The following is a 56,996-nucleotide window of genomic DNA, read 5'->3' on the forward strand; positions in this document are numbered from 1 at the left end:
AGGTACTCCGGGGATAACAGGCTGATACCGCCCAAGAGTTCATATCGACGGCGGTGTTTGGCACCTCGATGTCGGCTCATCACATCCTGGGGCTGAAGCCGGTCCCAAGGGTATGGCTGTTCGCCATTTAAAGTGGTACGCGAGCTGGGTTTAGAACGTCGTGAGACAGTTCGGTCCCTATCTGCCGTGGACGTTTGAGATTTGAGAGGGGCTGCTCCTAGTACGAGAGGACCGGAGTGGACGAACCTCTGGTGTTCCGGTTGTCACGCCAGTGGCATTGCCGGGTAGCTATGTTCGGAAGAGATAACCGCTGAAAGCATCTAAGCGGGAAACTTGCCTCAAGATGAGATCTCACTGGGATCTTGAATCCCCTAAAGGGCCGTCGAAGACTACGACGTTGATAGGTTGGGTGTGTAAGCGCTGTGAGGCGTTGAGCTAACCAATACTAATTGCCCGTGAGGCTTGACCATATAACACCCAAGCAATTTGCTGACGCAGATTGCGGTGGTGAAGACGAAAGACCCGAAAATTCGTAAGACCACAAACATCACATATCCGGATTCGCTGGGCTGTCCATCTGGACATTCTGGCAACAGAATTTCTTGACGACCATAGAGCATTGGAACCACCTGATCCCATCCCGAACTCAGTAGTGAAACGATGCATCGCCGATGGTAGTGTGGGGTTTCCCCATGTGAGAGTAGGTCATCGTCAAGATTCATTTCGCAAAACCCCTATCTGCGCATGCAGGTAGGGGTTTTGTCTTTGTGGGCAAAAAAACTGGACCTGCTCGAATCACTGTGGGAACAGGCAGCTCGGTGGAGGGCACCGGCTTCGCCGGTGTTCGCGGGTAAACCCGCTCCTACAGAGGATGGTGCGACGCCAGGCTAGAATGGCTTCCACGCATCATTAACGTGACTTTCCCGCACCCCCCCTACGTCAAGACTTTGGTTCGGGGCACTTCTGCTCTGGACCTGGCGATGCCAGCGTACCGTGCTGCGCATTTCTGGACTTCCCCGTCCCATCACTTGAGGTAGCAAGCAAGATGGCCAAGGCCGCCGATGTCGTTGTGCAATGCCTGGAAAACGAAGGTGTCGAGTATGTATTCGGCATTCCCGGTGAGGAAAACCTCGACCTGCTCGAATCCCTGCGCAAGTCGAAGATCAAGCTGGTACTGACCCGTCACGAGCAGTCTGCAGGTTTCATGGCTGCCACCTACGGTCGTCTGACCGGCAAGACCGGCGTCAGCCTGTCGACCCTCGGCCCTGGTGCCACCAACCTGGTGACCGCCAGCGCCTACGCCTACCTGGGCGGCATGCCGATGATGATGATCACCGGGCAGAAGCCGATCAAGAAGTCCAAGCAGGGTCGCTTCCAGATCATTGACGTGTGCGGCATGATGGACCCCATCACCAAGTACACCCACCAGTTCGCCTCGGCCGACAACATCCCGGCCCGCATGCGCGAAGCCTTCCGCCTGGCCGAAGAAGAAAAGCCGGGTGCGGTGCACCTGGAGCTGCCGGAAGACATCGCCGCCGAGCAGACCGACGCGCTGCCGATCCCGCGCAGCCTGCACCGCCGCCCGCTGGCCGAGCACGTGGCCATCGAAGCTGCCGTCGAAAAACTGCAGAACGCGCGTAATCCGATCCTGGTGATCGGTGCCGGTGCCAACCGCAAGATGACCGCCAAGGTCCTCAAGCAACTGATCGACAAGACCGGCATCCCGTTCATCACCACCCAAATGGGTAAAGGTGTGGTCGACGAGCGCCACCCGCGCTTCCTTGGCAACGCTGCGCTGTCGTCGGGCGACTTCGTTCACCGCGCCGTCGAAGCCGCCGACCTGATCGTCAACATCGGCCACGATGTGATCGAGAAGCCGCCCTTCTTCATGGTCCGTGGCGGCACCGAAGTCATCCACATCAACTTCCGCTCTGCCGAAGTCGATGCTGTGTACTTCCCGCAAGTAGAAGTGATTGGCGACATCGCCAACGCCGTATGGCAGATCAGTGAAGCGCTGAACGACACTTCGCACTGGGACTTCACCCGCCTGATGGCCATCCGTGAAGCCAACGAAGCACAGATCGCCGAAGGCGCCGACGACGACCGCTTCCCGGTCTACCCACAGCGCATGGTGGCTGACATCCGCCGTGTACTGCCATCCGAAGGCATCGTCGCCCTGGACAACGGCATCTACAAGATCTGGTTCGCCCGCAACTACAAAGCGCACAAGCCAAACACCGTGCTGCTGGACAACGCCCTGGCGACCATGGGCGCCGGCCTGCCATCGGCAATGGCTGCGCACCTGGTGCACCCCGACCGCCCGGTAATCTCGGTGTGCGGCGACGGCGGCTTCATGATGAACAGCCAGGAACTGGAAACTGCAGTACGTCTGGGCATGCACATCACCGTGGTGATCCTGCGTGACGACGGCTACGGCATGATCCGCTGGAAGCAGGCCAACATGGGCTTCACCGATTTCGGCCTGGACTACGGCAACCCGGACTTCGTCAAATATGCCGAAGCCTACGGCGCCAACGGCCACCGTGTGGAAAGCGCCGAAGGCCTGCTGCCGCTGCTGGAGCACTGCATCAAGACCCCAGGTGTGCACGTGATCGACTGCCCGGTCGATTACAGCGAGAACGACCGCATTCTCAACAGCGAGCTGCGTGAGCGCGCGCTGGCGGTGTAAGCCCTGACGACCTTATCGCTGTAAGCCGGCACCCACAGGTATCTCACGATCCTGTAGGTGCCGGCGGGTGGTAGATGGCAACCACTTCACGCCTGTTGCAAGTGATCATTCTCAGGTTCTCTACTCATGGAGAACACGAGAACATGACTATTGGTTCAACACACAACCATCCTGCCGATCTGGCCATCGACCCATCACTGCCTATGCAGCCATGGGCCGCACGTTTTCCTAATCCCCGGATCTCTGCTTCGACTACCGCCGTCTTATCGAACAAAAGGGAGGCGTCGCACGCGCCACACAACCCGATCACCGAATTTGCATCGTCGGTGCCGGAGTTACCGGGTTGCTTCAGCACAGTTCAATGGTGACTTTACCCTTGAGTACTACCCACACTATCAGGTTGGGAAATAACGGCGTACGGGGCATTTTGTAGGGGGAGTCCTACCGCCATTGTGTGATTTTCCTTTGGTTCCATAGGACTCTCCTGACTGTCGCTCCCTGACCCAACATCGCTTTACTGGCGTCCTTCCAAAACAACCACAAGAAGGAAGCCGCCATGTCTGAATCCTGTTCCCCCGTCAGCCCCGTACGTATCGCTGTCATCCAGTACGACCCTCAGGTCGGTCTTGAGCACTGTGAGAGCAACGTGAGCAGAGGCCTGGCATTGGCCCGGCGCGCAGCACGCGAAGGTGCCAACCTGATCGTACTGCCTGAACTGGCCAACACGGGCTACACCTTCAACTCCCGTGCCGAAGCCTATTCCCATGCGCAGGTGCTGCAGGACGGCCCTTGCCTGAAAACCTGGGCCGACTTCGCCAAGCAGTACCAGGTATACCTGGCTGCGGGGTTTGCCGAACGTGACGGGCTGAAGCTCTACGACAGTGCTGTACTGTTTGGCCCCGAAGGCCTGCTCGGGCACTACCGCAAAGCGCATCTGTGGAACCAGGAAAAGCTTTGGTTCACCCCCGGTGACCTGGGGTTCCCGGTGTTCGAGACGCCTATCGGCCGTATCGGCCTGCTGATCTGCTGGGACATCTGGTTCCCGGAAGTACCACGGGTGATGGCCGCGCAAGGTGCCGACATCATCTGCAGCCTCAACAACTGGGTATGGACCCCGCCGCCGTTGTTCGATGATGCAGGGCGCTGCATGGCCTCGTACCTGACCATGACGGCAGCGCATGTCAACAACGTTTATATCGCCGCCGCGAACCGTGTCGGCAGCGAACGGGGCGGGCGCTTCCTGGGCTGCTCGCTGATCGCCGGTACCAATGGCTGGCCGATCGGCGAGGTGGGCAGTGCAGAAGCCGAGGAGATTATCTATGCCGATGTCGATTTGAGCAGTGCACGCTCGGCACCTATCTGGAACAGCCTCAACGACCTGCCAAGAGACCGGCGCACCGACCTCTACGATGCCACCCTTGGCTATCGCTTGCATGCACCTATGCCACGTTGAGGAGTTGCGAATGAACACGCTCTTCTTCTCACGACAGCAATATTGGCTTGCGTTGATTTTCGGCTGCCTGCTGGTGTTTCTCGCTGCAAGCCTTGGCCATGGCCAATGGCTGGATTATGCACAGAGGGTGGCGACGCTCGATGAGCCGCTCAGCCGCTTGCGCTGGATTGTTGGTGATATCAGTGAAGTGGCTTTCTACAAGCACGAACTGCCCGCGCTGGGCTTGCTGCTGGGGGCGTGCCTGGCGCACTGGGCGCAGCTGCGAGGGTACCGGTGGCAGGGCTTTGCCATCTGCTATGGCAGCGGATTATGGCCATGGGTGTTTACCAGCTCGCTTTTGGGTTTGCTGCTTAGCCATGTGTTGTGGGGATGGACCTTGGCCAGTGGCACCTGGCAACCCACCTTCGTTGCCTTCGTGTCATTGCCGGCAGCCATGGTCTTGCTTTTTGGTGCGGGCTGGCGGGTGACGATCACAGGGGCGCTACTGGGGGCACTACTGGTAACACCGGCCAGCCTGCTGATGGTCAATTACCTGTGTTATCCCCTGCAGTTGCCAGTGGTAGTGGGCAATGTGAGTGGCATGGCTGTGGCAAGCGTCGTGGCCTTCATCCTGTGCAAGCGCTTTCCTTCATGGGTACGCCAATGCGGTGAACCCACTGTCGTGGCGCCGGTTGTCAATCAGCCTGACTACGGTGTGGTCTGGACTTTGCGGCGCGTTCTGGCCGACTTCAGCGAAGCCCCATTCTTTGGTAATGAACTGGCCAGCCTCGGGCTACTGCTGGGTGTGTTGCTGGCTTACCTGTTGAGCCCGGCTGCACTGTCCTACGGTTCTATGCTGGTGATGCAGATGGTGGCCGGGCAGGCCCTGGCATCCCTGGTCGGGGTTGTATGCTGGCGTGGACAGTGGAAAGCCCGTGGGTGGTACCCTACCTACATTCCGATTGTGTCGATCGTTCCGGCCGCGGTGTTGACACATGGCGGCAGCTGGCAAGTGGTGGTGGCCAGTGCAGTGCTGGGTGCACTGGTGGCTCCGCCGCTGGCAGTGGCGATCACTCAGAGGTTGCCGGCCTATGTGCATGGCTACATCGGCAATGTGGTGTCGATGGCCATCTGCACGCTTGGCATTGTGCCGGTAGTCGGGTTGATTGTGGGGGGAGAAGCATGAGCGAACATTCGAGCCTGCCCAGGCTGTCGATCGCTACTCTGGGCGGCACGGTCAGTATGCGGGCCGGTGCTGTCGGGGATGGTGTGACGCCAAGCCTGGATTGTGAGCGGCAACTGCTTCAGGTTCCACAATTGCGCGAGATGGCGCAGTTGAACGTTGCTTCATTGTGCCTGCTCCCCAGTGCATCGCTGGGCTTCGCGACGTTGCTGGAGGTGCTGGCATGGGCCCGTGGCGAGGTGGAGCGCGGAGCTCAGGCCTTGGTATTGAGCCAAGGGACCGACAGCCTTGAGGAAACGGCCTATTTCCTGGATCTGCTCTGGCCATTCGATGTGCCATTGGTGATGACCGGTGCCATGCGCTCGGCGAGTCAGCCGGGCAATGATGGGCCGGCCAACGTGTTGGCTGCGGCTCAGGTTGCATTGGCACAAGACAGCCGTGGGCGAGGTGTGCTTGTGGTCATGAATGATCAGGTCCACTGCGCGGCAAGGGTTCGCAAGACGGCCAGCCTGGCGATGGCGGCATTCGAGTCGCCCGGATGTGGCCCGTTGGGCGACGTTGTGGAGGGGAGCGTGTTGTATCGCCATCCGCCTGGGCGGCGGGAAGTGTTGCCGTTACCGTATCGCATCGACCAGCGCGTTGCCCTGCTGGAAGCCTGCCTGGACGCAGACACGGCGCTGCTGCAGGCTGTGGCCACACTGGGTTACGAAGGGTTGGTCATCGCCGGTTTCGGTGCTGGTCATGTTTCTGCCAGTTGGTCCGAAGTGCTGGAACACTTGGCGCCCACCTTGCCGGTATTGGTTGCTACACGCACAGGGAGAGGGCCTACAGCCCGGGCAACCTACGGGTTTGCTGGTGCAGAAATCGACTTGCAGAAAAAAGGCGTCTACATGGCTGGGCCACTCTGCCCGCGCAAGTGCCGCATCTTGCTCTGGCTGCTGATAGGCGCCGACCGGCAACATGAGCTGCAGGCCTGGTTGCAGCCCTGAACCATCTGCCCGCGCAGTCGTTCGCGCGGGCAGCCCTTCCGGCGTTGCTGTGCTAGGGTGCACACACTTTTGCTCCCCAGGATTTTTACCCATGCTCCCCGTACTCAGCAAAAAAGAACTCGACCGCCTCGAAGACCTGCTGATCACCTATGGCAATGACTACTCGGTGCTGAACCTGGCCGAGCTCAATGGCTTTTTCGTCGCGCTGGCCAGTTCGCCGATCACTGTCCACCCGGAGCAATGGCTGCCCGCGGTGGCGGGTGGCAAGGTACCGAAGTTCAAGAAGCCCGCGCATGAGGAGGCCTACACGGCATTGATGCTGCGTTATGCCAGCCAGGTGGCAGAAGAACTCAGCAATGGTGTCGACCAGTTCGAGCCGCTGTTCGAGGAAAGCGAGGGCGAACAGGGCACTGTGATCGTGATGGAGGAGTGGTGTTTCGGCTACATGCGCGGTACCCAGATTGCCGGTTGGGGCGAGTTGCCACCGGAGCAGGACCCGCTGCTCAAGGCCATTTCGCTACATGGGCTGGAAGATAATTTCGAGCTGCTGGACCAGATGAGCGAAGAGGATATCCAGGCCTGTGTGCCGCAGGTGGTCGAGGCTGCGCGCGGGCTGTACCGACATTTCAAAAAGCGGCACTGATCTGATATCTGCATGGGCTAGTGCTCACCTGCCGGCGCCAGCGCAAGTGTTTGGAAACCATTATTCCGCCCCGCGAAATTATGGTTTCCCCTGCGCACTGATTCTGCTACCAGCCGATCCAGTGCAGCATGTGCTCCATCAGCCCCATCCCGGCGCTGACCAGGAGCCAAGCCCATGTCGAACCCGATCAAGCTCTACAACTTCCCCAAGTCTGGCCATGCTCATCGCATCGAGTTGATGCTCTCGCTACTGAACCTGCCCACCGAGCTGGTGTTCGTCGACCTGGCCAAAGGCGCGCACAAGCAGCCGGACTTCCTCGCCCTCAACCCGTTCGGCCAGGTTCCGGTCATTGATGACAACGGCACGGTGATTGCCGACTCCAACGCCATCCTCGTCTACCTGGCCAAAAAGTATGACAACGGCGCTTGGCTGCCCGAAGAACCTGCCGCCGCCGCCCGTGTGCAACGCTGGTTATCAGTCGCTGCCGGCCCGCTGGCCTTTGGCCCGGCCGCCGCCCGCCTGGTCACGGTGTTCGGGGCTTCATTCAATGCCGACGAAGTGATTTCCCGTGCCCACACCTTGCTCAAGGTGATCGATGCCGAGTTGGCGAAGACGCCATTCCTGGCGGGTAGCACACCCACGATTGCGGACATTGCCAACTACTCCTACATCGCTCACGCCCCTGAAGGCAACGTGTCGCTGGAGCCCTATGCCAATGTGCGCAACTGGCTGGCGCGGATCGAGGCGCTGCCGCGTTTCGTCCCCATGCCGCGCACCGTGATCGGGCTGCAAACCCACGCCTGAAACCCCGCCATCGCGAGGAGCGCCGCCATGCAACAATCTCCTGATCACCGCCCCTCGCCCTGGCATACGGGTGAAAAGACCCTGCAGGAAAAGGTCGGTGTAGCAGAACGCATGGAGGCGTTCGGGCAAAAGGTCATTCGTGACCACATGCCCGACCAGCACCGAACGTTCTATCACCAGTTACCCTTCATGGTCGCCGCCAGTGTGGATGCCCAGGGTCGGCCTTGGGCCACGCTGCTGGAGGGGCCAGAAGGGTTCGTAAGCTCGCCCGACCCTCGTATGCTGACGATCCACACCACGCTGCCAGCAGATGACCCCGCCACCCCCGGGTTGGCAGCCGGGCAGGCGGTCGGCCTGCTGGGGATCGAACTGCACACCCGTCGGCGCAATCGCATCAACGGGCAGATCCGCCACGCTGCCCAAGGGCAACTGCAAGTGGCCGTAGAGCAGGCGTTTGGCAACTGCCCGCAGTACATCCAGTTGCGTGACTACACCCGCGTCACCGAACCCGCCCTCGGGCGCATCGATGCGACAACACTGGATACCTCAACCGTCAGCATGATCCAGGCGGCCGATACCTTCTTCGTCGCCAGCTATGTCGAGCATGCTGACGGCCAGCGCTCGGTGGATGTCTCCCACCGTGGTGGCCGGCCAGGGTTCATCAAGGTCGAAGGCAATCGGCTCACCATTCCCGACTATGCTGGCAATCTGCATTTCAACACCTTGGGTAACCTGGTGGTCAACCCGCGGGCCGGCTTGCTGTTCATCGACTTCAATAATGGCAACGTGTTGCAACTGTACGGGCGTGCCGAGGTGCTGCTGGACAGCCCGGCCATCCAGGCCTTTGAAGGCGCTGAGCGGTTATGGACACTGCAGGTCGAGCAGGTGGTGTGGCGTCCGGCAGCCGTTGCCCTGCGCTGGGCTTTCAAGGAGTACGCGCCGACCAGTCTGATGACTGGTACCTGGGCCGAGGCCGATGCGCGCCTGGAGCAGCGGCAACAACAGCGCCAATGGCTGGCCTGGCGGGTGCTGCGGGTGGAGCAGGAAAGCCGCGACATCCGCTCGTTCTATCTCGAACCACCGGCAGGCTGCCGTGTGGCCTTTGCCCCTGGCCAGCATCTGCCTGTGCAAGTGCCGCGTGATGGCGAGCCGGCGCTGATCCGCACCTACAGCCTTTCAAGTGCCCCCGACGATGGATTCTTGCGCATCAGCGTCAAAGCCCAGGGCCCGGCTTCGCGGTATCTGCATGAGCGCGTTGTGGCCGGCGATGTGCTGAATGTGCGGCCGCCGATGGGCAGCTTCACGCTTGACCAGCAAAGCACGCGCCCGTTGGTGCTGATCGGCGCGGGCGTGGGCATCACGCCGTTGCTGGCCATGCTGCGCCAGCAGTTGAGGACAGGGCAGGCCCGGCGCATTCATCTGTTCCATGGCGCACGCAGCCTGGCCGACTTGCCGTTCCAGCAGGAACTGGCGACCTTGCAGCAACAGGCTGGCGAACTACTGCATATACACCGCGCCCTGAGCCAGCCTGAAGGGCACGCGCAGGTCGGTCGTGATTACGAGTTTGCCGGCCGGTTGGGTATCGAACAGGTCAAGGCAACGCTGGCGTTGGACGACTACGATTTCTACCTGTGTGGGCCGGGCAGCTTCACCCAGCAGCTTTACGAAGGGCTGCGTGGGGTGCATGTGCCGGATGCGCGGATTCACGCCGAAGCGTTTGGCCCGTCGACGCTGCGGCGGCACACCGACGCAGACCAGCCAATCTTGCAACAGCCGCCTGCCGCCGACGAACCGGTGCCGGTGTATTTTGCTGCGTCGGCCAAGGAGGCTCGCTGGGTTCCCGGTAGCGGCACCTTGCTGGAACTGGCCGAGGCGCGTGGGCTGGCACCGGAGTTCAGTTGCCGGGGTGGTTCGTGTGGTACCTGCAAGACCCGGCTGGTGAGCGGCCAGGTGCATTATCCGAATCCGCCGGCAGAGTTGCCGGAGGCAGGGTCGGTGCTGATCTGTTGTGCTGTGCCAGCGAAGGGGGAGGAGGGGATGCAGGCGTTGGTGCTGGATGTCTGATTGAAGCCAGTCGTAGGAGCGGGCTTGCCCGCGAAGAGGCCGGCACAGCTAACACCACGCATCCAGATGAACGATAATCCGCACGCCCCATTACCCTCAGGAGCCCGCATGGACCAGATCCACCTGATGAAGGTATTCGTCGCCGTCGGCGAGCTGGAAAGCTTCGCCGCGGCTGCCCGCCGTCTGGACATTTCTGCGGCCGCCGTCACCCGCGCCGTCAGCGCCCTGGAAGAGCAGCTCGGGGTCAAACTGTTGCTGCGTACAACCCGCAGCGTGCGTCTGACCGAGGCCGGCGGCCGCTATCTGGAAGACACCCGGCACATCCTCGCCAGTATCCACGAGGCCAATGAAGCCGCTGCCGGCATCAACGCGACTCCCAGGGGCGACCTGGCGGTGACCGCGCCGATTTTGTTCGGCAAGAAGTTCGTCATGCCGTGCATCGTCCGTTACCTGCAGCAGTACCCGGAAGTCGACGTTTCCGCGTTTTTTCTCGACCGCGTGGTGAACATGGTCGAGGAGGGCATGGACGTGGCCGTGCGCATCGGGCCGTTGCCTGACTCCGGGTTGAAGGCGCTGCGGGTGGGCAGGGTGCGGCGCATGTTGTGTGCCTCGCCCGACTACCTGGCGCGCCATGGTGTGCCGACGCATCCGTCGGACCTGGCCGGGCATGCGATAATCGGCACCACCAACCTGTCGCCGCGTGCGGGTTGGCGCTTCGGAGTGACCGAGGAGCCGACCTTGGTGCGCATGAAGCCGCGGCTGACGGTCACCAGCAATGACGGGGCAATCGCAGCTGCCAGCGGCGGGCTGGGGATTGCCCGGCTGCTGTCGTACCAGGTGGCAGACGAACTGGCCAGCGGGCAGTTGCAGGTGCTGCTGGCCGAGTACGAAGAGGCGCCCTGGCCCATTCATGTGCTGCACCGCGAAAGCAAGTACGGGTCGGCCAAGGTCAGGGCCTTTATCGACATGCTGGCGCAAGGATTGCGCGATCAGCAGCTGGATTAACGTCGTACAGCGGGTCGAAAAGGATGCCAGACAATGTTCGCTATCGTGGCGGCCCTTTTTCAGGCAACCTGCTCACAACGCCCGATACTGCATCCTGAACCCCAGGTTCATTGCCTCCCCCTGGTGCAGCAACCGCAATCCTGGTCGCCCTGGCAGGTGGTGCGCATTGATGGGGTGGCTAACCGGCTCAAAGCAGAAAAAGCCTTGCCCTTGCGGGCAAAACAGCAAGAAGTGTTCAGCCCCGCTGGCACTGCACGCCAGTCGATAACCCGCGCTGGGTTGTTCGATCACACATTCCCCTGGCCAGCCACTGAAGGCGTGATCAACCACTGTCTCGGGTAAACGCCCCATGGCATTGAAGCGCCATTGTTCGGGCACTTCGGCCTGGTACGAGGGCAACCGCCCATCCTCGGCCAGCCACACTTTGCGTGCCGATGCGTACAACTTGGTATCGGGATACCTCGGAAAGTAAGGGTGCAACCCCAACCCGTACCAGTTGGCCGACTCATCCAGATGGGTTACATGCAGGTCCAGGTTCAGGCACCCCTCATGCAGATGCACATCCAGCGTGGCCCGGTAAGCAAACGGCACAGCACTGTCTAGCGTCAGCCGTGCTCGCTGTTCACTGTGATGCTCCACCTGCCAGGCCTGTTGCCAGGCACTGCCATGGATCGGGTAAGGGTCATGCCCGGTATTCGGTGCCAGTGCCTGCCACCCCTCGGGCCGGGCAAAGCCACCCTCGCCAATGCGGTTGGACCAAGGCGCCAGTGGGTAGCAGGCGAGGCGTCGTGGCGTACCACTTTTCAGTGCGGCCAGGTCGGAATGGCGCAGCAGCGCTTGCCCGGTCGCTTTCACTTCCCAGTTGACCAGGCTGGCGCCCAACTCCGGAGCCAGGCTCAGGCGGGTCAGGCGGTCCTGCAGGTGCAGTTCGGTCACAGACATTCAAGGCTCCATTTAAATGAACAATCAATTGGCCCGACGGTAGGTGAGCAGCACGATGCCGCACACCACCACCGCGCCGCCGAGTAATTGCAGGGTGCCGAGTTGCTGATCGAGTAAGGCCCAGCCCAGCAGTAGCGTCGCGATGGGTTCGACGTTCATCACGGGTGCGTTCTGCGCCATGTTCAGCCTTGGCACACAAACAAACAGCAAGGTGAAGGCCAAGCCATACAGCACTACCAGGCTGGCCAAGGCCGCCCAGCCACCGCTGCTGCCTGGCAATGACAAACCGGACGGCATCACGCCGCTTGCGCCTGCAACCAGCATGCTGGAGAACACGATCAGCAAAGTCAGCAGGCTGCGCACGGGGCCGCGCACGCTGGCCAGTTTATGGTCGGTGATCCACAAGGCGCAGGCAAAGGCACAGGCGGCGCCGAAGGCCAGGCTGACCCCTGGCACCCAGTGCGGGTTGGCCGCACCGCTGTCGGCCAGGCGTGCCGGCACATCCAGCGCCAGCACCAGGCCGCACAGGATCAGGCCCATGAACAGCACGGTGCGGCCCGTGGGGCGTGCGCCGCCCAGCGCCCAGGTGAGCAGCGCCAGCAGCATCGGGAAGGTGTTGCCCACCAGCAGCGCCAAAGCCACTGGAATACGCGCCACCGCCGAGTACAGGCACAGGCTCTGGGTGGCAATCAGCAGGCCGAGCAGCAGCTGCCACCGGCGCGCACCAGCGGGCAGGGCCAGGGCCTGGCGTTGCCACAGCAGCAGCCCGGCCAGTACCAGGAAGGTGATGCCAGAGCGGCAGAGGATGGCCAGCAGCACGCCGGTGCCGTCATCGAAGGCGATGCGCGCGGCGATGTGGTTGCCGGCGAATGAACAGGCCAGCAGGGCGAGCAAGGCGATGGCCAGTTTGCGGGGGAAAAGCGGTACAGCCGAGGAGGGGACAGCCATGTGCAGGATCCATTTGCAAGAGCCCAGGGGCCGCCAAGCGGCCCCCGTTCATAATTACAGCACCACGCTAGGCAGCCACAGCGAGATCGCTGGAATGTAAGTCACTGCCATCAGCACCAGGAACAGCGCCAGGTAGAACGGCATCAGCGCCTTCACCGTCGACTCGATACTCACCTTGCCGATGGCCGAGCCGACAAACAACACCGCTCCCACCGGCGGGGTGATCAGCCCGATACCCAGGTTCACCAACATGATCATGCCAAAGTGCACCGGGTCCACGCCGATACCGGTAATCACCGGCAGCAGGATCGGCGTAAGGATCAGGATCAGCGGCGCCATGTCCATCACCGTGCCCAGCAGCAACAACATGAAGTTGATGCACATCAGGATCACGTAGCGGTTGTCCGACAGGGTCAGGAACGCCGTGGTGATCTTCGACGGGATCTGCATCAGCGTCATTACGTAGCCGAAGCTGGCGGCAAAGCCGATCAGGATCATCACGATGGAGATGGTCCGTACTGTGCGGTGCATCAGCTTGGGCAGGTCGCGCCACTTGTAGTCGCGGTAGATGAACATGGTCACGAAGAACGACCACACCACCGCCACGGCTGCCGATTCGGTGGCGGTGAACACCCCCGACAGGATACCGCCGAGGATGATGACCATGGCCATCAGGCCCCACAGCGCCTCACCGGCAATTTTCAGCGCCTGGCGCAGCGGGATCACTTCGCCCTTGGGGTAGTTGCGCTTCTTGGCGAACAACAGGCACAGGCCCATCATCACCGCGCTCAGCAGCAGGCCGGGCATCACCCCCGCCATGAACAGCGAGGCGATCGACACCGTGCCGCCCGCCGCCAGCGAGTACAGCACCGAGTTGTGGCTGGGCGGGGTCAGCAGCGCCTGCACCGAGCCGCTGACGGTCACGGCGGTGGAAAATTCACGCGGGTAGCCTTTGCGCTCCATCTCCGGGATCAGCACCGAGCCCACCGAGGCGGTATCGGCTACCGACGAGCCGGAAATCGCACCGAAGAAGGTCGAGGCCATGATGTTGACCAGCGACAGCCCGCCACGCACGAAGCCCACCAGCACCCCGGCAAAGGCCACCAGCCGGCGTGACATGCCGCCTTCGGCCATGATCGCGCCGGCCAGCACGAAGAATGGAATGGCCAGCAGCGAGAACTTGTTAACCCCACTGGCCACCTGGATCATCATCGCCTGCAGCGGGATGTCGATCCACCAGGCGCCGATCAGTGCCGACAGGCCCAGGGCGTAGGCTACCGGCATGCCGATCAGAATCAGCACGATGAAACTGCCCAACAGAATGAACGCTTCCATTTACGCAGCTCCTTCGTTTTCTTCGACCAGATCAAAGCGCACGACCTTGCGGTTGCTCTGATCGCCCAGCAGGAGTTTTTCCAGCACGAACACCAGCGTCAGCACGCCGCCGACCGGGATCGGCGCGTAAGTCATGCCGACCCGCACACCGGGCAGCGAGGCCAGCGACTGGTTCCAGGTGGTGATGCACAGCCGGGTGCCGTAATAGGTCATGAACACGCACACCACGATCATCAGCAGTTGTACCAGCAGGGCGACCAGCTGGCGCTGCAGCGGCGGCAACCGGTCGGTAATCATCCCCACCGCCATATGCGCCCCGGCGCGATAGCTGGCGGCGGCACCAACGAAGGTGAATACCACCATCAGCAGGATCGAGACTGGCTCTGGCCAGCTGGAGCCGGTGCCCAGCACGTAGCGGGCGAAGATGCCCCACGGGATGATCAGCGTCATGGCCAGGATCGACAGGCCCGCGATCCAGATGCAACTGCGGTACAGCGTGTCGTTCACGCTCAGGAAAAGCGATTTCATAGGCATCACCAAAGCGGCAGGGCGGCGGCGGCCGCACTGCCGAGGTCGTCTTGGAAGGGGCTGGTATTACTGGACGGCGTCGATACGCTTCATCAGGTCGGCGTACGGCGCGCCGTACTTCTCGCGTACCGATGCGGTGGCTTCGAAGAACGGTTTCTTATCGACAGTGATGAACTCGACACCGGCGGCCTTGAGCTTCTCTTCGCTGGCGGCAGACTTGGCGTCCCACAGCGCACGCTCTTCCATCTGTGCTTCGCGCGCGACCTTTTTCACCAGCACCTGCTGCTCGGGAGTGAGCTTGTTCCAGGTGGTCTTGGACATCACCACCGGCTCCGGCAGGATCAGGTGGCCGGTCAGGGTGTAGTACTTGGCGCTCTGGAAATGGTTGTGCTCAAGCAAGGTCGGCGGGTTGTTCTCGGCGCCGTCGATCACGCCGGTTTGCAGGGCACTGAAGATTTCCCCGGTGTCCATGGCGATACCGTTGCCGCCCATGGCGTTCATCATGTCGATGAACAGCGGGTTGCCCTGTACGCGAATCTTCATGCCTTTGAGGTCTTCCAGGCTGCGCACCGGCTTTTTGGTGTAGATGCTGCGCGAGCCGCCGTCCATCCAGGCCAAGGCCACCAGGTTGAAGTCGGAGTTGGTGATCTTGTCGAGGATCTCCTGGCCGATCTCGCCATCGATGATCTTGCGCATGTGCTCATGGTCGCGGAACACGAACGGCATGTTGAACACGTTCACATCCGGCACTACCGGGCCGACGATCCCCAGGCTGACGCGGGTCATCTGCACGGCGCCGATCTGAGCCTGTTCGATCACTTCCTTTTCCGATCCCAGCACGCCGCCGGCGAACATCTTGAAGGTAATATCGCCATTGCTGGCCTGTTCCAGCTTTTTACCCATGTTCTGCTCGGCGACCACGGTCGGGTAGCCGGCCGGGTGGATTTCGGCGAACTTGATGTCCAGCGCCGAGGCGGGCATGGCCACGCTGAAGGCGAACGGGAGTACGGCAAGAAGCAGCTTGCGTTTGAACGTCATGATGAAACTCCGTGGTTTTTATTATCCGGTTTCGGGCGTGCAAGTGTGGGTGTGGCAGTGGGGCTCAGCCCCGGTAGGCAGGTTCCTCCAGGCCCTTTGTGCCAGGGTTGAGGGCAAATACCCCGCCAGCCAGTGGCTGGTCGCCGAGGTCGATGCCCGCGGGGCGGATCGAGGTGACGTACAGGGTGTCGAGGTTGGCGCCACCAAAGGCGCACATGGCCGGCTTTTTCACCGGCACGCTGAGCGAGCGGTCGAGGCGCCCGTCAGGGGTGAAGCGGTGAACTTGCCCGGCGTCGTTGCCGCAGATCCAGTAGCAGCCATCCTGGTCGATCGCGGCGCCGTCGGGGCGCCCTGGGTAGCCGCGCATGTCGACGAACAGCCGCTTGTTGTGCGGCGTGCCGCTGTCGGTGTCGTAGTCGAAGGCCCACACCTTCTGCACGTTGGGGTGTGAGTCGGACAGGTACATGCGCTTGCCGTCGGGGCTGAACGCCAGGCCGTTGGGCACGATCATGCCGTCCTGCTGCAGGTGCAAGTGGCCTTCGCCGTCATGCCGGTACAGCGCACCCACATGGGCGCCTTGCTGCATGTCCAGCAGCATGGTCCCGGCCCAGAAGCGGCCCTGACGGTCGCAGCGGCCATCGTTGAAGCGCATGCCGGCCTGGGCGTGCTGCACGTTGCTGAGCAGCCGGCTGTCCAGGCTGCCGTCCGCCCTGGCCTGGAGCTGAAAGATGCCGCTTTCCATACCCGCAACCCAGCCCTGACCGCTGCGGGCGATGCAGGCCAGCATCTCGTCGCCTTGCCAGCACTGGTGTTTGCCATCGGCCGCTTGCCAGCGATGCAATTGGCGAGCGGGAATGTCTACCCAGTACAGGGCCTGTTCACCGGGGTGCCACACAGGGCTTTCGCCGGTACCGTTACGGGCGTCGACGATCAGTTCGCAGTTCATGGCCGTGCCTCCTGGCGTGGGGTCAGTTGAACGGGCCGGCCACGGCGAAAGCGCCGCCCTGGTAGACCATGCTCGGGTCATCGTCGGCGGGTGCCGGTTGGGCCTCCACGGCTGCGCGGAAGGCTTCCGAGCTGTCCTTGGGCACATAGCCCAGGTGCGCGGCATGGCGGTTGTCCCACCACACGGTGCGATTGTCGGAGGCGCCGTAGACGATGGTATGGCCAACGTCGGGCGTCGATAGCCCACGTTCGATCAGTTGCACCAAGTCGTCATAGCTCAGCCAGGTGCAGAGCATGCGCGGGTTCTGTGGCTGCGGGAACGAAGAGCCGATGCGAATGCTGACGGTCTCGATGCCGTAGCGGTCAAAGTAGAAGCTGGCCACATCTTCGCCGTAGCACTTGGACAGCCCGTAATAGCTGTCGGGACGGCGTGGCGCGTGAGCGTCGATGCGCTCATCCTGGCGGTAGAAACCGATGGTGTGGTTGGAGCTGGCGAAGATGATGCGCTTGACCCCATGCTTGCGCGCCGCCTCGTACACGTGGAACACGCCGCAGATATTGGGGCCGAGAATCTCTTCGAAGGCGTGCTCGGTAGAAACCCCGCCGAAGTGGATGATGGCGTCCACGCCTTCGACCAGTGCATGCACCGCAGCCTTGTCGGCCAGGTCGCAGGTGATGACTTCCTCATGCGGGCCAGCAGCAGGCGCCATGGGGCTGATGTCGGAAAGGCGCAGGACCTCGGCGTAGCCTTTCAGGCGTTCGCGAAGGACCTTGCCCAGGCCGCCTGCGGCTCCAGTGAGCAGCAGGCGATTGAAGGGGGTAGTGGTCATGGCCGGCTCTTATTGTTAGTTGTTGTAGGTTGTCGTATGACTTGAGTGATTATTGGCGGTGGTTCTGTGTGTTGTCAATGAGGCTTGGGCGGCTTTTGCCGGCCTTTTCGCGGATAAGAAAATGCGAAAGGCCTGCGCGGTCGCCCGTAGGAGCGGGTTTACCCGCGAATGGGCCAGGCCTGCTGGCCAATCTCCACCCGCCGTTCACCGTCGCCGCCACCACCGTATTCGCGGGTAAACCCGTTCCTACACCTGATCGAGGGTGGACACAGGTCGGTGGTTGGGCGCAGGCCGCTGTGTAGGAGCGGGTTTACCCGCGAATGGGCCGGCCCTGCTGGCCAATCTCCACCCGCCGTTCACCGTTGTCGCGACCACCGTATTCGCGGGTAAACCCGCTCCTACACCAGATCGAGGGTGGACACAGGTCGGTGGTTGGGCGCAGGCCGCTGTGTAGGAGCGGGTTTACCCGCGAATGGGCCGGCCCTGCTGGCCAATCTCCACCCGCCGTTCACCGTTGTCGCCGCCACCGTATTCGCGGGTAAACCCGCTCCTACACCTGATCGAGGGTGGACACAGGTCGGTGGTTGGACACAGGTCGTCGTAGGAGCGGGTTCACCCGCGAAAGGGCCGGCCCTGCTGGCCAATCTCCACCCGCCGTTCACCGTCGCCGCCACCACCGTATTCGCGGGTAAACCCGCAGGTCTTGATCAGAGCAACGACAATGGGTAGTTGAAGATCAACCGGTTCTCATCAAACTCGTTATTGCTGTAATCCCGGCGAATCGACGAGTTACGCCATTTCACACTCAAATCCTTGAATGCCCCGCTCTGGATCACATACGCAAGCTCCGTTTCACGCACCCACTCCTTGCCATCGGTCACGCCCCCGCTGTGCACATCGCGCCCGCTGATGTAGCGGTTCATCAGGGTCAACCCCGGTACCCCGACGGTGACGAAGTTGAAGTCATGGCGCACCTGCCACGAACGCTCGTTGGCATTGTCGAAGCTGGAGTTGTAACTGTCGTTGGCCAAGGTCCCGCCACTGGTGCCGTTCACCCGCATCCAGGTATCACCATCGACTTTCTGCAACCCCACCCAGAAGGTGCTGCCGCCGTACTTGGCCGAGAACATCCCCGAGTAGGTCTTGTTGTCCAGCTGCCCGGCGCGTTCGGAGCCGTCCTCGTCGCCATGGAAGTAGCCCAGGTTGGCCCCCAGGGTCCAGTCACCCACCGGCTGGCTGTGGCTCAGTTGCAGGTATTGCTGCTGGTACACGTCCTTCAGCACCGCATTCCAAAGCCCCACCAGCGTGCGGTCCTGGTTGAACTTGTACTCGCCGCCGACGAAGTTGAAACGGTCCGACACGCCGCCGCCGTAGCTCATGTCTTCCATGCTCGCGTCGTTACGCGGGCTGTTGCCGCGGAACTGGCCGCCGTACAGGGTCAGCCCTGCGATTTCGTTGGAGGTAACCTGCCCGCCACGGAACGTCTGTGGCAACGAACGCCCGTCGTCCGAACGCAGAATCGGCAGTACCGGCATCCATTCACCGATCTTCAGTTCGGTCTTGGAAATACGCGCCTTGCCCGCCACTGCCAGGCGCCCGTAGTCGTCTGCCGGCTTGCCATCGTCATGGCGTGGCAGCAACGCCGTGCCATAGGTACCGCCACCGCCGTCGAGTTTGACCGACCACAGCCCCAGCACATCCACGCCGAAGCCGATTGGCCCTTCGGTGAACCCCGAGCGGGCATCGAGGATGAAGCTTTGCGTCCACTCCTCGGCCTTGCTCTGTGGGTTGCTGGGGTTGGTGAAGTTGCGGTTGATGTAGAAGTTGCGCAGCCCGAGGGTGGCCTTGCTGTCCTCGACAAATCCCGCTGCCAGGCTGCTGCCCGGCAGGCCGGCGATAACCCCGGCGCCAAGCAGGGCGAAGGGTAGGGTGTGGCAGATTTTCATTATTGTTGTGCTCCCTAAGGGTGTGGCAGCCCGTCCACCGGGCACGCGCAAGCGGCCTGCGGCAGGGGCGGGTAGATAACGGGCCGGTCAGGGCCAGGGGTGAATGCGCGGTAACCGGGCGCTACGTACTGGCAGGTTTACGCGAGCTGGCCGGGGGAAGAGGGGTATGCAACAGACGTAGGTGTAGCGGGATGGATGTCGACATGAGTTTGTCCACTGATTGTTGTTTTTGTTATGCGTTGTCGTACAACTGTGGGCGATTATTAGCAAGGGGGAGGAGGGCTGTCAACGGCTGATCGCAGAGCAAATAGGGTACTAGACGCCAAAAACTGAGCGGTAGAGGCTCTACCCTGAACGCGCTGCAGACATACTACAACTGCCATGCAACATGCCACGCACGTACACGATCTACTGGTAGGAGCGGGCTTGCCCGCGAACACGGGTAAAGCCCGTGCCATCCACCCCATTGGCCGCCTCGCACCGCAAACCGGGGGCAGGGTTAAAAATCAAATCGTAACTGCGGTGGCCCCATCCCCGAGCCTGCGCTATCTTCAGATCTGGCCTCGCCCTTGACCACGTAGACTGGCATGTCCAGTCCCGGCATCCTTGCTGGTGCCGTACCCCTCCTGTCGGCAGGGGCGAGGCCTCTTCATTTGAAGGGAATGGCGCTGTGGTCACTTCCGGCAGACAAACTGCCATTGCAGAGTCCCCACGATCAGTGCAGTGTAATGACAATCGTCTTTACATGAGGGCTATGTCATGGCTTCTATCAATATCCGCGTCGACGATGATCTCAAAGCCCGCGCCTACAAAGAGCTCAATCGCCTCGGTGTCACCCCCTCCGAACTCATGCGCCAGGCCCTGCAATATGTAGCTGAGCGGGGCAAGCTACCCTTCCGGCCGGTCCTGATGACCGAGGAAGATGAAGATCTCATTGCTACCGTACAAGAGCGGCTTGCTTCTCCGCTTCGCGTGAGGGTAAAGCTGGATGACCTATAGCCTCGACTTCGATGCCCGCGCATTGAAAGAGTGGAAGAAGCTGGGCGATACCGTGCGTCAGCAGTTCAAGAAGAAACTGGCAGAGGTCCTGCTGAAACCTCGAATCGAGGCAAACCGCCTTCACTCGCTGCTAGATTGCTACAAGATATAGCTTCGCAGCAGCGGGTATAGGCTGGTTTATCAGGTCATTGACCAAGAGATCGTGGTTTTTGTCGTCGCTGTCGATCGCCGTGAAAGAGACCAAGCTTACAAAAAGGCTGCTGAGCGCCTTGAGTAGGCTTCAAGGATTTGGCGGTCCCAGGTCGCAATCTCAAGGTAAATCACCGCCTCAAAGCCAGAGCTCTGCTCCGGTGGGAGCGGGCATGCCCGCGAAGAATCCGACTCGGTGTATGGCACCGGCTGCGCCGGTGTTCGCGGGGGTTCAACGCCTCGATGAACCCGCACAGGTCCCCCATCAGCCCATAGGGCTCATTGCCAAGTCAGGCAGACCAGCTTGCCAGGTAACCCCGGCAAACTGCGATCTCTGTAGGAGCGGGTTCACCCGCGAAGAGGCCAGCACAGGCAATAAATGGTCCCCTGTTCACATGGGCCTTCGCAGGGGCGGTCTTTTATAGGATTAAGAAATCAATCTTCGTAACTGACGTCAGGACTCTCGGGGAAAATCATAAAAAAAGGCTGCCAATCGGCAGCCTTCTCGATGCTCAGCCCGGACGATCAGTCCCAGCTCAACGCCCCACCCGTCTGATACTCGATCACACGCGTCTCAAAGAAGTTCTTCTCTTTCTTCAAGTCCATGATCTCGCTCATCCATGGGAACGGGTTGGTAGTCCCTGGATATTCTTCTTTCAAGCCAATCTGAGTCAGACGACGGTTGGCGATGAACTTGAGGTAGTCCTCCATCATCGCCGCGTTCATACCCAGTACACCGCGTGGCATGGTGTCACGGGCGTATTCGATCTCCAGCTGAGTTCCTTGCAGGATCATCTGGGTCGCTTCTTCCTTCATCGCCGCATCCCACAGGTGCGGGTTCTCGATCTTGATCTGGTTGATCACGTCGATACCGAAGTTCAGGTGCATCGACTCGTCACGCAGGATGTACTGGAACTGCTCGGCCACGCCGGTCATCTTGTTGCGGCGGCCCATGGACAGGATCTGGGTGAAGCCGCAGTAGAAGAAGATGCCTTCCAGGACGCAGTAGTAGGCGATCAGGTTGCGCAGCAGCTCTTTGTCGGTTTCGACGGTGCCGGTGTTGAATTCCGGGTCGGAGATGGCGCGGGTGTACTTCAGGCCCCATGCGGCTTTTTTAGCGACCGACGGGATCTCGTGGTACATGTTGAAGATCTCGCCTTCATCCATGCCCAGCGACTCGATGCAGTACTGGTAGGCGTGGGTGTGGATCGCCTCTTCGAAGGCCTGGCGCAGGATGTACTGGCGGCACTCCGGGTTGGTGATCAGGCGGTACACGGCCAGGGCCAGGTTGTTGGCAACCAGCGAGTCGGCGGTGGAGAAGAAGCCGAGGTTGCGCATGACGATGCGGCGCTCGTCTTCGGTCAGGCCGTCCTGGCTCTTCCACAGGGCGATGTCGGCGGTCATGTTGACCTCTTGCGGCATCCAGTGGTTGGCGCAGCCGTCCAGGTACTTCTGCCAGGCCCAGTCGTACTTGAACGGTACCAGCTGGTTGAGGTCGGCGCGGCAGTTGATCATGCGCTTTTCATCGACTGCAACGCGGGCCGAGGAGCCTTCCAGCTCGGCCAGGCCTTCGGCAACGTCGAGGGCGTCGAGGGCAGCCTTGGCACGTTTGACGGCTTCGGAGTCAGAAGCGGTGGCCGCACGGGCCTCCAGGGCGGCGGCACCACCGGCGCTGTCGAGCTTGTCGAGGGTGGCGGCGGCAGCGGCCTGCGCAGGGGTGTTGCCTTTGGCGGCTACTTCGCCGTCTTCTTTGTCGAATTCGTCCCAGCTCAGCATGGTTTGGCTCCTGCTTGAGGGTCGCCCAGAGGCAACCGGTTGGATTTTAAGAATGTGATGCCTGACGCAAGGCCGTAACGGCGAATGGGCAGCTCGAGAGGCTGACTCTCGTTTACATCTGAATGTGTTCTGGCTTGTACCTGGCCAGGCCTCTGGGAGGGGCCAGGACAATTGAATAGGTGCTCTTTTCAGAGGGCGCAGAGTATACCGGAATTCACCTTCGATCGGGGCGCGTGTGTCGCCGGCGAGGGTAACTTTTTCGACCGGTTTGGCGTGCGTCCGTTCACGAAAAAGGTTGCCTCTTCTACGGGGGGAGAGTGTAGCGCCAACCTATATGTTGTGCCAGTTTAAATTTCAAGGCACATCATATGGTGTTTCTTGAGGGCTGTGTTGCAAAGCCGGCCTCGCCGCGGGCTGGCCGGCGATGAGGCCAGCTACCACTAGCTACGGTGGGTATACAGCGTTTCGACAATGTGTGTCTTGGGGTGCTTGCGTGCCTGTTCCACTGAGGTGAAACGGCCGGTTTCTGCGTTGCGACCAATCTTGCGAGATGCCAGTTTTTTCCGCGCCATGGGCGTACATCCTTTTTTGAGAGGTCCTGTTCTTTTACCGAGCTGCGTGAACAGTGGGCAAAGGGCAAGGTTTCTCTGAGGCGCGGATACAAAAATGCCGCGCGGGGCACCCGTAGGCACCCCGCACGGCATTCAGGCCTTACTGGCAGGCTTCGCAGTCAGGCTCGTCGATCGCGCAGGCCTTCGGCACTGGCGCTGGGCCGGCTGCCTGGACCGGGGCGCTGTCGCCACCGCTGGAAACGGCGTTGAGCTTGCCGGTGTTGATGGTCGACTTCTCGGTGCTGGTCGCGGCCAGGGCACGGAGGTAGTAGGTGGTTTTCAGGCCACGGTACCAGGCCATGCGGTAGGTCACGTCCAGCTTCTTGCCCGATGCACCCGCGATGTACAGGTTCAGCGACTGCGCCTGGTCGATCCACTTCTGGCGACGGGAAGCCGCGTCGACAATCCACTTGGTCTCGACTTCGAACGCAGTGGCGTACAGGTCTTTCAGCTCTTGCGGGATGCGCTCGATCTGCTGTACCGAACCGTCGTAGTACTTCAGGTCGTTGATCATGACCGAGTCCCACAGATCGCGGGCCTTGAGGTCGCGAACCAGGTACGGGTTGATCACGGTGAATTCGCCCGACAGGTTCGATTTCACGTACAGGTTCTGGTAGGTAGGCTCGATCGACTGCGACACGCCAGTGATGTTGGCGATGGTCGCGGTTGGCGCGATGGCCATGATGTTCGAGTTACGAATACCTTTCTGCACGCGGGCACGTACCGGCGCCCAGTCCAGGGTTTCTTCCAGGTTGACGTCGATGTACTTCTGGCCACGGGCCTCGATCAGGATCTGTTGCGAATCCAGCGGCAGGATGCCCTTGGACCACAGCGAACCCTGGAAGGTCTCGTAGGCGCCGCGTTCATCGGCGAGGTCGCAAGAAGCCTGGATGGCGTAGTAGCTGACCGCTTCCATCGACTTGTCGGCAAACTCGACGGCAGCATCGGAGCCGTAAGGAATGTGCTGCAGGTACAGCGCATCCTGGAAGCCCATGATGCCCAGGCCGACCGGACGGTGCTTGAAGTTCGAGTTACGCGCTTGCGGCACCGAGTAGTAGTTGATGTCGATCACGTTGTCGAGCATGCGCACAGCGGTGTTCACGGTGCGTTGCAGCTTGGTGGTGTCCAGCTTGCCATCGACGATGTGGTTCGGCAGGTTGATCGAGCCCAGGTTGCAGACTGCGATCTCGTCCTTGTTGGTGTTCAGGGTGATCTCGGTGCACAGGTTCGAGCTGTGGACCACGCCCACGTGCTGCTGCGGCGAACGCAGGTTGCACGGGTCCTTGAAGGTCAGCCATGGGTGGCCGGTCTCGAACAGCATCGACAGCATCTTGCGCCACAGGTCTTTGGCCTGGACGGTCTTGAACACCTTGATCTTGTTGTACTCGGTCAGGGCTTCGTAGTACTCGTAGCGCTCTTCGAAGGCCTTGCCGGTCAGGTCGTGCAGGTCTGGCACTTCCGAAGGCGAGAACAGGGTCCACTTGCCGTCATCGAAGACACGCTTCATGAACAGGTCAGGAATCCAGTTGGCGGTGTTCATGTCGTGGGTACGACGGCGGTCATCACCGGTGTTCTTGCGCAGCTCGATGAATTCTTCGATGTCCAGGTGCCAGGTTTCCAGGTAGGCACATACAGCGCCTTTGCGCTTGCCACCCTGGTTCACGGCAACGGCGGTGTCGTTGACCACTTTCAGGAACGGTACGACGCCCTGCGACTTGCCGTTGGTGCCCTTGATGTACGAGCCCAGTGCGCGCACAGGGGTCCAGTCGTTGCCCAGGCCGCCGGCGAATTTCGACAGCATGGCGTTGTCGTGGATCGCGTGGTAGATGCCCGACAGGTCGTCTGGCACGGTGGTCAGGTAGCAGCTGGACAGCTGCGGGCGCAGGGTACCGGCGTTGAACAGGGTCGGGGTCGAGGCCATGTAGTCGAACGACGACAACAGGTTGTAGAACTCGATCGCACGGGCTTCCTTGTCTTTCTCTTCCAGCGCCAGGCCCATGGCCACACGCATGAAGAACACCTGCGGCAGCTCGAAGCGCACGCCATCCTTGTGGATGAAGTAGCGGTCGTACAGGGTCTGCAGGCCCAGGTAGGTGAACTGCTGGTCGCGCTCGTGGTTGATCGCCTTGCCCAGTTTTTCCAGGTCGAAGTCGGCCAGGGCCGGGTTCAGCAGCTCGAACTCGATACCTTTGGCGACGTAGGCCGGCAGGGCCTTGGCGTACAGGTCAGCCATTTCGTGGTGGGTGGCGCTGTCGGCTACATTCAGGAAGCCCAGGCCTTCGGCGCGCAGGGTGTCCATCAGCAGGCGGGCGGTAACGAACGAGTAGTTCGGCTCGCGCTCCACCAGGGTACGGGCGGTCATTACCAGGGCGGTGTTGACGTCCTTGATGGCCACGCCGTCGTACAGGTTCTTCAGGGTTTCGCGCTGGATCAGGTCGCCATCGACTTCGGCCAGGCCTTCGCAGGCTTCGCTGATGATGGTGTTCAGGCGGGCCATGTCGAGTGGCGCCAGGCTGCCGTCAGCCAGGGTGATGCGGATGCTCGGGTGCGGCTCGACCACGGCGTCGGTGTTGGCGCGGGTGGCACGCTCCTTGGCGCGCTGGTCACGATAGATCACGTAGTCGCGGGCGACTTTCTGCTCGCCTGCGCGCATCAGGGCCAGTTCGACCTGGTCCTGGATTTCTTCGATGTGGATGGTGCCACCCGATGGCATGCGACGCTTGAACGTGGCGGTAACCTGCTCGGTCAGGCGCGCGACGGTGTCGTGGATGCGCGACGAAGCGGCGGCGGTGCCGCCTTCAACTGCGAGGAACGCCTTGGTGATGGCGACGGTGATCTTGTCGTCGGTGTAAGGGACGACAGTGCCGTTACGCTTGATCACGCGCAGTTGGCCGGGGGCGGTGGCAGCCAGATCCTGGTTGGAATCGGCGGCCTGCGGCACCTGGGCCTGCGGGTTCTCGCGAGTTGTGTCGGTTTGCATGGGTGGGTGTCTCCACAGTTTCTATATTGTTCAGGCGCCTTATGGGCGCCCACCGTTCCGTCCACTTGCTCGATAACCTCGCGGGGATGCGCAATGCATGCGCATCCGCCCGCGCGGGCGTACCGACTTCGGGACAGACTCAGGAATAAGGGGCAATGGCTTGCCGCTCCCTGGCCGAAGTCAAAGGTTCTGGGCCGAGCCCAAAATCTGTTGCTGATGGATGCCAGGGCTGGCCTGCAACACCCATGCCCGAACAAGGCCCTGGAAGGGCTTGCCTCGGTCGCCTCCGCAGGAGCGGTTTGGCTGCTGAAATCACCTGAAGTTCCACCCGGAAAATCGCTTGATCTTGCGGGTTGACTTTTGTGTGTGATTTTGCACGAACCCCTATATCTAGTGGTTCGCTGCGATCGGGATACAAGATAATGCGGTATTGGGGGCTTTGCAAGGCGATCGCCTGTGGATAACGTGTGCGTACTTTGTGAGTGAATGGTGGGTATTCGCTGTAGGCCTTGTGCCAAGTGGTTTGCAGTATTTTTCTGCGGCGTGACGCCCTTGGGCAGTTTTTTTCGGGCGCGAACCCTATCACAAAAAACGGTTCAGTCGAGGGGGCGGTAGGGGCATGTCTGAAGATTTTGGTTCCCCCGCGCGCGGTCGCCTGTAGGAGCGGGTTTACCCGCGAAGAGGCCGAGCCTGCTGGCCAATTTCCATCCGCCGTTCACCGTTGCCGCCGCCACCGTATTCGCGGGTAAACCCGCTCCTACCACGGTGGTGGGCACACATCGGGGGTTGGACACAGGCCGTTGTAGCGAGCTTCGCTCGCGATGCGCCGTGCGGGCGGCGCTCGATCTCGCAGGCCCCCCCCATCTACAGTCATACTCTCAGCTGCCCTGACACGATCCCAAGAACAAACAAGGCCAAAGTCATGGATCAAAGCCTACCCCGCATCCTCATTGTCGAAGACGACCAGCGCCTGGCCGAGCTGACCGCCGAGTACCTGCAGGCCAACGGCTTCGAGGTCAGCGTGGAGGGGGATGGTGCCCGCGCCGCCCGGCGCATCATCGACAGCCAGCCCGACCTGGTCATCCTCGACCTGATGCTGCCCGGCGAGGACGGCCTGAGCATCTGCCGCCGGGTGCGAAGCCAGTACCAGGGGGCGATCCTCATGCTCACCGCGCGCAGCGATGAACTCGACCAGGTTCAGGGCCTGGACCTGGGTGCCGACGACTACGTCTGCAAACCCGTGCGCCCACGCTTGCTGCTGGCGCGTATCCAGGCCCTGCTGCGCCGCAGCGAAACCGTGGACAGCAAGCGCCAGGACCTGGCCTTCGGTGCGCTGCGTATCGACAACCGCCTGCGCGAGGCGCACCTGGGCGAGCAGTTGATCGAACTGACCGGCGCCGAATTCGATCTGCTCTGGCTGTTGGCCAGCAACGCTGGCCGGGTGCTGACCCGTGAACAGATCTTCACCGCACTGCGTGGCGTGGGCTACGACGGCCAGGACCGCTCCATCGATATCCGCATCTCGAAAATCCGCCCCAAGATCGGCGACGACCCGCTTCAGCCGCGGTTGATCAAGACCCTGCGCAGCAAAGGCTACCTGTTCGTTGGCGAGGCACCATGAACAATTCGATCTTCCTGCGCATCTACGGCGGCATGCTGGCCGTGCTGGTGCTGGTGGCCTTGCTTGGCGTGCTCAGCCTGCACCTGGTCAACGAAGTGCGCGCTGCCCAGCATCGCGAGGGCCTGGCCCAGGGCACCTTCAGCCTGATGGCCGACAACCTGGCAATGCAGAATGAAACCCAACGCAAGCGTTCGCTGCTGATCTGGGAACGCCTGCTTGGCGTGCCGTTGGCGCTGCAACCGATGAGCGCACGCAGCCTTGACGGTGGCCAGCGGGCGCGCCTGTACCGTGGCCTGGTGGTGGTCGAGAAGATTGGCCCGCATGCGGCGCAAGTGCTACGCAAGGTGGGCCAGGAAGACCTGATGCTGGTCGCGCAGATCAAACAGATCAGCGAGCAGTTGGCGCGGGCCACCCTCTATCTATTGGCCGACGAACTGGTGCGCTACCCGGTAACCGAACAGCAGCAGCGCCTGGCACAGATCAAGCAGGAAAAGGGCTTCGGCTTTGGCGTTGCCTTGCAACGTATCGAGCGGGTCAGCCTGGACGATGACCAGCGGCGCCGCGTGGAGGAGGGCGACACGGTGATGGCGCTGGGCAAGGATGGTGACTCGATCCGGGTGTTCGCCGGGCTGACGGGCTCGCCATGGGTACTGGAAATCGGCCCGCTGTACCAGCTCAACCCTTACCCGCCGCAGTTGCTGATCCTGATTGCCTTCCTGGGGCTGTGCCTGATCGGCCTGGTGGTCTACCTGCTGGTGCGTCAGCTGGAACGTCGTGTGTCGGGCCTGGAGATTGCTGCCACGCGCATCGCCCAGGGCAGCCTGGATACCCGCGTACCGGCCGGCGACGCCGACTCGGTAGGGCGCCTGGCTGCTGCCTTCAATGGCATGGCCGAGCACCTGCAGCGCTCGCTGACCATGCAGCGCGAGCTGGTGCGAGCGGTGTCCCACGAGCTTCGCACACCGGTGGCGCGCCTGCGCTTTGGCCTGGAGATGATCGAAAGCGCCACGACTGAACAGATGCGGGCAAAGCACCTGGCGGGCATGGACGGGGATATCCAGGACCTCGACAAGCTGGTCGACGAGATGCTGACCTACGCCCGCCTGGAGCAGGGCGCACCGGCCTTGAAGTTCCAGCGGGTCGATCTGGATGCCTTGCTCGAACGGGTGATCGAAGAGCTGGCACCTTTGCGTGCCGAGGTGCGGGTGGTGCGCGGCGACTGTCAGGGCGCGGATGCCGAAGGCGCCTGGGTCGAGGCCGAGCCGCGCTACTTGCACCGGGCCCTGCAGAACCTTGTCGGCAATGCCATGCGCCATGCCGAGGGCGAAGTGCGCCTGAGCTATCAGCTGGGCCAGCAACGTTGCCGCATCGATGTGGAGGATGACGGCCCGGGGATCCCCGAGGGCTTCTGGGACCGCATCTTCACGCCCTTCACCCGCCTCGATGACAGCCGTACCCGTGCCTCGGGCGGGCATGGCCTGGGCCTGTCGATCGTACGGCGGATCATCTACTGGCACGCGGGCCGGGCTACGGTGGGGCGCAGCGAGGCGTTGGGCGGTGCCTGCTTCAGCCTGAACTGGCCAAGGCAGCAGGCACCGCTGTAAAGGTCAGACGCTGACCAGGCTCAGCAGGTGGCCGTCCTGCAGGCAGAACTGGCCTTGCAGCTCTGCGCCTTGCTGCCACTGTGGTGACAGGTCGGTGAGCAGGCGCAAGCGCGCCAGCCCTTCCGCGGACCAGTCGAGCACTTCTGCGTGTTCGAAGTAGAAGCGTTGGCGAGTCAGTGGGTACAGGGTCTTGAACAAGCTTTCCTTCAGCGAGAACGTCAGGGTGACCGTAAGCCCAAGCTGGCGGCGGTCCAGGCGCTCCAGCTCTGCCGGGGTAAGGATTTCGCCCATCAGCCGCTCGGCGCGCTCGTCATCCAGCAAGGCTTCCTGATCCAGGCCCAGACCTTGGCAGCTGTTTTCGCCGGCGACCACCGCGGCGGCCCAGCCCTTGCCGTGTGTGATCGAGCCATGAATACCGGCGGGCCAGATGGGCGAGCGGTCTTCGTGGGTGCCGGGCACGTAGTCGCGACCGTCCAGGCGCTGGAGCGCGGCGCGGGCACATACGCGACCTGCCAGGTACTCGGCCTGGCGCTTGGCAACCGAGCGCTGCAGGCTGGCGCTGGGCACGATACCGGCGCGCTGGAAGTCGTCGGTTGCCAGGTGGGCAGGGTCGAAGGCGCAACTGACCAGCACCGCGCCGGGGAGTGGGCGGGGCAGGGGCCAGTGGTGCCGGAGCGGGGCGCAGCAGGCGGGAAGTGTGTTCATGGCGGCTATTGTGCCAGCTGTGCAGGCGCTAAGGGAGGTGGCGTGGCAACGCCTCCTTGTAGGCGCGCCTTATGTGGAAGTGGACCTGCGGCCCTTTCGGGACGCAAGGCCGCACACACAACGATTTGCGCAATCTTTTAATTGAACACCTTCTTGAAGAACGCCTGCATATCCGCCCAGGAACGCTCGTCCGCGGCCTTGTTATAGCCAATGTCCGGCCCCCCATGTTCACCATGGCTCAGCCGATCGGCATCGGGGTTGGTGAAGCCGTGCTTGGCCCCTTCAATACTGACGAACTGGTAGTTGACCTTGGCCGCATCCATCTCGGCCTTGAATGCCTCTACCTGCTGTGGGCTGACCATGCTGTCCGCCGCACCATGCTCGACCAGGATATCGGCCCGCACCACGCCAGGTTTTGCCGGGGTCTGGGTGGCCAGTGCGCCATGGAAGCTCACCACGCCATCGAGCTTTTCTCCCCGGCGTGCGGCATCGAGCACCACCTTGCCGCCAAAACAGTAGCCGACAGCGCCCAGTTGATGCTTGTTCACATTCGGCTGCTTTTTCAACAACTCCAGGCCCGCGTCGAAGCGCGCTGCTGCCGCAGCCGGGTCCTTCATCGCTGCAGCCATGAATGCCTGGGCATCCTGCGGGTGCTCGGTGTGCTTGCCATCGCCGTACATGTCGATGGCCAGTGCCTTGTAGCCCAGGGCGGCGAGATCTCTCGCACGACGCTTGGCATAGTCGTTCAGGCCCCACCATTCATGCACCACAACGATGCCTGGGCGTTTGCCGTCCAGCGCGTCATCGTAGGCGTAGTAGCCGACGAGGCGGTTGCCATCGTCGTCCTGATAAGGAATTTCACGGGTCACTACCGCCGCTTGGGCGAGGGCGGCGCTGCACATCAGGGTCAGGGCCAGCAGGGCTCGCATGTTCACAACTCCTTGTTTTGCTATCGGTTCGTTCAGCCGGGGTTCAGCCAGGGTTCAGTCGCGGTTCAGGGTGCCCTGATTACTCTAGCTTCCAGACCGAAACAGCGCACCCAACTGGAGTACCCAGCCATGAAAACCTTCAATACCCTGCTTGCCGCCATGGCCGTCTGTGCCGCTGGCATCACCACCGCCCAGGCCGCGGACGACAACTTCGCCAGCCTCACCTACGGCCAGACCAGCGACAAAGTTCGCAAGTCCGGCCTGCTGCAACGCAACACCGACCACCTCAACGCCGACGGTATCATCGGCAAGGACGATACCTGGGGTGTGCGTTTGGGCAAGATCAACGATCAGGGCCGCTACTACATGACCTATGACAACGTCTCTGGCGACCACAGTGGCCTGAAGTTGCGCCAGGAAAACCTGCTTGGCAGCTACGACTTGTTCCTGCCGGTGGGCGATACCACCAAGCTGTTCGGTGGTGGCAGCCTGGGTGTGACCAAGCTGACCCAGGACTCGCCAGGCGCCAGCCGGGACACTGACTACGGTTATGCCTACGGCTTGCAGGCCGGTGTGATCCAGGACATCACCGACAAGGCCTCGGTCGAGCTGGGCTACCGTTACCTGCGCACCAATGCCGCGACCGAGGTGGGCGCACATGGCGGGCCGAAGGACGGCACCCTGCGCCTGACCAGCAGCGCGCAGACCTACCTGGCAGCAAGTTACAAGTTCTGACGAACGAGCCGCGTTATCCTGTACCAGCCTCTTCGCGGGCATGCCCGCGAAAGGGCCGGTACAGGCAATACACATAAGGAGCTGCACATGAAACTGCTGGTGGTCGAGGACGAAGCCCTGCTTCGCCATCACCTCTACACCCGCCTGGGCGAAAGCGGCCATGTGGTCGAGGCGGTCGCTGATGCCGAAGAGGCGCTGTACCAGGCCGAGCAGTACCATTTCGACCTTGCCATCATCGATCTGGGCCTGCCCGGTATCAGCGGCCTGGAGCTGATCACGCGGCTGCGCAGCCAGGACAAGACCTTCCCCATTCTCATCCTCACAGCCCGTGGCAACTGGCAAGACAAGGTCGAGGGCCTGGCCGCCGGTGCCGACGACTATCTGGTCAAGCCGTTCCAGTTCGAGGAGCTTGAAGCACGGCTCAATGCCCTGTTACGCCGCTCCAGTGGTTTCATCCAGTCGACCATCACCGCTGGCCCCTTGGTACTTGACCTCAACCGCAAGCAGGCCACCCTCGACGAACACGCCTTGGCCCTGACTGCCTACGAATACCGCATCCTCGAATACCTCATGCGCCATCACCAGCAGGTGGTGGCCAAGGATCGCCTGATGGAACAGTTGTACCCAGGTGACGAAGAGCGCGACCCCAATGTCATCGAAGTGCTGGTTGGCCGCCTGCGCCGCAAGCTTGAAGGCGAGCGCGGCTTCAAACCCATCGACACGGTGCGCGGCCTGGGCTACCTGTTCACCGAGCGCTGCCGATGATCCGCTCGCTGCGGGTGCGCCTGATGCTGGCCGCCGCAGTGTTGGCGCTGCTGTTCATGCTGGCGCTGCTGCCGGCCTTGCAGAAGGCCTTCAGCCTGGCTCTGCAGGAATCGATCGAGCAGCGTCTGGCCTCTGATGTGACCACGCTGATTTCCGCTGCGCGTATCGAGCATGGCCAGCTGCAGATGCCGACACTGCTGCCGGACGAGCGTTACAACCTGCCCTACACAGGCCTGCTCGGTTATATCTTTGACCGCGACGGCAAACTGGTCTGGCAGTCGCGTGCCACCGCCGACCGGCACATCAACTACCAGCCGCGCTATGACGGGCGCGGCAACGAGTTCGACCGCATTCACCAGTCCGATGGCGAAGAGTTCTTCGTGTACGACGTCGAGATCAAGCTGCTGGGCGGGCAAAGCGCCGCCTACAGCATTGTCGCTCTGCAGCCCGTGAGCGAGTACAAGGCCACCCTCAATGGCCTGCGCGAAAAGCTCTACCTGGGGTTCGGCGCTGCATTGCTGGCGCTCATGGTGTTGCTGTGGGCAGGCCTGACCTGGGGGTTGCGCTCGTTGCGACGCCTCAGCCACGAACTGGATGAAGTGGAATCCGGTGCACGTGACGGCCTGAGCGGCGAGCACCCACGCGAGTTGCTGCGCCTGACCCGCTCGCTCAACCGTCTGTTGCGCAGTGAGCGTGAGCAGCGCACGCGCTACCGTGATTCGCTGGACGATCTGGCGCACAGCCTGAAGACGCCGCTGGCGGTGCTGCAGGGCGTGGGTGAAAGCTTGCAGCAGCGCAGTGGCGAGCGCGAGCAGGCGCGGGTGCTGCAAAGCCAGATCGAGCGCATGAGCCAGCAGATCGACTACCAGCTGCAACGCGCCAGCCTGCGCAAGAGTGGCCTGGTACGCCACAGCGTATTGCTGCGGCCGTTGCTCGACAGCCTGTGCAGCACCTTGGCCAAGGTTTACCGGGAAAAACGTGTGGACGTGGTGCTGGAGTTGCCGGACGCGGCGCAGGTACCGATGGAGCAGGGCGCGTTGCTGGAAATGCTCGGCAACCTGCTGGAGAACGCCTACCGGCTGAGCCTGGGCCAAGTGCGGGTGAGCCTGGTGAAGGCGCCGGGGTATCTGACCTTGTGCATCGAGGACGACGGGCCGGGCGTGCCCGCCGACCAGCGTGAACGCATTCTGGAGCGTGGGGAGCGGCTGGACAGCCAGCACCCGGGGCAGGGCATCGGCTTGGCCGTGGTCAAGGATATCGTCGACAGCTATGACGCCGAGCTGAGCCTTGGCGATTCGCCGCTGGGGGGCGCTGCGTTCAGGATCACCTTCCACCTGGATTGATTCGTAGCCTGTGCCAGCCCGTTCACAGATCAATCCGCGAATGGGCCGGCACAGGCAATCCACAAAGGGCGGATTTCCGCCATTCCTCCTTGTACAAATTCCGCCATCGGGCGGAAATCCGCCAATCCGTCCCGGGAATATCGCCCTGTCGTTGGGCATTTATCCCCAGCAAATACGGACCTTGCACCCTTCATGGGCATTTTGGCACCACCCTTGCTATTGATCCTCGCAGAGGCCTGCCCAGGCAGCTCGAACACAACGACAAATCCCTCCAAGTGCAGGAGGGTTAGCGATTCAGGTGCCCCCATCACCCTGGGAAGGGTGAACCGGCACACTTGAGGAAAATTAGCCATGACGACACGTCAGCCGCTGTACAAATCCCTGTATGTCCAGGTGTTGGTCGCCATCACCATCGGCATCCTGCTCGGCCACTACTACCCGGAAACGGGCGTTGCCCTCAAACCCCTGGGTGACGGCTTCGTCAAATTGATCAAGATGGTCATCGCCCCGATCATCTTCTGTACCGTGGTCAGCGGCATTGCCGGCATGCAGAGCATGAAGTCGGTCGGCAAAACCGGCGGCTACGCGTTGCTGTACTTCGAAATCGTCTCCACCATCGCCCTGATCATCGGCCTCGTCGTCGTCAACGTGGTCAAGCCAGGCGCTGGCATGCACATCGACGTCAGCACCCTGAACGCCAGCAGCGTGGCTGCCTACGCCGCCGCCGGCGCGCAGCAGACTACCGTCGGCTTCCTGCTTAACGTCATCCCCAATACGGTCGTCGGCGCCTTCGCCAACGGCGACATCCTGCAAGTGCTGATGTTCTCGGTACTGTTCGGCTTCGCCCTGCACCGCCTGGGCAGCTACGGCAAGCCGGTACTGGACATGATCGACCGCTTCGCCCACGTCATGTTCAACATCATCAACATGATCATGAAGCTGGCCCCGATCGGTGCTTTCGGCGCCATGGCCTTCACCATCGGCCAGTACGGTGTTGGCTCGCTGGTGCAGCTGGGCTACCTGATGGCCTGCTTCTACATCACCTGCCTGCTGTTCGTGCTGGTGGTGCTGGGCGGTATCTGCCGTGCCCACGGCTTCAGCGTGATCAAGCTGATCCGCTACATCCGTGAAGAACTGCTGATCGTGCTGGGTACTTCGTCCTCGGAGTCGGCCCTGCCACGCATGCTGGCCAAGATGGAGCGCCTGGGTGCCAAGAAATCGGTAGTGGGCCTGGTTATCCCGACTGGTTACTCGTTCAACCTGGACGGTACCTCGATCTACCTGACCATGGCTGCGGTGTTCATCGCTCAGGCCACTGACACCACCATGGACATCACTCACCAGATCACCCTGCTGCTGGTGCTGCTGGTGGCTTCCAAGGGTGCTGCCGGCGTTACCGGTTCGGGCTTCATCGTGCTGGCCGCGACCCTGTCGGCTGTTGGCCACCTGCCGGTTGCCGGCCTGGCGCTGATCCTTGGCATCGACCGCTTCATGTCCGAAGCCCGCGCCCTGACCAACCTGGTGGGCAACGCCGTTGCCACCGTGGTAGTGGCCAAGTGGGTCAAGGAAATGGACAACGACAAGCTGGCTTCGGAATTGGCCTCCGGTGGTGCGCCGCTGATCGATACCCGCCCGACGGACGACCTGGGCGTGGCTGAAGGCCCGGCTCGTTGATAGCGGGTTGAAATGAGAAAGGCGACCCAAGGTCGCCTTTTTCGTGTCTGCGCGGTCCCTTGTGGGAGCGGCCTTGCGTCGCGAAAGGGCTGCGCAGCAGCCCCGGCGACCTTGCAGGATGGCTGAAATCTTGGGGCCGCTGTGCAGCCCTTTCGCGACGCAAGGCCGCTTCCACACAGGGCGATGCGGTGGCCCTCAGCCCAGTACCACCTCCAACACCCGGATCTCCTCCGGCTGTGGGTAATGCCACCTTACTTGCACATCCCAGAACTTCACCCCGTACACCCGCTCGGACGGTGGTATCTGGTAGGCCGGCCGTGGGTCCTGCGCCAGGCATTGCTCGATCAGTTGCACCAGCGGCTCATTCAAACGCAGCGCATGCTCGCGGGCCTGGATCAGGGCGTTGTCCGCCCACTGCACGGCAATTGCCACAGGCGCTGCGTTGGCCATCTGGTTGCTGGCGCCAGCGATGCTGTCGGCATAGGGCACATACGGCTTGATATCCAGCACCGGCGTGCCGTCGAGCAGGTCGATCCCGGACAGCAGCAGGCGCCCGGGCTCCACGCCCTCCAGGCGTACCACCGACTGGCCGATGCCGTTGGGCCGGTGGGTGGCGCGGGTGGCGAACACTCCCATGCTCTTGTTGCCGCCCAGACGCGGAGGCCGCACTTTCAGGCGTGGTTTTTCCTCCAGTGCCTGGTGGAACAGGAACAGCAGCCAGACATGGCTGACCTGCTCCAGCCCTTCGACCGCGTCACCTTGATCGAACGGCGGCAACAGTTCGAGTACGCCACGGGCGGCAGGCGCCAGCTGCGGCTGGCGCGGAATGGCGAACTTTTCCTTGAAACAGGAGTGGACGATGCCGACCGGGACAACCGTATGCTGCATGGCCACTCAGCCGCGCACGCGCAGGGTCAGGCCCTTGAGGAAGTTGCGCATCAACTGGTCGCCACACGGGCGGTAGTTGTCGTGGCCAGCCTTGCGGAACAGCGCGCTGAGCTCAGGTTTGCTGACCGGGAAGTTGACCGACTTGAGAATCGCGTGCAGGTCGTCTTCCTTGAGCTCAAAGGCCACACGCAGCTTCTTGAGGATCAGGTTGTTGGTTACCGGCAGCTCGATCGGCTGCTGCGGGCGGCTATCGTCTTTGCCTCGGCGGTAGATCACCAGGCCGTCAAGGAAGTGCGCCATCACCCGTTCAGGGCAGCGCACGAAGCCTTCCTCTTCTTCTTTTTTCAGGTAGGTGGCCAGCACCAGAGGATGCACTTCGAGGCCAGAGAGCCCGATGATCTCGGCCATCTTGGCGTCGTTCACCTTGAGCATGTAGCGCAGGCTGCGCAGGACGTCGTTGTGGTTCATTGCAGCAGAATCCTGTTCAGGTGCCGCGCGTTCCGGCGCGGCGTATTGCTTAGAAACGTTCGGAGGTAGCCAGGTAACGCCATTGGCCCAAGGGCAGCTTGCCCATCGACACACCACCCAGGCGAATGCGTCGCATGCCTAAAAGCTCCAGGCGCAGGTAGGCGCATAGCTCGGAAATCTGCCCTGGTTGTGGGTTTTTCAACACCATGCGCAGGTGTGTCTCGTTCTGCCAGCTGGCCTTGGCCTTGGGCAACTCGCGGTCATTGCGCATGGCCCCACGCGCCAGGCGTTCCAGCGCCTGGGGGGTGGTTTCGCCGCGCACTTCAATGATGAACTCTTGCTCCAGGCGACGCAGGTCGGCCTCGATCTTGCGGGATACCCGCCAGTCCTGGGTAAACACCTGCAGGCCGCTGGCGCCACGCTCCAGCGGTGCCACGCAGGCCTGCCGGGCAAAATGCCCGTGCAGGGCGCGCACGCCTTCGCGGTGGGCCTCGCTAAGGCTGCCCATGTTCATGCTGGCGCGGGCGTCTTCACTGTCCATGCCGGCTGGCTGGTTCAGCAGCAGGGTCACTGGCTCCAGGGTTTCGGCACGGGCGCCCGGCAGCAGTTCGACGCGCTGCTGCTCAACCTTGAACTGCGGCTGCTCGACCACCACGCCATCGACCGTTACCCAGCCTCCTTCAATGTACTGCTCGGCCTCGCGGCGGGAGCAGCCGAGCTGCTCGATGAGGCGTTTGGACAGGCGGACGGGTTCGGACATGGGGCAATTCGCAAGGCAGGGAAAGGCCTCCATTGTACCTGCCTGCAAGCGGTAGATGATGGGAATCTGTGTCAGATGCGCCATTTTGGACACATAGCGCGGCACATTCAGGCGCCGCCTCAAGGCAGTGTGCGCATTAGCCTCATGTGCAGCAGAGGATAGGGCTGGCCCAGGCCGTCGGTTTCCGAACGGCCGATGACCTCGAAACCTTCATGCAGGTAGAAGCCCAGCGCTTTCGGGTTCTGTTCGTTGACGTCAAGGTACTCGGCATTCAGCTCATTGATGGCATAGCGCAGCAGGCGCTTGCCTACCCCTTGGCCACGGTAGCCAGGTGCGACGAACAGCATGTCCACCCGCCCGTTGGCGACACCGGCGAAACCACAGATGCGCTGGCGGTCCTTGCAGCAGATCAGCATCACTGCGTCGAGGTAGCGGCGCAGCACATGTTCGCGCAGTAGCAGGATATAGCTCTCTGGCAGAAAGTCGTGGGTGGCGCGTACTGAATCCTCCCACACCTGTACCAGCTCGCTGTAGTCGCACAAGCGCGGGGTTTGCAGCGTCAGTAGCGCAGCCATGCCGGTGTTCCTCTGGGGCGATAGGGAAAACATAGCAGGCCAACCACCGGTCGGCTTGTTCGCTTAGCGCTTGAGACCTGGGGGGTGACGGTCTATTAATTAAGCGTGGGAAAAAATCCCACGTAAATATAAGTTCAATCTGAAGCAAGATTACTGACTGATTTGGCGTTCTCGTGGCGAAGACCTGGAGACGGACTATGCAAATCCACCTGCTGTTCAAGAAGGCTTTACTCGCGGCTGCTGTAGCTGGCGTGTTGTCGATGTCCATTGCCTTGATCCCTGACTCGATTTCTCATGGCTCCAGTGCCTACGCTAAAGATGGCGGTGGCGGTGGCGGTGGCGGTGGCGGTGGCGGCGGCGGTGGCCACGGTGGCGGTGGAAGTGGCGGCGGCGGTGGCCACGGTGGCGGTGGAAGTGGCGGCGGCGGTGGCCACGGTGGCGGTGGAAGTGGCGGCGGCGGTGGTCACGGTGGCGGTGGAAGCGGCGGTGGCGGTGGCCACGGTGGCGGTGGAAGTGGTGGCGGCGGTGGCCATGGTGGCGGAAGCGGAAGTGGTGGCCACGGCAGCGGCGGTGACGGTGGGGGCCATGCCGGCAACAGCGGCAGTGGCCACGACGGTAATTCAAACGCTGGGCGCAGCAGCAACCATGCTGAAGCGGGTGACGATCATGGCAATCACGCGGGTGGGGAACCCGGGGATGATCATGGTAATCATGTCGGCGGTGAGCCTGGCGATGATCACGGCAATCATGTTGGTGGTGAAGCTGGTGACGATCACGGCAACCATGTGGGTGGCGAACCGGGTGATGACCACGGTGTTCATGCCGGCGGCGAGGCCGGGGATGACAACAGCAGAAGCTGATTGGCGCTGACCCGAAGTGGCCCATACAAAACCCAGCGGACGGGTTTTGTATGAGCAGGTTCTGGCCTGTCTTGCCTTTATCACGTCATTTCCAATGAGCGCTGACAGCTTTTTCCTCGTCCATGCCGGGATATGATTGCGGTTTGCGTGGGATTAATTCCCGCGTCTTATACTGGGTGCCTCTGTCAAGGAATGCCCTCGATGCAATCGCCTGTCTTACCCCCGTCGATGCTGAGTGCGCTGCGGCGTGTGATGCGCCCGCTGGTGCGCCTGATGCTGCGCAAAGGGGTTACCTACACGATGTTCACCGACCTGCTCAAGGAGGTGTTCGTCGATGTGGCCCATCGCGAGTTTCGCCTGAACGACACCGCGCCAACCGATAGCCGCATCAGCCTGCTTACCGGCGTACATCGTAAAGATGTCCGGCGGCTGCGTAATGAGGGTGACACTGCAATTGCGGCCCTGCCGGATAACATCACGCTAGGTGCACAGTTGGTCAATGTATGGACCAACACCCCACCATTCTGCTCGGCACCCGGCCAGGCGAGGGCGCTTGCGCGGCTAGCCAGTGTGGGCGGCGATTGTTCATTCGACGCGCTGGTCGCCAAGGTCAGCACCGATATCCGCGGCCGGGTGGTGCTGGACGAATGGTTGCGCCTGGGCGTCGTGCGGCTCGATGAGCAGGATTGCGTGCACCTGGAAGCCCATGCATTCGTGCCACAGAAGGGTTTTGATGAAAAGGCTGCGTACTTCGGCCACAACCTGCATGACCATGCCTGTGCGGCGGTGCACAACCTCAGCGGCGAAGGCCCGCCATTTTTTGAGCGTAGCGTGCACTACGATGCCTTGAGCCCGGCCAGCGTCGAGCATTTGCGAGATGTGGTAGCCAAGGATGGCATGCAGACACTACTTGCCTTCAGCCGGCTTGCAGCAGCGTTGGAGAGTGCTGATGAGCCCGGTATCGAACAACGTCAGCGCATCACTGTCGGGCTTTATTTCTACACTGAAGCTACCGATTCCGATCCGTCGAAGACACCCGGCCCATGACACTTCCTGTGCGCTACCTCAGTGCTGTCATGTTTGCCCTGGTTTTCGGGGGGAACCTGATGGCCCCGGCCGAGGTGGCCGCAGCGCCGGTGTGTGTCAGCCGTGACGAGATGGGTATGGCCGGTGCCGCAGGCCTGCAGTTTCCCGGCGGTATGGGCGGCACCGGTGTGCGCAATGAAAATGGCGGCGTCGGTGGCACCGGTGCCCCAGTCCAGCAACGCCCGGGTGGTACAGGCGGCACAGGCGCGGTGGCGGAGGGTGTGGACGGCACCTACTTTGATCAGCGCCACGGTGATGTAGGTGATACCGGTACGCCGATCCTGCGCCCGGGTGGTACTGGGGGTACAGGCATCGTCGGTACCATCACCGGCTTCGCCTCGATCTGCGTCAATGGCATGGAAGTGCACTATGGCAAGGACGTACCGGTGAGTGAAAACGGTGCGCCTGCCAGCAGTGGTCACCTGGCGATCGGGCAGGTGGTGGCGGTGGAGGCATTCGCCACCCAGCGCGGCCTGCAAGCGGGGCGCATTTCGATCCTCAACGTCTTCGAAGGGCCGTTGACGGCGCTGCCCAATGCCTCGGCCCCGCTGCGGGTCATGGGCCAACCCGTGCGGCTGGCCGCTGGCGCGCGGGTAGCTGAAGGGTTGCGCCCAGGTGAGCCCGTGAGGGTCAGCGGCCTGCGCGATGCCCAGGGAGAAGTCGTGGCGACCCGTATCGAACGGGCACCGGGGCTGAGGGAGGCCAGCGCCATCGGCGCGGTTGATCGCACTGGCAGCCTTCAGGGGTTGAAGTTGGGTACCCGTGTGGCGCCTGCACGTGAGGTGCTGGTGCGCGGCCAGTGGACCGGGCGCCAGCTTGAAGTGGCGCAAACCCGTCCAGACCCGAGCCTGCCTTTTGCTGGTCGTGTCCAGCAGGCGGTGGTTGAAGGGCTGGTACAGCGCACACAAGCTCGGCAGTTGGTGGTTGCAGGTCTCAATGTGACATTGGGGCAGGGCACCGTAATTGTCGGTCGGCAGCCAGCGGCGTTGGCGCTTGATCAACGTGTGCGGGTGAGCGGGGTGCTCAATGGAACTCACGAGCTGCGGGCAACCCGCGTGGAATTCCAGGACGACCGTGTCGACAATCCTGACAGAAGCCAGTCGGGGCACGGTGGTGAGCATGACGGAAGCAGCTCCGGCGGCTCCAGCAGCGGTCATGGCGCAAGCGATGGGGCCAACGATCGCGATGAAAACAGCGATGATCACAGTGGGCGCAGTGCCGTTGACGGCTCCAGTGACCATGGCAGTGGTGACAAGTCGGGAGAGTCGGTACACCTCGACGCATTGGAGCAATCGACGCGCAGTAAGAGTGGAGGCTCCGATCGGGTTGAGAAGGTCGAAGTCGAAAACACCGGAAAGGTCGAAAAAGTAGACAAGGTCGAGAAGCCCGAGAAGGTCGAGAAAGTCGAGAAGGTCGAGAAGGTCGAGAAGGTCGAGAAAGTCGAGAAGGTCGAGAAGGTCGAGAAGGTCGAGAAGGTCGAGAAGGTCGAGAAGGTCGAGAAAGTCGAGAAAGTCGAGAAAGTCGAGAAGGTCGAGAAAGTCGAGAAGGTCGAGAAAGTCGAGAAAGTCGAGAAAGTCGAGAAAGTCGAGAAGCCCGAGAAAGTAGAAAAAGTAGAAAAGCCTGAACGGGTCGAAAAGGTGGAGTTACCAGAGAAAGTTGAAAAGGTGGAGAGGCCGGAAAAGGCAGAGACGGTGGAAAAAGTCGAGCATCCAGAGCGATCCGGGCGTTAGCCAACTAGGCTGGGTAAGTCTGGCCATGCTTCCCGAAAGAGTACTGAGTTGCAAATGAGACCCACGCTCCCTCTGTTTGCCTGTTTGCTCTCGTGCACCTGCGTGTCGGCGCTGGCCGATACCTTCAGTGCCGCCATTGGCATGGATTATTCGAGTGGCGACTATGGTACCGGCACCACTTCGGAAATCTGGTATGTGCCGGTGGTTGGCAAGTATGAGAGCGGCCCCATGACCTACAAAGTTACCGTGCCTTGGTTGCGTATCACCAACCCCGAAGTCGGCCCCAATGGTGACCCCTTGCCCGGTGGTTGCCGAGACGTGGAAAGCGGGTTGGGTGACACGGTTGCCAGCGCCGCCTATGCACTGCTCGATGGTCGTGACGGCGGCCTGATGCTGGACCTGATCGGCAAGGTCAAATTCCCTACCGCTGATGAAGACCAGTGCCTGGGCACCGGCCAGTACGATTACACCACCCAGGTCGACATAGCCAAGGGCTTTGGCCCGGTCACCGGTTTCGCGACGCTGGGTTGGAAGAAGTTCGGTGACCCGCCCGATAGCGACTTCGATGACCCGGTATTTGCCAGTCTCGGCTTTGCCCTGCCGGTGGCGGTCGGTACTTCGGCCGGCGCCTCCTACGATTGGCGGCAGAAAGTGGTCTCGACCGGGGCGCAGATCAAGGAGCTTACCCTGTTCCTTACCCACAAGCTCAACCAGCAGTGGAAAGTCCAACTCTATGCAGTCAAAGGCTTCTCGGATGCCAGCCCGGATGCCGAGGGCGGCCTGATGCTGTTTCACACGTTCTGACAAAAAAGCCCCTGCGCCGGTCATTCCCTATCGAGAACGCCGGGCCAGGGGCTTTGCAGGCTTCAGCCGTTTTAGATGGGTTCAGCCCACAGGTCGTATTCGTCGGCATCCACCACACGGCAACGCACTTTGTCGCCTGGCTTGAAACCATGGTCGCCATCGATGAACACGCTGCCGTCGATTTCCGGTGCATCGAAGAAGCTGCGGCCAACCGAACCTTGTTCTTCGACTTCGTCGATCAGCACGTCGATTTCCTTGCCGATGCGCAATTGCAGGCGGGCAGCACTGATGGCCTGCTGGTGGGCCATGAAGCGGTCCCAGCGCTCTTGCTTGACGTCGTCCGGTACTTCGGCCAGGCCCAGGTCGTTGGCCGGGGCGCCTTCCACCGGCGAGTACTGGAAGCAGCCCACGCGGTCGAGCTGGGCTTCGGTCAGCCAGTCCAGCAGGTACTGGAAGTCTTCCTCGGTCTCGCCCGGGAAGCCGACGATGAAGGTGGAGCGGATCACCAGCTCAGGGCACTGCTCGCGCCAGTTCTTGATGCGCGCCAGGGTGCGGTCTTCGAAGGCCGGGCGCTTCATCGACTTGAGCACTTTCGGGCTGGCGTGCTGGAACGGGATGTCCAGGTACGGCAGGATCTTGCCGGCAGCCATCAGCGGGATCACGTCGTCAACGTTCGGGTAAGGGTACACATAGTGCAGGCGTACCCAGGCGCCCAGGCTGCTCAGTGCTTCGCACAGTTCGAGCATGCGGGTCTTCACCGGGCGGCCGTTCCAGAAGTCGGTCTTGTACTTGACGTCGACGCCGTAGGCGCTGGTGTCCTGGGAAATCACCAGGATTTCCTTCACCCCGGCCTTGACCAGGCGCTCGGCCTCGCTCAGCACTTCACCCACCGGGCGGCTGACCAGCTTGCCGCGCATCGACGGGATGATGCAGAAGCTGCAGCTGTGGTTGCAGCCTTCGGAGATCTTCAGGTAGGCATAATGGCGCGGGGTCAGCTTGACGCCCTGTGGCGGCACCAGGTCGATCAGCGGGTTGTGGTCCTGACGCGGCGGCACCACTTCGTGAACGGCGTTGACTACCTGCTCGTACTGCTGCGGGCCAGTGACCGACAGCACGCTTGGGTGCACGTCACGGATGCTGCCTTCTTCGACGCCCATGCAGCCGGTGACGATCACCTTGCCGTTTTCCTTGATGGCTTCGCCGATCACTTCCAGCGATTCGGCCTTGGCGCTGTCGATGAAGCCGCAGGTGTTGACCACCACCACGTCGGCGTCCTCGTAGGTGGGTACGACTTCATAGCCTTCCATGCGCAGCTGGGTCAGGATGCGCTCGGAGTCGACCAGGGCTTTTGGGCAACCCAGGCTTACGAAACCTACCTTGGGGGTGGCGGGCGTGGTGGACATGACTAACCTCGGTATTGAATACAGGTCGCCCGGCCGGAATCGGGGGCGAACTTGACGGGCGCTTTTGGCGCCTCTGATCAAAAAGTGCGCAATTCTAGCGAGCGCAAGGGCGCTTGACCAGCAGAAATACGACGAACGCTGCGCTATGCTTCGCGCCGTTGCGCCGGGGTACCTTCCAGGGCCTGGTGGCAGATTGATTACCAAGGGCCGTGATGGCCGTTTGCGGGAGTGGTCGATGGTTCAGGCAAGCAGTCACGCTGAGGGCGGGCACGAGGGGAAGCAGGGTGCGTCACGGTCGGTGGGCCTGCTCGTGGCGGCGGTCGGGGTAGTTTATGGCGATATCGGCACCAGCCCGTTGTATACCCTCAAGGAAGTCTTTACCGGCGGCTACGGGGTGTCGGTCAACCATGATGGCGTGCTGGGGATCCTGTCGCTGATCCTGTGGTCGTTGTTGTGGGTGGTGTCATTCAAGTATGTGATGTTCATCTTGCGTGCCGATAACCAGGGGGAGGGCGGCACCATGGCGTTGACCGCTCTGGCGCGGCGGGCCACGGCGGCGTACCCGCGGCTGCGCACGCTGATGGTGATCTGTGGCTTGATCGGCGCTTCGCTGTTTTATGGCGACAGCATGATCACCCCGGCGGTGTCGGTGCTGTCGGCGGTGGAGGGCATGGGCCTGGCCTTCGATGGCATCGACCACTGGGTGGTGCCAATTTCGCTGGTGGTGCTGGTGGCGCTGTTCCTGGTGCAGCAACATGGCACTGAGAAGATCGGCAAGCTGTTTGGTCCGATCATGGTGACCTGGTTCGTGGCGCTGGGCGCGCTGGGTGTGCATGGCATCTCGCAGAGCCCGGAAGTACTCAAGGCGTTCAACCCGGGCTGGGCAGTCAACTTCTTCGTGGTGCACCCCGGTATTGGCGTGGCCATTCTGGGTGCGGTAGTGCTGGCGCTGACCGGTGCCGAGGCGCTGTACGCCGACATGGGGCACTTTGGCCGCAAGCCGATTGCCCGGGCCTGGTTCATCCTGGTGCTCCCGGCGCTGGTGCTCAATTATTTTGGCCAGGGTGCACTGCTGCTGCAAAACCCGGAGGCCGCGCGCAACCCGTTCTACCTGCTGGCGCCGGGCTGGGCGCTGCTGCCGTTGGTCGGGCTGGCCACCATGGCCACGGTTATCGCTTCGCAGGCGGTGATTTCCGGGGCCTTCTCCCTGACCCGTCAGGCCATTCAGCTGGGCTACATCCCACGTATGCAGATTCAGCACACCTCAAGCGACGAGCAGGGGCAGATCTACATTGGTGCAGTGAACTGGACGCTGATGGTGGGTGTGGTGCTGCTGGTCATCGGCTTCGGGTCCTCGGGCGCTCTGGCGGCAGCCTACGGGGTTGCGGTCACCGGTACCATGCTGATGACCACCATCCTGGTGTCCGCGGTGATGCTGCTGCTGTGGAAGTGGCCGCCGCTGCTTGCAGTGCCGATTCTGGTCGGCTTCCTGTTTGTCGACGGGCTGTTCTTCGCCGCCAATGTGCCGAAAATCGTCCAGGGTGGTGCCTTCCCCGTGTTGGCCGGTGGTGTGCTGTACCTGCTGATGAGCACCTGGAAGCGCGGCAAGCAGATTCTGGTCGAGCGCATCGATGAAGGTGCCCTGCCATTGCCATTGTTCATCAGCAGCATCCGCATTCAGCCACCGCACCGGGTCGAGGGGACTGCAGTGTTTCTGACGGCACGCTCCGATGCCGTGCCGCATGCGCTGTTGCACAACATGTTGCACAACCAGGTGTTGCACAGCCAGGTGGTGCTGCTGACTGTGGTCAGCGAAGACCGGCCGCGGGTACCGGAACATGAGCGTTTCGAGGTGGAAGCCTATGGCGACGGATTCTTCCGAGTGTTGCTGCACTTTGGGTTCATGGATGAGCCGGACGTGCCTGCCGCGTTGAAGCTGTGTCATCTGGATGACCTGGACTTCACGCCAATGCGCACTACCTACTTCCTCAGCCGCGAGACGGTGATCGCGTCACGGCTGGAGGGGATGTCGCGCTGGCGTGGCAACCTGTTCGCGTTCTTGCTGAAAAATGCCAACGGCAACTTGCGCTTCTTCAACCTGCCGTTGAACCGGGTGATCGAGCTGGGGACGCAGGTCGAGATCTAAATCGGTTTATACAGCAGGCTCAGGGCCGCAGAGCGGCCCTGAGCCTTGTCAGTTCTGCTCAGCTACGCTGGTCTTGCCCTGGCGCGTCTCGATTTCGCCAATCAACCGCTTGGCGAGTGCCGGGTAGTTCTCGTCGAAGTGGTGCCCGCCAGGCAGTTTCAGGCGCTCACCTACTGCAGTCTTTTCCGTGCAACCGCTCTCGTCGGTTTCCTCGACGCCATATACGCACACGACCTTGGACGCTGGCAGCTTGGCCATTTCCGGCCCGGTTGGCGCTTCCTGGCCTTCCTTGCCCAGCCAACCCTCGACCTCGATCTCAAAGCTGCCACTGCGCGCAAAGGCTAGCAGCACCACCGCGTCGATACGCTGCTGGTCCTCGACGGGCAGGCGGTTGTAGATCGCCGGCAGCACGTCGGCGCCGAACGAATAGCCGGTCAATACGAAGCGCTTGGTACCCCACTTCTGCCGGTAGTGATGCATCAGCTCGGAAAGGTCGGCGGCGCTTTGTTCCGGGGTCTTGTGCTGCCAGTAGTAGCGCAGCGTGTCGATGCCCACCACCGGGTAACCCAGCTTGGCCATTTCCCCGGCCACGTCGCGGTCCAGGTCGCGCCAGCCGCCATCACCAGAGAGGAACAAGGTAACCGTGTCTGTGGTTTGCCCGGCCGGCACTTCGACCACCGGGATGGCCAGTGCGTTACCGTCGCGGCCGACCAGTGCTTGGGTCAGTTGCGCCTTGAGCACTTGTGGCAAGTGGATGTCGTAGTCACTGATGCTGGTTTCGGCGTTGGCCTGGTCGCGCACGAAGGCGGCGCTGGCGTCATCCGGGTTGTCGTTCCAGGCGACGTTCCAGTGGCCATGGGCAGCCGATTTGGGCAGCGGTGCCTGGCAGTCAGGCTGTTCGAGGGTGAAGCCCACGGAAATGGCCCGCGCCTTGTCATCGTTCTGGCTGGCCAGCCAGCGCCAGGCCTGGGTGGCACCGGGGCCGATGCCGGCGACCAAGGTCGGTTTTTCCTGCAGTTGGGTCAGCGCCTGGTCCATGGCCTGTTGCTGCTTGCTGCAGTCGCCAGGCGGCAGAATCACCTGTACCAGCTGGGCTTCACCGGCCTGGCTCAGGTCGAGCAGTTGCTTGCCCGTCAGTGCCTGGTCTTGTGGCACGCCGATGGCCACCCGGGCCTTGGGGTGCACGCCAGGGGTAACACGGATGATGCTGGTGTCATTGATGCTCATTTGCTCCAGGCGCGCCTCGGGGGCCGGGCGCGTCCACAGCCAGAAGGCCAGCGCACCACCCAGGGCTGCCAGCAGCAGGGGAACCAGCAGGTACAACCAAAAGCGTCGGGTCATCAGCGTTTCACCAATCCAGTCAGGCCGCCTGCAATCAGGGCGGCGGTGTCGGCCAGTGCCACCAGCGGGTCGAGCCCGGCTGGCACGGCCATGTAGCGGGGTTCCCAGTCCGGCTGGAACTTGTCCTTGAAGCGTCGAAGCCCCTGGAAGTTGTAAAGCTGTTCACCACGGCGGAACACCAGCGAACCCAAGCGCTGGGTCAAGGGGGCGCCGCGCCTGGGTTGCAGGCCGGACAGCGGTACCATGCCCAGGCTGAAACGCCCGTAGTCATGGCTTTTGTAGTGCAGGATCAAGCCGATCATCATGAACTCCATGGTCAGCTTTGGCGCTTCGGGGTGCGCACGCATCAGGTCGAGGCTGGCCAGCTCGTTTCCATGGGTTTCCAGCAAGTTGGCGAAGGCTACCGGGCGGCCCTGGAAGCGAATCAGGGCTATGCGGAAGTGCTGCAGGTAGTCTGGGCTGAAGCGCCCCAGCGAGAAGCCTTTCTCGCGCACGTTTTTACCGCCGAGCCAGGCGTCGGAAATTTCCTTCAGCTCAGCCAACGGGGCGTGGCCGGGCTCATGGATCTCCAGGCTCAGGCCATCGCGTCCGCCGCGGTTCCAGGTGTAGCGCAGGTCTTTCATCTCCTTGCCTTTGGCTTCAAGGTCGAAGCGGCGCAAGTCGACCCGGGCTTCTTCACCGAGCTTCAATGCGGTCAGGCCGATGTCCATGTAGAACGGCAGGTTCTCCGCGCGTACCTGGTAGAACACGGGGCGTGCGTGGTGCAGGTCGCACAGGTCGCGGAACTGCCAGATCATCTCGGCGCGTTCCTGGGCCGGGCCTATCGGGTCGTACAGCGCCACCAGGCTGCGGCCGCGCCGGGCGTACATGAGGAACGCGTTACCACGCGGGTGGAACAGCAACGCCTTGTCGCCAGTCAGCGCCAAGCCGCCGTCGGGCTGGTCGGAGGCCTGCAGGATGCGGCTGGCGCGTTGCAGCTCTTCTTCATCGGGCAGGTGGATCACTGGCGGCGCTGTGCGCAGCAGCCACGTCAGTGCCACGGCAGCCAGCAGCAAGGCACTGCCCATGGCGGCGCGCAGGCCCCGTGGCGCGTCGGCATCGAGGGTGAACTGCCACCACAGCTGATGGCTGTAAGGCACATCCTGGTAGGCGAACAGCAGAAGCCACACTGATGCGCCCACCGTACAGGCGCTGGCCACCAGGAAAACCGGCGAGAAGGGCAGCTCCAGCAGTCGGCTGGGGCGATAGAACGAGCGGCGGAACAGCGCGAGCAGGGCGGCGGTAAAGGTCAGCAGGCAAGCCTCTTCCCAGTCAAAGCCCTTCAACAGCGACAGCAGGGCGCCGACCAGCAACAGCACGGTGGTCAGTAGCCAGGCGGCGGACAGGCGCCGGCGTAGGCCTTGGGCCAGCAGCAGGCATAGCACACCGATCAGGCTGGCGCCGAAATGAGAGGCGTCGATCAGCCGGTGTGGCACCAGGAAACCCATATGCTCCAGGCGCGTATCTATCTCGGGCGTGGCACCGGAAAAAAGCAGCACCACGCCGGACAGGAACACCAGAATCGACAGGATCGGTGCGGCCAGACCTGAAGCGGCCTTGATGGCCTGTTGCGCAAACAGCAGGCGTCGGGCTTCATTGGCCAGCAGCAACACGCAGGCCAGCAGCAGTGGCAGCACCACATAGATCAGCCGGTACAGCAGCAAGGCAGCCGCCAGCGGTGCGGCACCGAGCTGGTCGGCAAAGGCCGCCAGCAGGATCGCTTCGAACACCCCGACGCCGCCCGGTACGTGGCTGAGCACGCCCGCGGCCAAGGCCAGCAGGTACACCAGCACGAACGCGCCGAAAGGAGGGGCTTCGGGCAGCAACAGGTAGAGCACGGTGGCCGCCGCCGCCACATCCAGCGCGGTTATCAGCAATTGCAGGGCCGCCAGGCGTGCATCCGGCAGGCGAAGTGTGCGCCGCCCCAGTTGAACGAGCAGGTTATTGGCCGCCGGTTGCTCGGCCAGGCGTCGGCGGTACAAGCCAATTACCAGTAAGGCAGACACCACCAGCACGGCGCTGGCAACAGCTGCCAGCAGGCCGGGCGCCAACCCGAGCGCTGTCGAGGCCGCCGGCAGGTTGCTCAATGTCGCCAAGGCGGCCAGGGGCGGCAGCGCGCAGCCCAGTGACAGGCTGGCAAACACGGTCATGCGTGCGACTTCGCCAGCACCAAGCCCTTGCCGTGCGTACAGGCGATAGCGAACCGAGCCGCCAGAGAGCATCGACAGGCCGATGGCGTTGCCGATGGCAAAGGCGCTGAAGCCGCCCAGTGCCAGGCTGCGTGCTGGCAGTTTCACGCCCGCATAGCGGCTGGCCGACCACTCGTAGCCCAGCAGGATCACAAAGCCGATCACCGTTGCCAGCAAGGCGCCCAGCAATGACTGGGTGGGCACGCTGAGCATGGCATCGTGCAAGGCATAGATGTCCAGCTCGCTCAGCAGGTGGCGGCAGGCAATCAAGGCCATCGTGAACAGTAACAGGGTCACCATCAGGCCTATGGGCTGGCGGTAGCGACTCAGGCGTTCGAGTAGGGGCAGGCGCTGCACAGCACCGGGTAGCGCCGTAGCGAGTGGCACCGGAGGTTCGGGATTGTGCGAAGTCATGAGTTGCCCCGGGCATGCAGCGCGAGGTGAAGGAAAGGTGCGGCCAAGTGAAAGTCCCTTTGGAAAACGTATCCAATGTTACTCCGGCCTCAGGCGTTTGCAGCGGCTTGGCAGGGTTAAAGATAGTTCATCCTGGGCACGACATCTCAAGCCTGCGGGTTGGCATGAGGAGGGGAAATCGAGGCGACGAAAGTCAGGGAGGTATAAAGCAACAAACCCCGCGCTGCTTTTACACAGGCGGGGTTTGTTCTGACGAATATGGTTGCGGGAGCCGGATTTGAACCGACGACCTTCGGGTTATGAGCCCGACGAGCTACCAGGCTGCTCCATCCCGCGTCAGTGGGGCGGATTCTACAGTGTGTGGTTTGTATGTCAAGCGCTAGGCTTTGATTTTTCGACGTTTTTTCGCGAATGCTTATCAGCAGGCAAAGAAAAAGGCCACTGTGTTAACAGTGGCCTTTTCTTGAATCTGGTTGCGGGAGCCGGATTTGAACCGACGACCTTCGGGTTATGAGCCCGACGAGCTACCAGGCTGCTCCATCCCGCGTCAGTGGGGCGGATTCTACAGCGTGTAGTTTATATGTCAAGCGCTAGGCTTTGATTTTTCGAGGCTTTTTCGAAAAGGCTTTTTAACAGGCAAAGAAAAAGGCCACTGCGTTAACAGTGGCCTTTTCTCGAATCTGGTTGCGGGAGCCGGATTTGAACCGACGACCTTCGGGTTATGAGCCCGACGAGCTACCAGGCTGCTCCATCCCGCGCCTGTGAGATCGAATTCTACGGATTTACGCACTGATGTCAAGCAATTGTTTTGGAAAAACCTTTTTTGTTCAAACCCTTAGCGCTTCATAACAGTGTACAGCTCAGTCACGGCGGGGCTTTCAGGCCGATTATCATGTAGCAAAGCAGGTGAGCTGTTTCAGAGGAGGGCGCATGCGATACTATCTGTATGAATTTACAGTGCTGACGGTCGTCCATGTCCTTGCGCAAGATCATCCACGTCGACTGCGATTGTTTCTACGCTGCGATCGAGATGCGTGACGACCCGCGCCTGGCCGGTCGCCCCATGGCGGTGGGGGGCTCGCCCGACCATCGCGGGGTAATCGCCACCTGCAACTATGAAGCGCGTGCCTATGGCGTGCGCTCGGCCATGTCATCGCGGCATGCGCTGAAGCTCTGCCCCGATCTGTTGATCGTCAAGCCGCGCTTCGAGGCCTACCGTGAGGCCTCGCGGGAAATCCACGCGATCTTTCGCGACTACACAGAGCTCATCGAGCCTTTGTCCCTGGACGAAGCCTATCTGGATGTCAGCGACAGCCAGTGGTATTCGGGCAGCGCCACGCGCATTGCCGAGGATATACGCCGGCGTGTTGCCCGCACCCTGCATATCACCGTGTCGGCTGGCGTGGCGCCTAACAAGTTTCTGGCCAAGATCGCCAGTGACTGGCGCAAACCCAACGGGCTGTTCGTGATTACTCCCAATGAAGTGGAAACGTTCGTTGCAGCCTTGCCGGTGGCCAGGTTGCATGGGGTAGGTAAGGTGACGGCCGACAAACTGACGCGGCTGGGCATCGAAACCTGCCTGCATTTGCGTGAGTGGTCACGGCTGGCATTGGTGCGCGAGTTCGGCAGTTTTGGCGAGCGGTTGTGGGGGCTGGCACGGGGGATCGATGAGCGTGCGGTGCATAACGACAGCCGACGCCAGTCGGTGAGTGTGGAAAACACCTACGACACCGACCTGCCAGACCTGGCCAGTTGCTTGGCGCGGCTGCCAGAGCTGCTGGCTAGCCTGAACGAACGCATCGCCCGAATGGACAGCAGTTACCGGCCAGACAAGCCGTTCGTCAAGGTCAAGTTCCATGACTTCAGCCAGACCACCATGGAGCAAGCCGGGGCCGGCCGGGACCTTGAGAGTTATCGGCAATTGCTGGGGCAGGCGTTCGCCCGTGGCGGCAAGCCGGTACGCTTGCTAGGGGTAGGGGTGAGGTTGCGTGACTTGCGGGGCGCACATGAACAGCTGGAGCTGTTCCCGCCTAAATGAAAGGGGCTGCAATGCAGCCCCTTCTATTAATGCACGCCTGGATCCGCCACCAACCGGCCAGTGGCCTTGGTCAGCGACTGCAGGAACTCCTGTTGCAGCTCCGGATCGTTGCGGGTCAGCTCGATCAGGCTCTGTTCCATTTCACTGGCTTCCTCTTCAAGGCCCAGTTCGGACAGGCGCTTGACCCGGTGCACCCACTGGCCGACATCATCATCTTCGAGGTCATCGAAGATCAGCTCATGGGCTTCGAGCAGCTTATTGCGCAGGGTAGCGCTGACCAACAGGCTGGCATCGCCTCGTACCGCATTGTCCTCGTCAAGTACTTGCAGGTGCAGGGTGCCGACGTGGTTGAGGTTTTGCTCGGAGAACGGGCTGTCGAGCAGGTTCAGGCGCAGCACGCCGTTGCGGTCCGTGGTCAGCTCGTGGGTCATCTTGCCGGCCTTGACCTCGACCAGGCGCTCGCTCCAGGGCAGGCTGGTGGATTCCTCTCGCTGGCCTTTCTGCACTTCGCTGATCCCGGCCAGGTTCTGCTGGGCGCGGCCGTTGGATGGCACGTTCATGAACGGATTGAGCCCATCCACGCCATAGCTGAGCCAGTCGTGGGTGATACTTTGCGGCAGGTTGCCCAAGGCGAAGACGTTGACCACATTGGCGCCGACACCCGCCACCACGGCCACTGCACCCAGCGGGATCTCGTAGATCTCCCGCCAGGGTTGGTAAGGCGTATAGCGGTCATAGCGACGGGTCACTTCGAATTCGGTCACTTCGAAGCGCTTTTGCTCATGCACGCGCACACGTCGCTGCGGAAGCTCCATCACCTTCGGCTCGCCGACATCGATCTGCAGGGTGTGCTCGAGCAGTTTGCGCTCGACGCGCTCCTCATGGTCGCTGCGCTGGGACATTTGGTTGGCGCAGCCGCTGACGAGCAGGGCGCCGCACAGTGCGGCGCCCCCAAGGGTAAAGGTACTTCGCTTGTACATGATCACTCGTGCATTGGTTATCAGCGGCGAACGCGGGCCTGCAGGAAGGTCAGCACTTCATTGAGCGGCAACGCCTGGGCGTCCTGCTCGGTGCGGTGCTTGTACTCCAGGTTGCCTTCGGCCAGGCCGCGATCGCTGACGACGATGCGGTGTGGGATGCCAATCAGCTCCATGTCGGCAAACTTGATGCCTGGGCTGGTCTTCTTGTCGCGGTCGTCCAGCAGCACTTCGAAGCCGGCAGCAGTCAGTTCGGCGTACAGCTTGTCGGTTGCCTCACGGACCACCTCGGTTTCATAGCGCAGCGGCACCAGAGCGATCTGGAACGGGGCCAGGGCGTCGTTCCAGATGATGCCCTTGTCGTCATAGCTCTGCTCGATGGCCGCGGCGACCACGCGGGAAACGCCGATGCCGTAGCAGCCCATCGACAGAACCACCGGCTTACCGTTCTCGCCCAGTACCTGGCATTTCAATGCCTCGCTGTACTTGGTACCCAGCTGGAAGATGTGGCCCACTTCGATGCCGCGCTTGATCACCAGGGTGCCCTGGCCGTCCGGGCTTGGGTCGCCTTCGACCACGTTACGCAGGTCGGCAACCTGTGGCACCGGCAGGTCGCGTTCCCAGTTGACGCCGAAGTAGTGCTTGTCGTCGATGTTGGCGCCAATGCCGAAGTCGCTCATCAGGGCAACCGAGCGGTCGATGATGATTTCCAGTGGCAGGTTGAGCGGGCCGAGCGAGCCGGCGCCGGCGCCAATGGCGTCGCGCAGTTCGGCTTCGGTGGCCATGACCAGCGGGTCGGCAACCTGTTCCAGCTTGGTGGCCTTGATTTCGTTCAGTTCGTGGTCGCCACGGACGATCAGGGCAATCAGCTTGCCCTCTTCGGCACCGCGTACGATCAGGGTCTTGACGGTCTTTTCGATCGGCAGGCCGTGGTTTTCCACCAACTGGGCGATGGTCTTGGCGTTCGGGGTGTCGACCAGGCGTAGCTCCTCGGTAGGGGCAGGGCGCACGGTTTCACGCGGGATAGCCTCGGCTTTCTCGATGTTGGCGGCGTAGTCGGAGCTGTCGCTGAAGATCACGTCGTCTTCGCCGGACTCGGCCAGCACGTGGAACTCGTGCGAGTAGCTGCCACCGATCGAGCCGGTGTCGGCCTGCACAGGGCGGAAGTCCAGGCCCAGGCGGGTGAACACGTTGCTGTACGCCTGGTGCATGCGGTCGTAGGTTTCCTGCAGGGAAGCCTGGTCGGCATGGAACGAGTAGGCGTCCTTCATGATGAACTCGCGGCCACGCATCAGGCCGAAGCGCGGGCGGATTTCGTCACGGAACTTGGTCTGGATCTGGTACAGGTTGAGTGGCAGCTGTTTATAGCTGGACAGCTCGTTACGGGCCAGGTCGGTGATCACTTCTTCGTGGGTAGGACCGACGCAGAAGTCACGCTGGTGGCGGTCTTTCAGGCGCAGCAGCTCAGGGCCGTATTGCTCCCAGCGACCGGATTCCTGCCACAGCTCGGCGGGCTGGATGCTCGGCATCAGCACCTCCAGGGCGCCGGCGGCGTTCATTTCCTCACGCACCACGGCTTCGACCTTGCGCATTACCCGCAAGCCCATCGGCAGCCAGGTGTACAGGCCGGAGGCCAGTTTGCGGATCATGCCGGCACGCAGCATGAGCTGATGGCTGATGACCACTGCGTCGGCAGGGGTTTCTTTCTGGGTGGCGAGCAAATATTGACTGGTGCGCATGGTTAGCCGTGTCGATTGCCTAAGACGTTGAAATAGCCCCGCATTGTACGGGGGGGAAACGAAGGCGTACAGGATGCCCCAGGGCGTGACACTTGTCAGCCAAGAAAAAGCCCGGCGTGATTGCCGGGCTTTTTCAGGTGCGGGGCACTGCAAGCCAGGCTTACAGGATGCTCAGCGGGTACTCCACGATCAGGCGCAGTTCGTCGATCGATGGGGAATCGTAGTAGACACCATCGGAAGAACGGTAGGTGGCTTGACGCACGCGGAAGCTCAGGTCTTTCGCCGGGCCTTCCTGCAGCACGTACTTGATGTCGACGTCGCGTTCCCATTCTTTGCCGTTGGTGGTGCCGGCGACGTTGGCGTCGGAACCGCGTACATAACGGGTCATGAAGGTCAGGCCTGGAATGCCGTATTCGGCAAAGTTCAGGTCGTAGCGAGCCTGCCAGGATTTCTCGTCTTCGGCGTTGAAGTCGGAGCGGGCCACGGAGTTGGCCAGGAAGATGGTGCCGCCACCGTCGATACCATAGCCATAGTCGCCGTCACCGGTGACTTTCTGGTAGGCCAGGGTGAAGGTGTGAGCGCCGATGTTGTAGGCGCCCGACAGGCTGAACGCGCGGTTGTCCAGCTTCTCGCCATCGAATGCGCGGTACTCGGCAGAGCCTTCGCTCTTGGTGTCATAGATGTTGAAGTCGAACACCAGGCCTTGATTGTCGGAGATTGGCAGCGCCCAGTTGACGTTGGCGTAGTATTTGCGCCAGTAGTCTTCAACCTTCGAGTAGTACAGGCTGGTGCTGAGGTTGTCGGTGAAGGCGTAGGTGCCGCCGACCACGTTGGCTTCCTTCAGGCCGAAGCTGTCGCGGTTGGTTTGTTCCTGGGCAGTCAGGCTGGTGAAGTGACCAGCGTGCAGGGTCAGCCCTTCGATCTCGTTGCTGGTGATCAGGGTGCCCTGGGCGATTTCTGGCAGCAGGCGGCTGTCATCGGTGGCGAAGACCGGCAGCGCGGTGAACTGGTCACCCACTTTCAGCACGGTGTCGGAGATGCGGAATTTGACCGCGCCGCCGCCCTTGGAGTAGTCATCCTGCGAACGGCCGTCGGAACCGGTCGGGAACAGGCCGGTACCGGCACGGCCCTTGCCGCTGTCCAGTTTCAGGCCGAGCATGCCGATGGCGTCGACACCTACACCCACGGTGCCTTGGGTGAAGCCGGACTCGAAGGTGCCGACGAAGCCCAGGCCGGTTTCTTCGCGACGGCTCTGACCGCCTTCGTTGTTGCGGAAGTCACGGCTGAAATACAGCATGCGGGTCTTGACGCTCAGCTTGCTGTCTTCGATGAAACCTTTGGACTCGTCCTGTGCCGAGGCCATTGCCAACTGCGAGGTCCCTGCCGAAACGGCCAGGGCGATCATGCTCCACTTCATCACGCGCATCGTGATTTGCTCCTTTGGTTTTTAGGAAGAGTACCGCTGCGTCCAAGTCTTTTAGTTATATGGGGCAGCTCTTTCTTGTTATGTCGGCGAAAATGTATAGCACGCAGACTGTTGTTGGCGATATGGCTATAAGCACTCTTTGCGGAACTTTTTCACCGTGTCGCTTTTAAGTATTTCCATGTCGCAAATCACGCCCCGGTGCAGGGGCCGTATAACCTCAGCGCTGTTCCTGTCACCGTAATGAATCGGTAATTGCCGATTCCGGTTGAGGAAACTCCCTGGTCACCCATGTCGCTATTGTTATTTGTCGCGTACAGCTGCCACTGCAGATGTCGTGCCGACTTGGCGTGAAGGGAATGCAACAAGCGTGCTCAAAATTCGCAACAGTTCATGAAATTTTCACAAAACCTGCTACCGAGGGTCGGGAAGTCCCGTAAACGCGGGGCGAAGGCTGCTTGTGTGATTTGTGCGATCGAGAATCATTAGAAATTAAAAAGTTGCCTTTAGAGTCAAAGTGTTACCGCAACTTGTTCATCCAGCGTCGTTTGTGGGGTGGTCAGTGTGGGAGGGGCGGGCAGGTGGCCTCATTTTGGTGCGAAAAGTAGCGCTGTGTTACCGGGAGTGTGCAAGGTATCCTTGCTGGCCTGTTTTCCGCCTGAAGCGGGATGGTATTGCCTGAAGGAGATATGCCGTGTTCGTCCTCGATTCGCGTTTGCAGCAGGATTCGCTGGTGTTGGGAGAGTTTTCGCTGTGCCAGTTGCTGCTGAGCAAGGATGCCAATTACCCATGGTTCATTCTGGTGCCCAAGCGCGCTGGTGTCAGTGAGCTGTTCGAGCTGGATGCGGCAGAGCAACAGCAGTT

At 61.8% G+C, this 56,996-nt stretch carries 45 protein-coding genes, 3 tRNA genes, 2 rRNA genes and 2 pseudogenes (2 of these 52 only partly in view); 26 read left to right on the plus strand and 26 right to left on the minus strand.

Translation table 11 applies throughout. The annotated features are described in order from the left end of the window. The 11 genes and pseudogenes from ACZ889_RS09990 to ACZ889_RS10040 form a co-directional block, all read left to right on the plus strand. Positions 1–470, plus strand: a 23S ribosomal RNA gene (locus tag ACZ889_RS09990); it begins 2,423 nt to the left of the window's first position. 131 nt (positions 471–601) lie between these two features. Further along, positions 602–717: ribosomal RNA gene (gene rrf, locus ACZ889_RS09995) — 5S ribosomal RNA — on the plus strand. A gap of 328 nt (positions 718–1,045) precedes the next feature. Then, positions 1,046–2,689, plus strand: coding sequence for an acetolactate synthase large subunit (locus tag ACZ889_RS10000; protein WP_003254851.1), 1,644 nt, complete (start codon positions 1,046–1,048; stop codon positions 2,687–2,689). 143 nt (positions 2,690–2,832) lie between these two features. Continuing rightward, positions 2,833–3,035 (plus strand): annotated as a pseudogene (locus tag ACZ889_RS10005) (amine oxidase); the annotation flags it as partial. Positions 3,036–3,245: 210 nt separating this feature from the next. Then, a complete protein-coding gene (locus tag ACZ889_RS10010; protein WP_021784467.1) occupies positions 3,246–4,142 on the plus strand; it encodes a nitrilase family protein in 897 nt (298 codons plus the stop codon). A 10-nt stretch (positions 4,143–4,152) separates the two neighbouring features. Next, entirely contained in the window at positions 4,153–5,307 is a 1,155-nt protein-coding gene (locus ACZ889_RS10015; protein ID WP_180688718.1) for a hypothetical protein, read from the plus strand. Further along, positions 5,304–6,293, plus strand: a complete 990-nt coding sequence (locus tag ACZ889_RS10020; protein WP_180688717.1) for an asparaginase — start codon at positions 5,304–5,306, stop codon at positions 6,291–6,293. The genes ACZ889_RS10015 and ACZ889_RS10020 overlap by 4 nt, the downstream gene beginning before the upstream one ends. A 91-nt stretch (positions 6,294–6,384) precedes the next feature. Beyond that, positions 6,385–6,936, plus strand: a complete 552-nt coding sequence (locus ACZ889_RS10025) for a UPF0149 family protein (RefSeq protein ID WP_012051443.1) — start codon at positions 6,385–6,387, stop codon at positions 6,934–6,936. A 174-nt stretch (positions 6,937–7,110) separates the two neighbouring features. Beyond that, complete coding sequence (locus ACZ889_RS10030; RefSeq protein ID WP_012051444.1) at positions 7,111–7,740, plus strand: glutathione S-transferase family protein; 630 nt, start codon at positions 7,111–7,113, stop codon at positions 7,738–7,740. Positions 7,741–7,767: 27 nt separating this feature from the next. Continuing rightward, positions 7,768–9,804: a pyridoxamine 5'-phosphate oxidase family protein gene (locus ACZ889_RS10035; protein ID WP_180688716.1), complete on the plus strand. Its 2,037-nt coding sequence runs from the start codon at positions 7,768–7,770 to the stop codon at positions 9,802–9,804. 108 nt (positions 9,805–9,912) lie between these two features. Then, the gene (locus tag ACZ889_RS10040; protein WP_180688715.1) at positions 9,913–10,809 is read left to right on the plus strand and encodes a LysR family transcriptional regulator; all 897 of its coding nucleotides are present in this window, start codon (positions 9,913–9,915) and stop codon (positions 10,807–10,809) included. 72 nt (positions 10,810–10,881) lie between these two features. On the opposite strand, the gene ACZ889_RS10045 is transcribed toward ACZ889_RS10040, so the two are convergent. The 8 genes from ACZ889_RS10045 to ACZ889_RS10080 all read right to left on the minus strand — a co-directional run bounded on the left by ACZ889_RS10045 (position 10,882) and on the right by ACZ889_RS10080 (position 19,321). After that, a complete protein-coding gene (locus ACZ889_RS10045) occupies positions 10,882–11,751 on the minus strand; it encodes an aldose 1-epimerase (RefSeq protein WP_180688714.1) in 870 nt (289 codons plus the stop codon). A 24-nt stretch (positions 11,752–11,775) separates the two neighbouring features. After that, positions 11,776–12,699 carry an EamA family transporter gene (locus ACZ889_RS10050; RefSeq protein ID WP_010952321.1) on the minus strand — a complete coding sequence of 308 codons (924 nt, stop codon included), beginning with the start codon at positions 12,697–12,699 and terminating at the stop codon, positions 11,776–11,778. 54 nt (positions 12,700–12,753) lie between these two features. Next, positions 12,754–14,034 carry a TRAP transporter large permease gene (locus tag ACZ889_RS10055; protein WP_003254833.1) on the minus strand — a complete coding sequence of 427 codons (1,281 nt, stop codon included), beginning with the start codon at positions 14,032–14,034 and terminating at the stop codon, positions 12,754–12,756. Next, the gene (locus ACZ889_RS10060; protein ID WP_003254832.1) at positions 14,035–14,562 is read right to left on the minus strand and encodes a TRAP transporter small permease; all 528 of its coding nucleotides are present in this window, start codon (positions 14,560–14,562) and stop codon (positions 14,035–14,037) included. It lies immediately after the preceding gene. 66 nt (positions 14,563–14,628) lie between these two features. Continuing rightward, positions 14,629–15,600, minus strand: coding sequence for a TRAP transporter substrate-binding protein (locus ACZ889_RS10065; RefSeq protein WP_003254830.1), 972 nt, complete (start codon positions 15,598–15,600; stop codon positions 14,629–14,631). Positions 15,601–15,664: 64 nt separating this feature from the next. Then, the gene (locus ACZ889_RS10070; RefSeq protein WP_180688713.1) at positions 15,665–16,546 is read right to left on the minus strand and encodes a glucurono-1,5-lactonase; all 882 of its coding nucleotides are present in this window, start codon (positions 16,544–16,546) and stop codon (positions 15,665–15,667) included. A gap of 22 nt (positions 16,547–16,568) precedes the next feature. Continuing rightward, positions 16,569–17,375, minus strand: coding sequence for an NAD-dependent epimerase/dehydratase family protein (locus tag ACZ889_RS10075; RefSeq protein ID WP_014860606.1), 807 nt, complete (start codon positions 17,373–17,375; stop codon positions 16,569–16,571). 707 nt (positions 17,376–18,082) lie between these two features. Then, the gene (locus ACZ889_RS10080; RefSeq protein ID WP_180688712.1) at positions 18,083–19,321 is read right to left on the minus strand and encodes an OprD family porin; all 1,239 of its coding nucleotides are present in this window, start codon (positions 19,319–19,321) and stop codon (positions 18,083–18,085) included. Between the two features lie 759 nt (positions 19,322–20,080). On the opposite strand from ACZ889_RS10080, the gene ACZ889_RS10085 reads away from it, so the two are divergent. Together ACZ889_RS10085 and ACZ889_RS10090 are read left to right on the plus strand one after the other, a co-directional pair. Continuing rightward, positions 20,081–20,320: a type II toxin-antitoxin system RelB/DinJ family antitoxin gene (locus ACZ889_RS10085; protein ID WP_476257348.1), complete on the plus strand. Its 240-nt coding sequence runs from the start codon at positions 20,081–20,083 to the stop codon at positions 20,318–20,320. Then, positions 20,310–20,597, plus strand: a pseudogene (locus ACZ889_RS10090) (type II toxin-antitoxin system RelE family toxin). The gene ACZ889_RS10085 and the pseudogene ACZ889_RS10090 overlap by 11 nt, the downstream one beginning before the upstream one ends. 437 nt (positions 20,598–21,034) lie before the next feature. On the opposite strand, the gene ACZ889_RS10095 reads toward ACZ889_RS10090, so the two are convergent. From ACZ889_RS10095 to ACZ889_RS10105, 3 genes are all read right to left on the minus strand, one after another. After that, positions 21,035–22,285, minus strand: coding sequence for a ribonucleotide-diphosphate reductase subunit beta (locus tag ACZ889_RS10095; RefSeq protein ID WP_003254823.1), 1,251 nt, complete (start codon positions 22,283–22,285; stop codon positions 21,035–21,037). 440 nt (positions 22,286–22,725) lie between these two features. Then, positions 22,726–22,857, minus strand: a complete 132-nt coding sequence (locus ACZ889_RS10100; protein WP_003254821.1) for a hypothetical protein — start codon at positions 22,855–22,857, stop codon at positions 22,726–22,728. Positions 22,858–22,996: 139 nt separating this feature from the next. Then, on the minus strand, positions 22,997–25,876 hold the full coding sequence (locus ACZ889_RS10105; RefSeq protein WP_010952332.1) for a ribonucleoside-diphosphate reductase subunit alpha: 2,880 nt from the start codon (positions 25,874–25,876) through the stop codon (positions 22,997–22,999). Between the two features lie 922 nt (positions 25,877–26,798). On the opposite strand from ACZ889_RS10105, the gene ACZ889_RS10110 reads away from it, so the two are divergent. Then, entirely contained in the window at positions 26,799–27,497 is a 699-nt protein-coding gene (locus ACZ889_RS10110; protein ID WP_476257349.1) for a response regulator, read from the plus strand. Beyond that, on the plus strand, positions 27,494–29,101 hold the full coding sequence (locus tag ACZ889_RS10115; protein WP_476257350.1) for an ATP-binding protein: 1,608 nt from the start codon (positions 27,494–27,496) through the stop codon (positions 29,099–29,101). The genes ACZ889_RS10110 and ACZ889_RS10115 overlap by 4 nt, the downstream gene beginning before the upstream one ends. Before the next feature lie 3 nt (positions 29,102–29,104). Here ACZ889_RS10115 and ACZ889_RS10120 read toward each other — a convergent pair whose 3' ends face one another. Both ACZ889_RS10120 and ACZ889_RS10125 read right to left on the minus strand, forming a co-directional pair. Then, positions 29,105–29,806 (minus strand): 4'-phosphopantetheinyl transferase family protein, encoded by a 702-nt coding sequence (locus ACZ889_RS10120; RefSeq protein ID WP_180688709.1) that lies wholly within the window; start codon positions 29,804–29,806, stop codon positions 29,105–29,107. A 137-nt stretch (positions 29,807–29,943) separates the two neighbouring features. After that, positions 29,944–30,735 carry a dienelactone hydrolase family protein gene (locus ACZ889_RS10125; RefSeq protein ID WP_180688708.1) on the minus strand — a complete coding sequence of 264 codons (792 nt, stop codon included), beginning with the start codon at positions 30,733–30,735 and terminating at the stop codon, positions 29,944–29,946. Between the two features lie 129 nt (positions 30,736–30,864). On the opposite strand from ACZ889_RS10125, the gene ACZ889_RS10130 reads away from it, so the two are divergent. The 4 genes from ACZ889_RS10130 to ACZ889_RS10145 all read left to right on the plus strand — a co-directional run bounded on the left by ACZ889_RS10130 (position 30,865) and on the right by ACZ889_RS10145 (position 35,252). Further along, a complete protein-coding gene (locus ACZ889_RS10130; protein WP_010952338.1) occupies positions 30,865–31,470 on the plus strand; it encodes an outer membrane beta-barrel protein in 606 nt (201 codons plus the stop codon). Positions 31,471–31,557: 87 nt separating this feature from the next. Further along, positions 31,558–32,235, plus strand: a complete 678-nt coding sequence (locus ACZ889_RS10135; protein ID WP_004576835.1) for a response regulator — start codon at positions 31,558–31,560, stop codon at positions 32,233–32,235. Further along, positions 32,232–33,578 carry an ATP-binding protein gene (locus ACZ889_RS10140; protein WP_180688707.1) on the plus strand — a complete coding sequence of 449 codons (1,347 nt, stop codon included), beginning with the start codon at positions 32,232–32,234 and terminating at the stop codon, positions 33,576–33,578. Before ACZ889_RS10135 ends, ACZ889_RS10140 begins: the two co-directional genes overlap by 4 nt. Before the next feature lie 351 nt (positions 33,579–33,929). Next, on the plus strand, positions 33,930–35,252 hold the full coding sequence (locus ACZ889_RS10145) for a dicarboxylate/amino acid:cation symporter (RefSeq protein ID WP_014861189.1): 1,323 nt from the start codon (positions 33,930–33,932) through the stop codon (positions 35,250–35,252). Positions 35,253–35,447: 195 nt separating this feature from the next. Here the strand turns inward: ACZ889_RS10145 and tsaA are convergent, their stop codons facing one another. From tsaA to ACZ889_RS10165, 4 genes are all read right to left on the minus strand, one after another. Beyond that, positions 35,448–36,140, minus strand: coding sequence for a tRNA (N6-threonylcarbamoyladenosine(37)-N6)-methyltransferase TrmO (gene tsaA / locus ACZ889_RS10150; RefSeq protein WP_180688706.1), 693 nt, complete (start codon positions 36,138–36,140; stop codon positions 35,448–35,450). Between the two features lie 6 nt (positions 36,141–36,146). Further along, positions 36,147–36,608, minus strand: a complete 462-nt coding sequence (locus ACZ889_RS10155) for a YehS family protein (RefSeq protein ID WP_003254807.1) — start codon at positions 36,606–36,608, stop codon at positions 36,147–36,149. A 49-nt stretch (positions 36,609–36,657) separates the two neighbouring features. Further along, positions 36,658–37,368: an rRNA pseudouridine synthase gene (locus ACZ889_RS10160; protein WP_010952344.1), complete on the minus strand. Its 711-nt coding sequence runs from the start codon at positions 37,366–37,368 to the stop codon at positions 36,658–36,660. 119 nt (positions 37,369–37,487) lie between these two features. Continuing rightward, positions 37,488–37,943: a GNAT family N-acetyltransferase gene (locus ACZ889_RS10165; RefSeq protein WP_180688705.1), complete on the minus strand. Its 456-nt coding sequence runs from the start codon at positions 37,941–37,943 to the stop codon at positions 37,488–37,490. Between the two features lie 294 nt (positions 37,944–38,237). On the opposite strand from ACZ889_RS10165, the gene ACZ889_RS10170 reads away from it, so the two are divergent. The 4 genes from ACZ889_RS10170 to ACZ889_RS10185 all read left to right on the plus strand — a co-directional run bounded on the left by ACZ889_RS10170 (position 38,238) and on the right by ACZ889_RS10185 (position 42,423). Further along, on the plus strand, positions 38,238–38,813 hold the full coding sequence (locus ACZ889_RS10170) for a hypothetical protein (RefSeq protein ID WP_476257351.1): 576 nt from the start codon (positions 38,238–38,240) through the stop codon (positions 38,811–38,813). Positions 38,814–39,004: 191 nt separating this feature from the next. After that, positions 39,005–39,850, plus strand: a complete 846-nt coding sequence (locus ACZ889_RS10175) for a DUF6502 family protein (protein ID WP_003254799.1) — start codon at positions 39,005–39,007, stop codon at positions 39,848–39,850. Beyond that, positions 39,847–41,619, plus strand: coding sequence for a DUF5666 domain-containing protein (locus ACZ889_RS10180; RefSeq protein ID WP_476257352.1), 1,773 nt, complete (start codon positions 39,847–39,849; stop codon positions 41,617–41,619). The genes ACZ889_RS10175 and ACZ889_RS10180 overlap by 4 nt, the downstream gene beginning before the upstream one ends. A gap of 54 nt (positions 41,620–41,673) precedes the next feature. After that, positions 41,674–42,423 carry a hypothetical protein gene (locus ACZ889_RS10185; RefSeq protein ID WP_012051465.1) on the plus strand — a complete coding sequence of 250 codons (750 nt, stop codon included), beginning with the start codon at positions 41,674–41,676 and terminating at the stop codon, positions 42,421–42,423. A gap of 71 nt (positions 42,424–42,494) precedes the next feature. Here the strand turns inward: ACZ889_RS10185 and rimO are convergent, their stop codons facing one another. After that, complete coding sequence (gene rimO, locus ACZ889_RS10190) at positions 42,495–43,826, minus strand: 30S ribosomal protein S12 methylthiotransferase RimO (RefSeq protein ID WP_108078123.1); 1,332 nt, start codon at positions 43,824–43,826, stop codon at positions 42,495–42,497. Positions 43,827–44,061: 235 nt separating this feature from the next. Between rimO and ACZ889_RS10195 the strand changes: the two genes are divergently transcribed. Further along, on the plus strand, positions 44,062–45,972 hold the full coding sequence (locus tag ACZ889_RS10195) for a potassium transporter Kup (RefSeq protein WP_012051466.1): 1,911 nt from the start codon (positions 44,062–44,064) through the stop codon (positions 45,970–45,972). A 48-nt stretch (positions 45,973–46,020) separates the two neighbouring features. Here the strand turns inward: ACZ889_RS10195 and ACZ889_RS10200 are convergent, their stop codons facing one another. From ACZ889_RS10200 to ACZ889_RS10220, 5 genes are all read right to left on the minus strand, one after another. Next, the gene (locus ACZ889_RS10200) at positions 46,021–47,313 is read right to left on the minus strand and encodes a virulence factor family protein (RefSeq protein WP_476257353.1); all 1,293 of its coding nucleotides are present in this window, start codon (positions 47,311–47,313) and stop codon (positions 46,021–46,023) included. Beyond that, positions 47,313–49,955, minus strand: coding sequence for a bifunctional lysylphosphatidylglycerol flippase/synthetase MprF (mprF, locus tag ACZ889_RS10205; protein WP_003254792.1), 2,643 nt, complete (start codon positions 49,953–49,955; stop codon positions 47,313–47,315). Before mprF ends, ACZ889_RS10200 begins: the two co-directional genes overlap by 1 nt. Positions 49,956–50,214: 259 nt before the next feature. Then, positions 50,215–50,291: transfer RNA gene (locus ACZ889_RS10210), tRNA-Met, on the minus strand. 134 nt (positions 50,292–50,425) lie between these two features. Then, positions 50,426–50,502: transfer RNA gene (locus ACZ889_RS10215), tRNA-Met, on the minus strand. A gap of 134 nt (positions 50,503–50,636) precedes the next feature. Next, positions 50,637–50,713 (minus strand) — tRNA-Met (locus tag ACZ889_RS10220). Between the two features lie 221 nt (positions 50,714–50,934). On the opposite strand from ACZ889_RS10220, the gene dinB reads away from it, so the two are divergent. Further along, positions 50,935–51,993, plus strand: a complete 1,059-nt coding sequence (gene dinB, locus ACZ889_RS10225; protein WP_180690154.1) for a DNA polymerase IV — start codon at positions 50,935–50,937, stop codon at positions 51,991–51,993. A 26-nt stretch (positions 51,994–52,019) separates the two neighbouring features. On the opposite strand, the gene ACZ889_RS10230 is transcribed toward dinB, so the two are convergent. The 3 genes from ACZ889_RS10230 to ACZ889_RS10240 all read right to left on the minus strand — a co-directional run bounded on the left by ACZ889_RS10230 (position 52,020) and on the right by ACZ889_RS10240 (position 56,135). Then, on the minus strand, positions 52,020–52,973 hold the full coding sequence (locus ACZ889_RS10230) for a hypothetical protein (protein WP_003254789.1): 954 nt from the start codon (positions 52,971–52,973) through the stop codon (positions 52,020–52,022). Between the two features lie 20 nt (positions 52,974–52,993). Next, the gene (locus ACZ889_RS10235) at positions 52,994–54,709 is read right to left on the minus strand and encodes a proline--tRNA ligase (RefSeq protein ID WP_004575745.1); all 1,716 of its coding nucleotides are present in this window, start codon (positions 54,707–54,709) and stop codon (positions 52,994–52,996) included. A gap of 160 nt (positions 54,710–54,869) precedes the next feature. After that, positions 54,870–56,135 (minus strand): OprD family porin, encoded by a 1,266-nt coding sequence (locus ACZ889_RS10240; RefSeq protein ID WP_012051471.1) that lies wholly within the window; start codon positions 56,133–56,135, stop codon positions 54,870–54,872. 691 nt (positions 56,136–56,826) lie between these two features. Here ACZ889_RS10240 and ACZ889_RS10245 point away from each other — a divergent pair. Beyond that, positions 56,827–56,996 carry the 5' portion of an HIT family protein gene (locus ACZ889_RS10245; RefSeq protein ID WP_003254786.1) on the plus strand. Its footprint extends 250 nt past the window's final position, so only the first 170 of its 420 coding nucleotides appear in the window; its start codon is at positions 56,827–56,829; its stop codon lies beyond the right edge, outside the window.

It is taken from the genome of Pseudomonas sp. TE3895 (assembly GCF_056278855.1).

Coding starts and splice junctions, on each gene's coding strand:
- ACZ889_RS10000 (WP_003254851.1), top strand. CDS start 1,046: ATGGCCAAGGCCGCCGATGTCGTTGTGCAATGCCTGGAAAACGAAGGT.
- ACZ889_RS10010 (WP_021784467.1), top strand. CDS start 3,246: ATGTCTGAATCCTGTTCCCCCGTCAGCCCCGTACGTATCGCTGTCATC.
- ACZ889_RS10015 (WP_180688718.1), top strand. CDS start 4,153: ATGAACACGCTCTTCTTCTCACGACAGCAATATTGGCTTGCGTTGATT.
- ACZ889_RS10020 (WP_180688717.1), top strand. CDS start 5,304: ATGAGCGAACATTCGAGCCTGCCCAGGCTGTCGATCGCTACTCTGGGC.
- ACZ889_RS10025 (WP_012051443.1), top strand. CDS start 6,385: ATGCTCCCCGTACTCAGCAAAAAAGAACTCGACCGCCTCGAAGACCTG.
- ACZ889_RS10030 (WP_012051444.1), top strand. CDS start 7,111: ATGTCGAACCCGATCAAGCTCTACAACTTCCCCAAGTCTGGCCATGCT.
- ACZ889_RS10035 (WP_180688716.1), top strand. CDS start 7,768: ATGCAACAATCTCCTGATCACCGCCCCTCGCCCTGGCATACGGGTGAA.
- ACZ889_RS10040 (WP_180688715.1), top strand. CDS start 9,913: ATGGACCAGATCCACCTGATGAAGGTATTCGTCGCCGTCGGCGAGCTG.
- ACZ889_RS10045 (WP_180688714.1), bottom strand. CDS start 11,751: ATGTCTGTGACCGAACTGCACCTGCAGGACCGCCTGACCCGCCTGAGC.
- ACZ889_RS10050 (WP_010952321.1), bottom strand. CDS start 12,699: ATGGCTGTCCCCTCCTCGGCTGTACCGCTTTTCCCCCGCAAACTGGCC.
- ACZ889_RS10055 (WP_003254833.1), bottom strand. CDS start 14,034: ATGGAAGCGTTCATTCTGTTGGGCAGTTTCATCGTGCTGATTCTGATC.
- ACZ889_RS10060 (WP_003254832.1), bottom strand. CDS start 14,562: ATGAAATCGCTTTTCCTGAGCGTGAACGACACGCTGTACCGCAGTTGC.
- ACZ889_RS10065 (WP_003254830.1), bottom strand. CDS start 15,600: ATGACGTTCAAACGCAAGCTGCTTCTTGCCGTACTCCCGTTCGCCTTC.
- ACZ889_RS10070 (WP_180688713.1), bottom strand. CDS start 16,546: ATGAACTGCGAACTGATCGTCGACGCCCGTAACGGTACCGGCGAAAGC.
- ACZ889_RS10075 (WP_014860606.1), bottom strand. CDS start 17,375: ATGACCACTACCCCCTTCAATCGCCTGCTGCTCACTGGAGCCGCAGGC.
- ACZ889_RS10080 (WP_180688712.1), bottom strand. CDS start 19,321: ATGAAAATCTGCCACACCCTACCCTTCGCCCTGCTTGGCGCCGGGGTT.
- ACZ889_RS10085 (WP_476257348.1), top strand. CDS start 20,081: ATGGCTTCTATCAATATCCGCGTCGACGATGATCTCAAAGCCCGCGCC.
- ACZ889_RS10095 (WP_003254823.1), bottom strand. CDS start 22,285: ATGCTGAGCTGGGACGAATTCGACAAAGAAGACGGCGAAGTAGCCGCC.
- ACZ889_RS10100 (WP_003254821.1), bottom strand. CDS start 22,857: ATGGCGCGGAAAAAACTGGCATCTCGCAAGATTGGTCGCAACGCAGAA.
- ACZ889_RS10105 (WP_010952332.1), bottom strand. CDS start 25,876: ATGCAAACCGACACAACTCGCGAGAACCCGCAGGCCCAGGTGCCGCAG.
- ACZ889_RS10110 (WP_476257349.1), top strand. CDS start 26,799: ATGGATCAAAGCCTACCCCGCATCCTCATTGTCGAAGACGACCAGCGC.
- ACZ889_RS10115 (WP_476257350.1), top strand. CDS start 27,494: ATGAACAATTCGATCTTCCTGCGCATCTACGGCGGCATGCTGGCCGTG.
- ACZ889_RS10120 (WP_180688709.1), bottom strand. CDS start 29,806: ATGAACACACTTCCCGCCTGCTGCGCCCCGCTCCGGCACCACTGGCCC.
- ACZ889_RS10125 (WP_180688708.1), bottom strand. CDS start 30,735: ATGCGAGCCCTGCTGGCCCTGACCCTGATGTGCAGCGCCGCCCTCGCC.
- ACZ889_RS10130 (WP_010952338.1), top strand. CDS start 30,865: ATGAAAACCTTCAATACCCTGCTTGCCGCCATGGCCGTCTGTGCCGCT.
- ACZ889_RS10135 (WP_004576835.1), top strand. CDS start 31,558: ATGAAACTGCTGGTGGTCGAGGACGAAGCCCTGCTTCGCCATCACCTC.
- ACZ889_RS10140 (WP_180688707.1), top strand. CDS start 32,232: ATGATCCGCTCGCTGCGGGTGCGCCTGATGCTGGCCGCCGCAGTGTTG.
- ACZ889_RS10145 (WP_014861189.1), top strand. CDS start 33,930: ATGACGACACGTCAGCCGCTGTACAAATCCCTGTATGTCCAGGTGTTG.
- tsaA (WP_180688706.1), bottom strand. CDS start 36,140: ATGCAGCATACGGTTGTCCCGGTCGGCATCGTCCACTCCTGTTTCAAG.
- ACZ889_RS10155 (WP_003254807.1), bottom strand. CDS start 36,608: ATGAACCACAACGACGTCCTGCGCAGCCTGCGCTACATGCTCAAGGTG.
- ACZ889_RS10160 (WP_010952344.1), bottom strand. CDS start 37,368: ATGTCCGAACCCGTCCGCCTGTCCAAACGCCTCATCGAGCAGCTCGGC.
- ACZ889_RS10165 (WP_180688705.1), bottom strand. CDS start 37,943: ATGGCTGCGCTACTGACGCTGCAAACCCCGCGCTTGTGCGACTACAGC.
- ACZ889_RS10170 (WP_476257351.1), top strand. CDS start 38,238: ATGGCTCCAGTGCCTACGCTAAAGATGGCGGTGGCGGTGGCGGTGGCG.
- ACZ889_RS10175 (WP_003254799.1), top strand. CDS start 39,005: ATGCAATCGCCTGTCTTACCCCCGTCGATGCTGAGTGCGCTGCGGCGT.
- ACZ889_RS10180 (WP_476257352.1), top strand. CDS start 39,847: ATGACACTTCCTGTGCGCTACCTCAGTGCTGTCATGTTTGCCCTGGTT.
- ACZ889_RS10185 (WP_012051465.1), top strand. CDS start 41,674: ATGAGACCCACGCTCCCTCTGTTTGCCTGTTTGCTCTCGTGCACCTGC.
- rimO (WP_108078123.1), bottom strand. CDS start 43,826: ATGTCCACCACGCCCGCCACCCCCAAGGTAGGTTTCGTAAGCCTGGGT.
- ACZ889_RS10195 (WP_012051466.1), top strand. CDS start 44,062: ATGGTTCAGGCAAGCAGTCACGCTGAGGGCGGGCACGAGGGGAAGCAG.
- ACZ889_RS10200 (WP_476257353.1), bottom strand. CDS start 47,313: ATGACCCGACGCTTTTGGTTGTACCTGCTGGTTCCCCTGCTGCTGGCA.
- mprF (WP_003254792.1), bottom strand. CDS start 49,955: ATGACTTCGCACAATCCCGAACCTCCGGTGCCACTCGCTACGGCGCTA.
- ACZ889_RS10230 (WP_003254789.1), bottom strand. CDS start 52,973: ATGTACAAGCGAAGTACCTTTACCCTTGGGGGCGCCGCACTGTGCGGC.
- ACZ889_RS10235 (WP_004575745.1), bottom strand. CDS start 54,709: ATGCGCACCAGTCAATATTTGCTCGCCACCCAGAAAGAAACCCCTGCC.
- ACZ889_RS10240 (WP_012051471.1), bottom strand. CDS start 56,135: ATGCGCGTGATGAAGTGGAGCATGATCGCCCTGGCCGTTTCGGCAGGG.